General features: G+C 40.6%; 46 protein-coding genes, 1 rRNA gene and 1 riboswitch (1 of these 48 running past the window's edge). Of the genes, 17 read left to right on the top strand and 30 right to left on the bottom strand.

Annotation, left to right across the window (positions count from 1 at the left end):
* The 25 genes from rng to csrD form a co-directional block, all read right to left on the bottom strand.
* A protein-coding gene (gene rng, locus I3259_RS01935; RefSeq protein WP_238028083.1) for a ribonuclease G crosses the window boundary here: on the bottom strand, window positions 1-725 show its 5' end (the start). It extends 745 nt beyond the left edge of the window; 725 of the gene's 1,470 nt are visible here — the first part of the coding sequence; it begins with the start codon at window positions 723-725; its stop codon lies beyond the left edge, outside the window.
* Between the two features lie 12 nt (window positions 726-737).
* Window positions 738-1,310 carry a Maf family protein gene (locus I3259_RS01930; RefSeq protein WP_238028082.1) on the bottom strand — a complete coding sequence of 191 codons (573 nt, stop codon included), beginning with the start codon at window positions 1,308-1,310 and terminating at the stop codon, window positions 738-740.
* A gap of 89 nt (window positions 1,311-1,399) precedes the next feature.
* Window positions 1,400-1,888, bottom strand: coding sequence for a rod shape-determining protein MreD (gene mreD / locus I3259_RS01925; protein WP_238028081.1), 489 nt, complete (start codon window positions 1,886-1,888; stop codon window positions 1,400-1,402).
* Window positions 1,878-2,849 carry a rod shape-determining protein MreC gene (mreC, locus tag I3259_RS01920; protein WP_238028080.1) on the bottom strand — a complete coding sequence of 324 codons (972 nt, stop codon included), beginning with the start codon at window positions 2,847-2,849 and terminating at the stop codon, window positions 1,878-1,880. Before mreC ends, mreD begins: the two co-directional genes overlap by 11 nt.
* Window positions 2,850-2,892: 43 nt before the next feature.
* Window positions 2,893-3,936, bottom strand: coding sequence for a rod shape-determining protein (locus tag I3259_RS01915; protein WP_005371106.1), 1,044 nt, complete (start codon window positions 3,934-3,936; stop codon window positions 2,893-2,895).
* Window positions 3,937-4,062: 126 nt separating this feature from the next.
* Window positions 4,063-8,025, bottom strand: coding sequence for a DUF6701 domain-containing protein (locus I3259_RS01910; protein WP_238028079.1), 3,963 nt, complete (start codon window positions 8,023-8,025; stop codon window positions 4,063-4,065).
* A gap of 240 nt (window positions 8,026-8,265) precedes the next feature.
* Window positions 8,266-11,226: a DUF6701 domain-containing protein gene (locus tag I3259_RS01905; RefSeq protein WP_238028078.1), complete on the bottom strand. Its 2,961-nt coding sequence runs from the start codon at window positions 11,224-11,226 to the stop codon at window positions 8,266-8,268.
* 90 nt (window positions 11,227-11,316) lie between these two features.
* Complete coding sequence (locus I3259_RS01900; protein ID WP_238028077.1) at window positions 11,317-11,793, bottom strand: MshP protein; 477 nt, start codon at window positions 11,791-11,793, stop codon at window positions 11,317-11,319.
* Window positions 11,783-12,544 carry a type II secretion system protein gene (locus I3259_RS01895; RefSeq protein WP_238028076.1) on the bottom strand — a complete coding sequence of 254 codons (762 nt, stop codon included), beginning with the start codon at window positions 12,542-12,544 and terminating at the stop codon, window positions 11,783-11,785. The genes I3259_RS01900 and I3259_RS01895 overlap by 11 nt, the downstream gene beginning before the upstream one ends.
* The gene (locus tag I3259_RS01890; protein ID WP_238028075.1) at window positions 12,544-13,158 is read right to left on the bottom strand and encodes a type II secretion system protein; all 615 of its coding nucleotides are present in this window, start codon (window positions 13,156-13,158) and stop codon (window positions 12,544-12,546) included. Before I3259_RS01890 ends, I3259_RS01895 begins: the two co-directional genes overlap by 1 nt.
* Complete coding sequence (locus I3259_RS01885) at window positions 13,155-13,646, bottom strand: prepilin-type N-terminal cleavage/methylation domain-containing protein (RefSeq protein WP_238028074.1); 492 nt, start codon at window positions 13,644-13,646, stop codon at window positions 13,155-13,157. Before I3259_RS01885 ends, I3259_RS01890 begins: the two co-directional genes overlap by 4 nt.
* 104 nt (window positions 13,647-13,750) lie before the next feature.
* The gene (locus tag I3259_RS01880) at window positions 13,751-14,218 is read right to left on the bottom strand and encodes a type II secretion system protein (protein WP_238028073.1); all 468 of its coding nucleotides are present in this window, start codon (window positions 14,216-14,218) and stop codon (window positions 13,751-13,753) included.
* A 52-nt stretch (window positions 14,219-14,270) separates the two neighbouring features.
* Window positions 14,271-14,738 carry a type II secretion system protein gene (locus I3259_RS01875; protein WP_238028072.1) on the bottom strand — a complete coding sequence of 156 codons (468 nt, stop codon included), beginning with the start codon at window positions 14,736-14,738 and terminating at the stop codon, window positions 14,271-14,273.
* A 35-nt stretch (window positions 14,739-14,773) separates the two neighbouring features.
* Window positions 14,774-15,247: a type II secretion system protein gene (locus I3259_RS01870; RefSeq protein ID WP_238028071.1), complete on the bottom strand. Its 474-nt coding sequence runs from the start codon at window positions 15,245-15,247 to the stop codon at window positions 14,774-14,776.
* Between the two features lie 15 nt (window positions 15,248-15,262).
* Window positions 15,263-15,853 carry a type II secretion system protein gene (locus tag I3259_RS01865; RefSeq protein ID WP_238028070.1) on the bottom strand — a complete coding sequence of 197 codons (591 nt, stop codon included), beginning with the start codon at window positions 15,851-15,853 and terminating at the stop codon, window positions 15,263-15,265.
* A 30-nt stretch (window positions 15,854-15,883) separates the two neighbouring features.
* Entirely contained in the window at window positions 15,884-16,360 is a 477-nt protein-coding gene (locus I3259_RS01860) for a hypothetical protein (protein WP_238028069.1), read from the bottom strand.
* Window positions 16,341-17,567: a type II secretion system F family protein gene (locus I3259_RS01855; RefSeq protein WP_238028068.1), complete on the bottom strand. Its 1,227-nt coding sequence runs from the start codon at window positions 17,565-17,567 to the stop codon at window positions 16,341-16,343. The genes I3259_RS01860 and I3259_RS01855 overlap by 20 nt, the downstream gene beginning before the upstream one ends.
* Before the next feature lie 14 nt (window positions 17,568-17,581).
* On the bottom strand, window positions 17,582-19,294 hold the full coding sequence (locus I3259_RS01850; RefSeq protein ID WP_238028067.1) for a type II/IV secretion system protein: 1,713 nt from the start codon (window positions 19,292-19,294) through the stop codon (window positions 17,582-17,584).
* 3 nt (window positions 19,295-19,297) lie between these two features.
* Window positions 19,298-20,467: a tetratricopeptide repeat protein gene (locus tag I3259_RS01845; RefSeq protein ID WP_238028066.1), complete on the bottom strand. Its 1,170-nt coding sequence runs from the start codon at window positions 20,465-20,467 to the stop codon at window positions 19,298-19,300.
* Window positions 20,464-21,312, bottom strand: coding sequence for an AAA family ATPase (locus I3259_RS01840; RefSeq protein WP_238028065.1), 849 nt, complete (start codon window positions 21,310-21,312; stop codon window positions 20,464-20,466). Before I3259_RS01840 ends, I3259_RS01845 begins: the two co-directional genes overlap by 4 nt.
* Before the next feature lie 3 nt (window positions 21,313-21,315).
* On the bottom strand, window positions 21,316-22,962 hold the full coding sequence (gene mshL / locus I3259_RS01835) for a pilus (MSHA type) biogenesis protein MshL (RefSeq protein ID WP_238028064.1): 1,647 nt from the start codon (window positions 22,960-22,962) through the stop codon (window positions 21,316-21,318).
* An 11-nt stretch (window positions 22,963-22,973) separates the two neighbouring features.
* A complete protein-coding gene (locus tag I3259_RS01830) occupies window positions 22,974-23,300 on the bottom strand; it encodes an MSHA biogenesis protein MshK (RefSeq protein ID WP_238028063.1) in 327 nt (108 codons plus the stop codon).
* On the bottom strand, window positions 23,293-23,928 hold the full coding sequence (gene pilO / locus I3259_RS01825) for a type 4a pilus biogenesis protein PilO (protein WP_238028062.1): 636 nt from the start codon (window positions 23,926-23,928) through the stop codon (window positions 23,293-23,295). Before pilO ends, I3259_RS01830 begins: the two co-directional genes overlap by 8 nt.
* Window positions 23,925-25,400 (bottom strand): MSHA biogenesis protein MshI, encoded by a 1,476-nt coding sequence (locus I3259_RS01820; RefSeq protein ID WP_238028061.1) that lies wholly within the window; start codon window positions 25,398-25,400, stop codon window positions 23,925-23,927. The genes pilO and I3259_RS01820 overlap by 4 nt, the downstream gene beginning before the upstream one ends.
* 170 nt (window positions 25,401-25,570) lie before the next feature.
* The gene (csrD, locus tag I3259_RS01815; RefSeq protein WP_238028060.1) at window positions 25,571-27,490 is read right to left on the bottom strand and encodes an RNase E specificity factor CsrD; all 1,920 of its coding nucleotides are present in this window, start codon (window positions 27,488-27,490) and stop codon (window positions 25,571-25,573) included.
* 239 nt (window positions 27,491-27,729) lie between these two features.
* Between csrD and I3259_RS01810 the strand changes: the two genes are divergently transcribed.
* Window positions 27,730-28,611: a LysR family transcriptional regulator gene (locus I3259_RS01810; RefSeq protein WP_238028059.1), complete on the top strand. Its 882-nt coding sequence runs from the start codon at window positions 27,730-27,732 to the stop codon at window positions 28,609-28,611.
* Between the two features lie 58 nt (window positions 28,612-28,669).
* Here the strand turns inward: I3259_RS01810 and I3259_RS01805 are convergent, their stop codons facing one another.
* Window positions 28,670-29,224: a single-stranded DNA-binding protein gene (locus I3259_RS01805; protein ID WP_005371054.1), complete on the bottom strand. Its 555-nt coding sequence runs from the start codon at window positions 29,222-29,224 to the stop codon at window positions 28,670-28,672.
* A gap of 674 nt (window positions 29,225-29,898) precedes the next feature.
* Between I3259_RS01805 and I3259_RS01800 the strand changes: the two genes are divergently transcribed.
* The 14 genes from I3259_RS01800 to I3259_RS01735 all read left to right on the top strand — a co-directional run bounded on the left by I3259_RS01800 (window position 29,899) and on the right by I3259_RS01735 (window position 48,031).
* Complete coding sequence (locus I3259_RS01800; RefSeq protein WP_238028058.1) at window positions 29,899-31,092, top strand: outer membrane beta-barrel protein; 1,194 nt, start codon at window positions 29,899-29,901, stop codon at window positions 31,090-31,092.
* Complete coding sequence (locus I3259_RS01795) at window positions 31,089-31,628, top strand: polysaccharide biosynthesis/export family protein (RefSeq protein ID WP_238028057.1); 540 nt, start codon at window positions 31,089-31,091, stop codon at window positions 31,626-31,628. The genes I3259_RS01800 and I3259_RS01795 overlap by 4 nt, the downstream gene beginning before the upstream one ends.
* 21 nt (window positions 31,629-31,649) lie before the next feature.
* The gene (locus I3259_RS01790; RefSeq protein WP_238028056.1) at window positions 31,650-33,776 is read left to right on the top strand and encodes a polysaccharide biosynthesis tyrosine autokinase; all 2,127 of its coding nucleotides are present in this window, start codon (window positions 31,650-31,652) and stop codon (window positions 33,774-33,776) included.
* A gap of 66 nt (window positions 33,777-33,842) precedes the next feature.
* Window positions 33,843-35,081 (top strand): O-antigen ligase family protein, encoded by a 1,239-nt coding sequence (locus I3259_RS01785; RefSeq protein WP_238028055.1) that lies wholly within the window; start codon window positions 33,843-33,845, stop codon window positions 35,079-35,081.
* Window positions 35,078-36,034, top strand: coding sequence for an NAD(P)-dependent oxidoreductase (locus I3259_RS01780; protein WP_238028054.1), 957 nt, complete (start codon window positions 35,078-35,080; stop codon window positions 36,032-36,034). The genes I3259_RS01785 and I3259_RS01780 overlap by 4 nt, the downstream gene beginning before the upstream one ends.
* Before the next feature lie 87 nt (window positions 36,035-36,121).
* Window positions 36,122-37,552: an oligosaccharide flippase family protein gene (locus I3259_RS01775; RefSeq protein ID WP_238028053.1), complete on the top strand. Its 1,431-nt coding sequence runs from the start codon at window positions 36,122-36,124 to the stop codon at window positions 37,550-37,552.
* A 38-nt stretch (window positions 37,553-37,590) separates the two neighbouring features.
* On the top strand, window positions 37,591-38,574 hold the full coding sequence (locus I3259_RS01770) for a glycosyltransferase family 2 protein (protein ID WP_238028052.1): 984 nt from the start codon (window positions 37,591-37,593) through the stop codon (window positions 38,572-38,574).
* A complete protein-coding gene (locus tag I3259_RS01765; protein ID WP_238028051.1) occupies window positions 38,567-39,499 on the top strand; it encodes a glycosyltransferase family 2 protein in 933 nt (310 codons plus the stop codon). Before I3259_RS01770 ends, I3259_RS01765 begins: the two co-directional genes overlap by 8 nt.
* Before the next feature lie 29 nt (window positions 39,500-39,528).
* Window positions 39,529-40,440 carry a glycosyltransferase gene (locus I3259_RS01760; protein WP_238028050.1) on the top strand — a complete coding sequence of 304 codons (912 nt, stop codon included), beginning with the start codon at window positions 39,529-39,531 and terminating at the stop codon, window positions 40,438-40,440.
* A gap of 25 nt (window positions 40,441-40,465) precedes the next feature.
* The gene (locus I3259_RS01755; RefSeq protein WP_238028049.1) at window positions 40,466-41,392 is read left to right on the top strand and encodes a glycosyltransferase family 2 protein; all 927 of its coding nucleotides are present in this window, start codon (window positions 40,466-40,468) and stop codon (window positions 41,390-41,392) included.
* Between the two features lie 8 nt (window positions 41,393-41,400).
* The gene (locus I3259_RS01750; protein ID WP_238028048.1) at window positions 41,401-42,249 is read left to right on the top strand and encodes a glycoside hydrolase family 16 protein; all 849 of its coding nucleotides are present in this window, start codon (window positions 41,401-41,403) and stop codon (window positions 42,247-42,249) included.
* A gap of 136 nt (window positions 42,250-42,385) precedes the next feature.
* On the top strand, window positions 42,386-43,258 hold the full coding sequence (gene galU / locus I3259_RS01745) for a UTP--glucose-1-phosphate uridylyltransferase GalU (RefSeq protein WP_238028047.1): 873 nt from the start codon (window positions 42,386-42,388) through the stop codon (window positions 43,256-43,258).
* A gap of 130 nt (window positions 43,259-43,388) precedes the next feature.
* The gene (gene uvrA, locus I3259_RS01740) at window positions 43,389-46,214 is read left to right on the top strand and encodes an excinuclease ABC subunit UvrA (protein ID WP_238028046.1); all 2,826 of its coding nucleotides are present in this window, start codon (window positions 43,389-43,391) and stop codon (window positions 46,212-46,214) included.
* Window positions 46,215-46,291: 77 nt separating this feature from the next.
* Complete coding sequence (locus tag I3259_RS01735; RefSeq protein ID WP_238028045.1) at window positions 46,292-48,031, top strand: Wzy polymerase domain-containing protein; 1,740 nt, start codon at window positions 46,292-46,294, stop codon at window positions 48,029-48,031.
* A 53-nt stretch (window positions 48,032-48,084) separates the two neighbouring features.
* On the opposite strand, the gene I3259_RS01730 is transcribed toward I3259_RS01735, so the two are convergent.
* The gene (locus I3259_RS01730) at window positions 48,085-49,203 is read right to left on the bottom strand and encodes an alanine--glyoxylate aminotransferase family protein (RefSeq protein WP_238028044.1); all 1,119 of its coding nucleotides are present in this window, start codon (window positions 49,201-49,203) and stop codon (window positions 48,085-48,087) included.
* A gap of 238 nt (window positions 49,204-49,441) precedes the next feature.
* A riboswitch (Lysine riboswitch) is annotated at window positions 49,442-49,626 on the top strand.
* Window positions 49,627-49,728: 102 nt separating this feature from the next.
* On the opposite strand from I3259_RS01730, the gene lysC reads away from it, so the two are divergent.
* The gene (lysC, locus tag I3259_RS01725; RefSeq protein WP_238028043.1) at window positions 49,729-51,099 is read left to right on the top strand and encodes a lysine-sensitive aspartokinase 3; all 1,371 of its coding nucleotides are present in this window, start codon (window positions 49,729-49,731) and stop codon (window positions 51,097-51,099) included.
* 66 nt (window positions 51,100-51,165) lie between these two features.
* Here lysC and metH read toward each other — a convergent pair whose 3' ends face one another.
* Window positions 51,166-54,834, bottom strand: coding sequence for a methionine synthase (metH, locus tag I3259_RS01720; protein ID WP_238028042.1), 3,669 nt, complete (start codon window positions 54,832-54,834; stop codon window positions 51,166-51,168).
* A gap of 195 nt (window positions 54,835-55,029) precedes the next feature.
* Between metH and I3259_RS01715 the strand changes: the two genes are divergently transcribed.
* On the top strand, window positions 55,030-56,310 hold the full coding sequence (locus tag I3259_RS01715; protein WP_238028041.1) for a sodium:proton antiporter: 1,281 nt from the start codon (window positions 55,030-55,032) through the stop codon (window positions 56,308-56,310).
* Window positions 56,311-56,360: 50 nt separating this feature from the next.
* Here the strand turns inward: I3259_RS01715 and metA are convergent, their stop codons facing one another.
* Both metA and rrf read right to left on the bottom strand, forming a co-directional pair.
* Window positions 56,361-57,302 (bottom strand): homoserine O-succinyltransferase, encoded by a 942-nt coding sequence (metA, locus tag I3259_RS01710; RefSeq protein WP_238028040.1) that lies wholly within the window; start codon window positions 57,300-57,302, stop codon window positions 56,361-56,363.
* Window positions 57,303-57,493: 191 nt separating this feature from the next.
* Window positions 57,494-57,609: ribosomal RNA gene (rrf, locus tag I3259_RS01705) — 5S ribosomal RNA — on the bottom strand.
* Window positions 57,610-57,671 lie beyond the last annotated feature (62 nt).

Here is a 57,671-nt window from a genome sequence, read left to right as displayed (position 1 = left end):
AATTTATCAAACGATAAACGTGAATCGACTTTAATGTTGTCAATTTCAGTACCAACAAAATCACGTAAAATACGTTGTGCAAGTCCTAGCTCACCGTAGAGCATTGAACGTGGTTTATACTTAGCACGACGCTCTAATACTTTACGCCATAAGTGCTTTAAGAAAGCGGCATCTTGAGCAACTTCATCAGTGTTCGCTCCTTCTGCTGCGGTTCGGATAATAAAGCCACCTAAATCATCACAATGCTGTAGTACCGCTTTTTTCAAACGATCACGCTCTTTCTCACTTTCAATACGTTGAGATACACCGACATGGCTTGCTCCCGGCATGAAAACAAGGTAACGAGATGGTAAGGTAATATCCGTCGTTAAACGCGCACCTTTGGTTCCCAGAGGATCTTTCACCACCTGTACGACAATGTCTTGACCTTGACGAACAAGTTCTGAAATATCGCGCACCTGAAATTGTTTTTTCTCGTTTTCAGCCACACATTCAGTATGAGGAACGATATCTGAAGCATGTAAAAATGCCGCTTTGTCTAATCCTATATCGACAAATGCCGCTTGCATACCTGGAAGTACGCGACTTACTCGCCCTTTATAAATATTTCCGACGATACCGCGTTTCGATTCACGTTCAATATGGATCTCTTGCAATACGCCATGTTCAATCATTGCGACACGGGTTTCACTCGGCGTCACATTGATCAGCAGTTCAGTGCTCATGATTGCCTCTACTTATAACTTTAAAAAATCTTGTAACAGGATGTCGGTTTCCACTAACGGCAACCCCATCACTGCATAAAAACTGCCATCGATACGTTCAACGAATTTGCCACCTAAGCCTTGAATGCCATAACTGCCCGCTTTATCTTGTGGCTCTCCACTTTGCCAATATTTTTTGATTTCGTTATCTGACAAAGGTTTAAACCACACTTGCGTGATCACTAGCTTAGTTTCAATCCTTTCTTTCGTTGCGACTGTCACTGCGGTCATCACTTGATGTTGACGACCAGACAGTATTTTCAGCATACGCGCTGCATCATTAAAATCGACAGGTTTTTCTAATATTTGCAGATCAGCCACAACAATTGTGTCAGATCCTAAAACAGGTAAACCAGTTGGCGCAGCTTTTACTCCGGCTAAGGCTTTGTCTCGCGACAAGCGCTGAACATAATCTTCAGGGCTTTCACCTATTTGGTGAGATTCTTCAACATCCACCACGACACGCTCAAACTGATAGCCTAACTGATTTAATAACTCCATTCGACGAGGCGAACCTGAAGCAAGATATAATTGAATTGCAGCCATGTTACACCTCAAACTTACATTTATACTTTAAATACATTTAATTATAAATAAGGGGAAGACCGATTGGCTTCCCCTTTTTGTTATTGCTATTAACGAATCGAAAACTTACGGCGTATACGCCGTAGTAATAAGAACAACCATGGCCATAATATAAAGTTTAATACGACAGCCCATAATTGTTGTGGCTCAAAAGTCACATTTGAGACTAAATATTCAGCCCAATATTCAATAAGCTTGCCAGCTAATGACAATAGCGCGAACACTATTGCTTGTTGTCCTAATGACAGGTTACGTAGCACCCTAAAATTTAAAGCAACAATATAAGCAATCACCGACATCATTAAGCCACGAACGCCCAGTGTTGATCCTAAAATCAGATCCCACAATAAGCCTATAATCAAAGCACTTCCCACATTAACACGATGTGGTAAGGCTAATACCCAATAACAGGTGACCAGCAATACCCATGAAGGTCGAAACGGTTCCAGCACTCCTGGCCAAGGAGCCGCTTGCAACACCAGAGCAAAAACGAATGATAGCCAAATCCAAATTCGGCCATGTGCTTGGCTAGTTGGCATTATTCACCTCATTGTTTGGCTTTTTATTTTCAACGGGTGCAGCTGGTTTTACATCACTTGCAGGTACTGCTGGAGAAATAGTTGAAACCGCACTTGAAGGTGCAATAGCGCCTACAATTGGCGTTTCTGCCGCTTTCATTCTATCGGTTGGCCACACTAATAATAAGTAACGTAATCGATCAAATTGTACCGTTGGTTTAGCGATGATTTGTGCAAATGGGCGTTTATTATCAAAAGAGAATTCAGTCACCCTTGCGACCGGATACCCTTCAGGATAGCGCCCACCAAGCCCAGAGCTCACCAATAAATCACCGACACGAATATCCGTGCTGCTTGGTACATGTTCAAGTTGAATTTCATTACTTTTTCCTGTCCCTGTTGCAATAACACGAATATCGTTACGCACAACTTGTACGGGAATAGCATGAGTAGGATCAATCAGTAATAAAACACGACTATTATGCGCGCCAACATAGGAGATCTGTCCGACAATACCTTTATCATTAATAACTGGTTGGCCTTCATACACCCCATCAACACGCCCTTTATCAATCATCACTTGATGACTATAAGGATCAGAATCGACCGCCATCACTTCAGCGATCATCTTACGCTCACCACGAACAAACGGTGAACCTAATAAATTTCTTAAACGCTGATTTTCTTGCTGTAATTGATCAAGCAATAAAACATTACTTTTCATCACCAACAAATCACGCTTCAACGCTTTATTCTCAACTAATAATTGCTGATGAGAACTCATTTGACCATTAAGGCCATCGAGTAATTCACGCGGTAAATTAGCCGCATACTGAAGCGGAGCGATTGCTGAGTTCAAAAAATAACGAACATTGGCAAAAGCATCAAGACGACTATCGGCTAGCATAAGGCTAGCCGATAGTAATATGGCAAGAAACAGGCGTAATTGCAGAGAAGGACCTCTGCCAAAGATAGGTTTCATCTAACGCTATAACCTGTTTTATAGAAAACTAACGCAGGCATTATTACTCTTCGCTGAAGAGATCGCCACCGTGCATATCAATCATTTCTAACGCTTTACCGCCACCACGAGCCACACATGTTAGTGGATCTTCAGCAACAACCACAGGAATACCTGTTTCTTCGGTTAGTAAACGATCTAAATCACGAAGTAGTGCACCACCACCTGTCAGTACCATACCACGCTCTGAAATATCAGATGCAAGCTCTGGCGGACACTGTTCTAGCGCAACCATTACTGCAGATACAATACCAGTTAATGGCTCTTGTAGTGCTTCTAGGATTTCATTTGAATTTAACGTAAAGCTACGAGGTACACCTTCAGCAAGGTTACGACCACGTACTTCAATCTCACGTACTTCATCGCCTGGATAAGCTGAACCGATTTCATGCTTAATGCGCTCAGCCGTTGCTTCACCAATCAAGCTACCGTAGTTACGACGAACGTAGTTGATCACAGCTTCGTCAAAACGGTCACCACCAATGCGAACAGATGATGAGTAAACCACACCATTAAGTGAGATAACGGCAACTTCTGTTGTACCACCACCGATATCGATCACCATTGAACCTGTTGCTTCAGACACTGGCATACCAGCACCGATGGCAGCCGCCATTGGCTCATCGATTAAGTAAACTTCACGAGCACCTGCACCTTGCGCTGATTCACGGATTGCACGACGTTCAACTTGAGTAGAGCCACAAGGAACGGCAACCAAAACACGAGGACTTGGGCGTAGGATACTATTATCGTGTACTTGCTTAATAAAATGCTGCAACATTTTTTCAGTTACATAGAAGTCAGCAATTACACCGTCTTTCATTGGACGAATAGCAGCGATATTACCTGGAGTACGACCAAGCATTAATTTTGCGTCATGACCTACCGCAGCAACACTTTTTGTTGCGCCTGCACGGTCTTGACGGATTGCAACCACAGAGGGTTCATCTAGAACGATGCCCTGTCCTTTGACATAAATAAGGGTGTTGGCAGTACCCAAGTCAATAGACAGGTCATTAGAAAACATGCCACGAAGTTTTTTAAACATAGTCTTCGGCTAATCCTGAAAGATCAAAATTCGTTAAATTGCACTAAATGTACCAAGCGCTAGACACTGAAACAAGGTAAGGATTGTCAAACCTGCCACAGATTTGCAATTTATTTGCGCTAAGGCTTAATTTAGCCCTCTTTCACCACGATAAACGATACGATCACTCCCGCGATAGACACCAAATGTCACAATCGCTGATGGATCCTCATCACCCAACTCTCGCCAGTTATAAGTCAACCATGGTTGGTGCGCTTTGTTGGTTTGACTACAACCGATATTTATTGGCGCATCGGTTGCAATACGCAGCCAAAAACGGGTTTGTTGTTTTTTATAATTCGCAGGCGTTGATAACTGAGGATGAGCCTCAATTTGATCACTTTTACCTGCATTGACACTACCCGTTTTATTCATTGTTAACACCGATGTATTAGACTCATCATTAGGGTGTAACGCCTGCTTACAGTAATAATTACTATTATATTCCGAACCACTATCAGCAATATGTGTTTGAAATTCACTGCCATCCCAATGCTCAACCTTTAGCGGTATATTAACAGGTTGATCAAACGGGCTAATTGCATCATCTAACACCATTCGTCCGTAGCGTAAATTAGGTGTCACTTCGAACTGCGCGACAGTATGAGTATCCACCGCATCAGTATCAACCGATGTACTATTTCGAATAGAAATAGGATCATGGTTTTCTGTTATATACCCACCAAAGCGGCTATTACTTGAAGACCAAGGACCATCTTCCTCTGTTGTTGGGTTAATGGCGGCAACAATAGGCTTACGTGCTAATAGCCATGTTTGTTGAACGTCACTATTCCAATACCCCTTAAAGGTCTTCTCTGTCGAACCTGTTGCGTTATGATATGAGAAGCGATGATATAAACTCGTTAATGATGGATGTTCATACGCAGTCAGTGCAACATCCGCTTGATACGCCAAATCAAACTTGTTGTAGTTATTAACTTGATTACCCAACGCATTTTTCGCCTTAATCATTACTTGAGCATTAAATGGTTGGCCTAAATAAGCAAATTGATCATGACCGTTTGGATATATAATGCTATTTGGTTGAAGCTCTAAATATTTAGGGTAAAAACGCCCAATATCACGATAGCCTTGATTAATATTCATGCCTAAATATTTTGCTTGGGGCTTGGCTTGTAAACGAACACTGCCGACTTCACTCCAAGATAAATCGGTATAGGTTAAAGTTTCAGTGTGTTCTTTTACTGTAATGCCTTGCAATTCACCAGGCTTACCATTCACTGGTGTTATTGAATGATCCGATGGAATAGATAATTCAACACGTGCTGCTGGAGCACCTGCTTTAAAAAAGTTAGGTGTTATTACGCTTTCACACAAATCAATGCTACTTGAATACAGACTGTTAATATCTGCAGTTTCAGATCCCGCATTGCGCCAGACAATAGGTTTTACATCCACATCAAATTTATCACCGGCAGCAACAAAGCCTTCACCTGACGATGATGTACCATCGGCCTTAACATATTCGCCATCTTTATTTTTTGGGCATACGGCAAATGTCCACGGACGGGCATGTACTTCAACAGAGCCTTTAAGTACCTCCCACCCATCGTACTCGTCATCAGTGCCTGAGGTTAACTCGCTATCACAACCCGTTTCTAATGAACAATTAGGATCAGAAACAGACAGATTCACTTTACCCGCATCAGGATATTTCAAATCAAATTTCGCCACACCCGATGAGAAATTTAACGTTTCTTGTTCTGTTTTCCACGTATTGCCATTCGGCTTGCTAATTTCAATCTTGCCATTCCCAATTTCTCTCGGCGCAATAAAGGTAGTATTAATAGTTAACTCTTTATTACCACTGTAACCTGTCGCCACTCTTGCCGTTCCATCATTACAAGCCAGAGCTGAGATAGTGACTGAGGTAGGTTTACCCGCAATTGTTTTTATTGGGCTAGGTGTGAAACCAAACTTAAATGGTACAAAGGTATAGTTACCTTCCACCTCATTAGTGATAGTTGAATCAACGGCCTTACCTGTCACTTTTATATTGCCAATATAATTTGGGCTATGTAAACGTAAGCGCCCTTGACCATTTTTAATCGTGACATCTGTTGGTGTATAAGCATCAGATAAAATGGAATCATCATTAGGTAAAGACCAGTGTGCTAAACCAGCTTGCTTAATATCAGTACTAACAGTGACGGTACCATTAAAATCATTGGCTAACTCACCATCTTCCGTTTTGACATTAAATGTTACCAGTAAATCATCACAGGTTAATGAATAATGCTCGGTTGGTGTTATTTCTAATATGTAATTACTATCAGGCGTATTAATACAGATACCATCACCAATAATATTAGATTCTGTATCTAAACGAATATTTCTAGCAGTAACCGCGCCTCTAAGAGTAACTTTCCTCTCTACTCCCAAGCTCGTGTAATTTGCAGAAAATAAGACATTACCCACTGAATATATATATGCGACTATTTCTGCCGTTTCATTTGCTTTTATAGACGCAGGCATATAATCAGTACCTTGATTTAAATCAGAGTCCTTAGTAACACCAAAAATATAAAGATTTTCAGGCTTACCATCAGTGTTTATCTTTCCATTTAAATCTGCATTCCTGACATATATTTCTGTTTTTTTATTTTTATCACGTAATTTAAATATGGAATTTTTATGTAAAGATAAGCTTTCAATTGTATACTTACCAGAAGATAATATAACTGTTGTCCCTTGACCTACTTCAATATTTTTATAAGAACCAAATTCTAATTCTAATGGGTTATTTTTATCATAATGATATATATTATTAATAGTACCATCAGGAACTGATGATATATCTTCATACGGCTGTACTATTAAGCTTTCGTTTAATGTACATTCCCATTTATCTCGAAGATTACGGCAAGTTTCAGACTTTATATTTCCATCATATGCTGATTTTTTAAAACCCAATTCAAATTTTTCTGGCGTGTTATTTTTAATATAGGGACCTTTAATTCCCATCATCACAAGATAGCTATCATCATAATGAGACTGCGCAACACTTGGGAAATACTCACAATAGTCATTAACTTTCGGAGCAAACGCCATAAAGCCAATATGCTCACTGGTATGGTTACGGCTACGTATTCCCACACCATCAGGAATATCTTCATCAATAACAAAACTTACACCGTTATCTGTAAGTTCACAGCGGCGCAGCCAACCGCCTTGACCGCCATTTCGCTCTAACTTACCACCAATAACAAAGGGTAAAGAATCATAGCGTTGCTGAAAACCATTGCTACCATTACAAGCTGATTTTAACGGCTTATCACCTTTCGTTTTAAGAACACTACCTTTAGTAAACTCATATTGGTATCCCCCAGATAAACCAGAAACAGGCTCACTGACAAGGTAGGCTATTTTTTCTGTTTTAGGGAATGGTTTATCATCACCAGGAACATCATTACGTTCAACTCGTGTAATCTCTAAACCTAAATTAAGACCTGCTGTTGTGACAGAATGAACCGCAGAGGTAAACCAACGGTTATTATTTCGTGTTTGTACTTCTGAAAGGACGACTGGCGATTCTGAAAATGAGAAACCATTAAAGTCTATATTCTCATTAGCAGGTTTTGAATCCTCTCCATCACCTGCATATTTTCCCGTATCAATAGAACCCGCATAAATTTTATGACCATCATCAAGTGTCAGTTCGCCCGGCTCCATAACAAAATAACTAATGACTGTCATAGGTTCTTTATTTAAGTCAATATCATCATCTAACGGCGCAGCAAACTGTTTTATGGTGAAGCTTTCTTTCGTCACATTAAGTAAAGAAACGGTTTGAGGTCTATCTGCATCAGGATTATTTGCAGGAATCGTTGGCATTAAAAAAACAAGTGGTGTCTGACTATATTTTTTTTTAAGTGTGATCGTACAACCACTTTCACTGTTTGATAAATGGCATTTATCCGTTGCTGAATACTCATAATGACCAAATTCATACTGGGGATTGGTGTTGGCTGTAGCCTGTACTGAAAATCCAAACAATAACGTCAATAATAGAACAATTACTTTGCCCATGGCTTTAACCCAAAATCCTTTTTACACATACATAGCAATAGGAATTCCATTTCATCCTATGCTCTTAATCAGAACTATTAACTAGTAACATTTTAATCAACATAAAGATACCACCTAGCCACCATGTTATAAAAACGGTTGATAGCAACAAAAGAGACTCATCAATGTTGATTTTTAAGTTGTTTTTGACCGATATAAAAAAGCCAAGCCTTATAAATAAGGCTTGGCATCTACTTAAGACTATTGATAATCAACGTATGGGATAGGCTTATTATCTTTATTTACTTCATCCCGATAAATAATTCGGTCATTTCCGTGATAAACGCCAAAGGTTACCGTCGCAGATGGGTCTTCATCACCGAAGTCGCGCCAGTTATAACTTAACCATGGTTGATTACTCGTATTAGTCTCTCGAGGACAAACTATACTCTTGTCCGTAAGTATATTTTCAACACGAGATACCGCTCCATTAGGCGTAGTATTTTTTGATAATCGCTGCCAAAATCTTATTTTCTGCCGGATAATCTCATTTTTATTCAAGCTATTAATAGGGTGTGCAAGTAATTCACCAGATGATGATCTTCCCCAAAATACAGTATGCTCCTCGCCATCAGTATAAGGAGGTTTTACTGGTGTTGAAATATTGGGTTTAACCACCGCCTGTATCACTTGATAACAATAATTGGCACCATCAAATCTTGATATTGAGTCATCGGTATTAGTGACAAACTCAGAACCATTCCAATACTCAACCCGTAATGGGATCGTTAATGTCTGATTTAGATCACCAGAAGCATCATCCAAAACCATACGACCATAGCGAAGATCGTTAGTGCCAACCAACTGAATATTAGTGTTATCTTTCCAATCAACCACTTCAGGATTTTCCAAATTATCACTAGTAGGTAACGGTTTTATGCGTAAGAATAATTGCCAGTTTTTATAAGGGCCATCCGGTTCAGAGGCTGTTCTTTCGCCTTCTTCTTTTGGAATAAAATCCACATCTTTTTTACGAATAAACTTTACTGTATCAGAACTAAATTTAATCGAATCACCAAATATTTTAGACCAAAGAGGGACTATTACCTCTTTTAAACGATTATCTTTTTCAGAAGTAATAGCATTCCCATACACAACTTCTGGAATAAATGTATTTTGTAGTGTTCTAGCAAAGCCATTATAGTTTGTGACTATTTTACCGTTATTGTTATATGCACCAATATTGAATGACACGCCGAAAGGCTGATTCATATAGGTAAAACCATTTATTGCCGGTGTCACGCTATTATTTTCTAATTGAAAATAAGCCGGATAAAAACGACCAATCCGGCAATAGCTTGGGTCAACATCCATATCATCAAAGCCCATGTAATTATCTAATCTGACATGATAATTAATACTGCCGACGTCATCCCAATGGTTATGCTGAATAACAATCCCTTTTAAGATTGTATTTTTTACTTGATTATCACCGGAATAAAAATCGCCTAATACGCCATTTTTAGGCGAGTCTAATGTTGCGCTAACTTTTAGATTATCAATTGAGGGCGCGTCATTCGCTAAAAAGTTTTCTGTGACTGAAGCTTCACAATACTCTTGAGCGAACATATTATATTCGTTATTCACTTTCGGCTTATCTAAACTTTCAACCCAAACTAAAGGCTTAAGTAACACATCAAATGGCGCTCCTGCTTGTGTAAACTTCTCTCCACCACTTGCCGTGCCATCAGCCGTTCTGATTTTATCTTTGCTATATAATGTCAAAGGACAAACCGCAAACGTCCATGGACGGAAATATAAATCTAAGCCATTACTGGTAAGGGTTATATCCTGCTTATTACCTTTCTTATCTTCAAAAACGCCATTCGCATTAACCTTTAATTGGATTTTGCCTGCGTCTGAGTAATGAAGTTTTAACGACTTTTCGCCTTTACCATTCGTGATCTTAACGGGTGAATTATCCCATTCTGCTTTAACGTTACCTGATTTTGGTTGTATATAATCAGTTGAAACCGAGGTCACATTGCCATTAAAGTGAGTTGCTGTTTTTTGAGTAAAATCAGCCGAACACTGCTTCACTTCCACATCAACATCAAAGGGTTTACCGGCTACGATATGATCGTTTACTGTTGATGCAACCAGATACAACTTATCTGCGGGTAACACATCATAGTTACTATTGGCTTTTACACTTTCATCACTGGATAAATGCGCATTAATCGTCACGTTTCCAGCATCGTTACTGCGAAGCCACAATTGCGCTTTATTATTTTGAACGGGTAGCGAAATCGTATCTGTCGGAATATCAATAAACGTTTTACCATCTACCGAATATTGTCCACCACTCACCATTGATAAAAAAACCGCGATATCGGCTTTCTCTATATCAGGTGTAACATTAAACGTGACGATTTGTTCATCACACAATGTAGGGGATTGTTTTGCTAACGTTATTGCTAATTCATAAATAGGTTTAGGTGGTTCAAAGCACTTACTTTGTCCGTGAATAATCGTTTTTATTGTCGAACTACTACCATTCATAATTAAATCAGGTGCAGTTACCGAACCATAAACTTGTGTTATTTCACCTTCGCCCAAGCCATTAGACATATCTACCTTGGCTTTTGAATAGAGTAACCCTTTGAGTGTGGAGCCTTTACTTAATGATGTAATATCAGTAGGACTTTCACTGTCTCCATCAACATAAATAATTAAATCATCCGGTTTACCAGATTCAGCAGATAAGTAACTATTCGCGGCCATATTAAATCTTTTTGTATAAATAACTGTTCCATTAGGAACAATGACTTCTTGCTTAGTAAGATCAAAGGTATTAAATGCATAACGCCGCTGTGTAGGTTTTATTACACCTGCATCTGGAATGTAATTTCCCCAATGATCGCCATCTAAAGGCCATGATTGCATGTCAGAAAAATCTTTTTCTTTAGCATAGAGATGACTATTTTCAGATGCGGGGTAACATATGTTTCCATCACAAAATTTATTTTCAGCACTTGGATTATTGTCTTGCAATACAGAACTAAAACCAAGGTAATGTTTATTATTAATAATAGGTGAACCTGAAACTAAAATACGGTGATTTCCATGAAACTCACTTTTATCCTTATTCCATGATTGAGCTGTACCAGGGAAATATTTACAGACATTCATTTCCGCTTGAGCAATAGAATTCCAACTCATTAATAATAAGCAAACCATTAGCCATAGTTTAAATATATTGTTACCTTTCACTTTCAACATAGTAATAACTATACTTCTATTTATTTTAATTTAACGTCGAGTTTTAGTTTTATTATCATTATTATTTTTTAACTCTTTCGCCCATACTTCTTGTGTTCTTGTCATGGTTATTTTCCCACTACCACAAACAGCCGTACTTTCTACTTTAAATTCAGTAGTTTTAAGTGCCGTTATTTCTATCTTTTGACAATTAACTTGAATAACCTTACAGCCAGTTTGAAATTCAGGCATATCTATCTCTGTTGCAATTTCTGATGCTGAATAATTTTTACATACACCAGGTTTTCTTTGTAATGGCTCCAATGGGAAAAGCTCCGTTAATACTACCTCATTCGCTGAATGTGCCGTAAACCATGCCCGAGTACCCAACACTTCTTTGGTGGTCATAGTTTGGCTAGAGGTACCGATTTTTGTCATCGCCATTGCCATTAAGCCCATCACCACAATCACAAACAGTACGATCATCAAGCCACTGCCGCGCTGTTTAGCGTAACTTTTATAATACATTTAACACCTGCACACTGTGATTATAATCTGCGGTTTCATTAGTTCTTGGATCTTTAAATTCTATACCAATAAAAGCAATCGCATTACTATTTAAGCCAGCGGTTTGTACTGTTGGAGTAAACATTTCAACATCGCTTGCCATGACAATACCATCGGTATCATTAACCTGACGCTCAATGGTATTTCCAACTTGGCAATAGCTAATTTTGTTTTTATATAAATATAAACGCTTACCTGGTGATGAAGTGGTTATTTTATTTGAATCTTTTAACGATAATAGCCACAGACCTTTATTCTCTGAAGTTGTATATTCTTCAGCCCCAGACATAACAACATTATTATCTTGGTATTGATCTGCTGACGCAAAGCCTACAGCGACATTCCAGTCTGTATTTAATCTCCAGACATCCGTATTATCCGGATCAAATGGAGAAACATTCAATTCATCACTACCATTGGGCGAGTCAGTATAATAAACCGCAGAACTCACTATAGGGTAAAAGCTTAAACACCTATTTTTACTGCCTTGTGAACCAGAAATAGACAAACTATTTGGCGCGGCATGGCGAATTTCTTTGGTCATTCTAGCAACAAGAAAACGGGCTTGAGACTGCAAACGCTCACGATCAACGGTATTGGTATACCCCTTTACGCCAATCGCAATATAGCTACCGATCCCAATCATAATGATCGATAACACCACAATGGCGATCACCATTTCAAATAGCGTAAAACCGCGCTGTTTTGCCATTAGTAATTACCTTTATATGCAATGTAATCATACTTACCATAGCGCCCTGCATTCACGGTTAGAATGATTTTCTTTAATGGTTTATCTGCCACCTCTTTAACATCTATCGTTGCAAAAATATGTGTATAGTCGCCATCCGCTAAGCTAGGAAACAGTGTCACGAGATCGCCTCGACGAGATGTCATGGTTGGCTTTTTATAAGCTTTACCATCAAGGTATTTATATGGCTCAGGGCATTGTTTGCTATCACCCCAACAACCAATAAAATCGTCAACATCATTTGAATATTCAGGTTTGGTTGCTTCATCCAAAGAATCCGGACCAAATCGTAATGCTAACGTACATGGGTTCTCTTTATCTTGAGCGGTATTTTCACCACAGCGGTAAACACTGTCACCATAGGGATCGGATTTTTGATCAAACTGACGCGCTAAAATTTCATTAAAAATCGCATCTGCCATTGCCGCTGATCGCGCTTGATAATGAGGAACCGCAGAGCGCTCCACTTGAGGAAAAAGAAAGCTCACTAAAGTGATCATCGCAATCGCAAGCAATACAATAGTGATAATCCCTTCAATTAAGGTAAAACCACGTTGTTTTATGTGAGTATTCACTTACTACACACCTCATTATCTTTCTTTTTATACACATAGCCTTGGCTATTAATACAAATGCTGGCAGTTTGTTTATTTTTTGCTGTGATCGTAATGGTGCAACCGTTAGTACACACTAACATTGGTGCTGTTATTGATGTATTTACGGGCTGCCCAAGCAAATTAAAGTACAAATTAGTGCGAGTATTTCCGCCATCAACTAATGAAAATTCGGTATTGGTTTGTGATTGACGCAAACTACCATCTGTTTCAGGATGAGCAGCGTCGCAGACACCTAAGCATTGCGAAGAAACATTCAAGGGAGCGCGCTGCCCTTGCATTGAAGATATTTGAATTTGGCGAATAACAGAAATCGCCTGATCACGGGTAAGCTGTGCATCAAACTCACTACGACCTGAAAAACGTGCAGCAGCAGTGGCACTGATGATCCCAATAATCACGATCACCATAATGAGTTCAACGAGAGTAAAACCTTGTTGCTGCTTCACATTACCACCTAAATATGACCTATTTCATTATTGTGTAATTTATCAGATTTATACAAAAAAGGCGCAGCCGAATGACTGCGCCTTTTGTTTTAGCTATTAGCTAATTATTTACAGCCAACTACAGTTACAACTGGAGCTGCACCAGATACGGATGATGCATAATTTACATAGCAGCTATCGGTTGCTGACGAATTAGCAAATGTGAAATTAATACCATCTTTAGGAGTGCCTGTTGCTGCAACTTCTTTCCACTCTTTATTATCTTCTAGGCCACTAACGGCAAGTTTAATACCATCAGAAGTCGCTGCTGGGTAACCATAAACTAAAGCCATACCAATATCACCTGACTTAGCTTTCGTCACAGAAGGAGTTGCTTCTAGTCCAGCGATGGCTGATTTACCATATACAATACCAGCCGCACCTTGTAGCGAACCTTTTAAACCTTGCAGCGAAGCATTACGAGCATCTACTTGTAGGTTCATAAACTTAGGTGCAGCTGTTACAGCTAAAATACCTAAAATAACAATCACTACTACTAACTCAATTAGAGTAAAACCTTGTTGCTTTTTCATCATTTTTTCCACTTAAATAAAAGCATAACCATATGCTTTTTATTAAAAAATATTATTTACATGCATCTACAGGAATTGAAATTGTAGGCACATCACCCGCCTTAGACGGCTGTGAGTACTTTACAAAGCAATCATTTGGAATAGAACCTTCTTTATAGTTCTTAAATGTAAATGTTGCCGTTGATCCTGATACAAAATGAGTCCACTCATCAGCACTAGCCAATGCCGCAACAATACCGCTATTATCCGCAGAAGGATAACCAAATACTGTCTTGACAGTTCCAGTACCAATACCTGTACTTACTGCACCTGACGTTGATGATTCAATACCTTTAATTGCAGCCTTACCGTAAACGATACCAGACGCACCTTGAAGCGCACCTTTTAGACCTTGTAACGATGCATGACGCGCATCACCTTGTAAATTCATAAATTTAGGTGCAGCAGTAACCGCTAAAATACCTAGAATGACAATCACTACCACTAATTCAATAAGGGTAAAACCATTTTGGCGCTTCATATTAACTCCAATGAAACCTTAACTAACTATAAAAATTAATCACACTTTGTGACAGTTACTGTTGCAGCAGATGCTGATGTAGCTTGTGAATAAGTCACATAACATTTTGCTTGAGTGTTATCAGCTTTTTGATTAGCAAACGTATATGAAATGGTATCGTTTACTGCATTGTTAGGCTGAAATGCTTTCCACTCAGTATTACCACTATGCAAACCATTAACAATTAAGCTTAGTGCCGCAGATGTTGCATCAGGATAACCTTCGGTTAAATCTAATGTGCTACCAGCAACACTAATCGCACCATCGCCAGACTCTTGACCTTTCACAGCCGCCTTACCGTAAGCAATACCCGCTGCGCCTTGAATAGCACCTTTTAACCCTTCTAGTGATGCATTACGAGCATCAGTCTGTAAATTCATAAATTTAGGTGCAGCCGTGACTGCAAGAATGCCAAGAATGACAATAACAACCACTAGCTCAATAAGCGTAAAACCCTTTTGACCTTTCATATTGATTCCTTTCATTTATTTCAAATCAACTTCAACACGACCGACTGCCGGTTGATACGTAAAAGAATGCCCGGCTAATGGATTCACTTCACCAGAGCTGTTTTTGCTAGCCGATGCTAGCTGGTAATAACGACACTGTTTAGCGGCACCTGTGCCTTCAACCATGACGAAAAATAAATCTTTTCCACTTGCAAGATCATCACGGGAGGTCGTTGCTAACGGTGGGTTCTGCATCAGTTCTTGCAACAAATCTAAACAGTCCGTTGCAGTAATATCAACCACATCAGTTGTTGCACTGGTATTTAACGCAAACGGATAACCAGGGCGTATATTTAACGTGGTATCTTCTTGGGTTAACTTAAATTCAGTACCGTCGTAATCAACAACATTATTATTTCCGCTATCAACAGGGCGACCATACGCTTCCCATTGCGCTCTAGCAGAAATCACGGCAGTAGCAAAACCACCTGTCATCCCTTCTATTGCTGATTGCTTCGCTTGATCGGTGATATTCATAAACCGAGGTAAAGCGGTTGCCGCTAAGATCCCGAGCACAATAATCACAACGACTAATTCAATAAGTGAAAAGCCGGCGTTTTTTTTCATTTCCCTATCCTTATTGTAAAAAACTCGACACTACAGCGACAAATTACTGACAATATGTATTTTGTCATTAATATAAAATATTGCCAATTTTTTATTAATACCGATGTCATATAAACATGAATTATAACCACTTGAATAGCCTGATTTTATATAATCAAATGAACTATAATCAACCACTTCCATTCCATTTGATAATAAAAACCAAATTTTAGGACAGTCTAATTCGCCATTTTTTGACACAATAGGCCATCCTAAAGGGGTATATTCAAACTCGATATTATCAATTACGTCATGCTGAGGTTTATTGTTTAACTCCCAGTTTTGACGTAGGTTTACCGCCCCTAAATACAAATTATTTTTCGTTAAATCTAACTGTACTTGTTTGGCTTTTTTGTGCACTTGTTGCCATTCGTATAACAAAACGCTTATTAGTACTAATGTAACAAGTATCCATGAAATATTTTGTAACCTTTTTGTATGTTGTAACTCACGATCCCTTAGCGACATCGAGCATTCCCCACATTGGCAAGAAGATACCTAACGCTAATAACAACACCATGCCAGCGACAACAACCAGCATGATGGGTTCGATTCGAGCCGTTAATGTTTTTAAATCGTACTCTACTTCACGATCATAAAAATCAGCCACTTCTAACAGCAAGTCATCAACTTGGCCTGTTTCTTCGCCTACGGCAATCATTTGCAAGACTAAAGGCGTAAATACTCCAGATTTGGTTGCGGTACGTGAAATACTGCTGCCGCCTTCGATCCCTTGCTTCATTTCAATCAAGCGATTTTCTAAAAAGCGGTTACCTAACGATTCTGCCGCCATTTGAATCGCCTGGTTTAAAGGCACACCCGCACGGATCATCAAAGAAAAAGTTCGGGCAAAACGTGCCATTTGAGCACGGTTAACAATACTTCCCGTTATAGGCATACGTAAACGCCAGTTATCCCACTTTTCAGCCCCTTTCGGCGTATTACGCCAAAATCGGATACCTAACCAAATAGCGACGGATACGCCAATCATTACTGGCCAATAATGAACAAAGAAATTGGATGTTCCTATCAACACTCGGGTTGGCCACGGCAGTTCAACGCCAAAACGCGAAAACATCGACGCAAATTGTGGAATAACTTTGGTATTTAATATCCCCATTGCAATCACGATCGCGGTTAATACAAAAGTGGGATAACGCATCGCTGATTTAATTTGGCGACGGGTTTTCATTTCTTGTTCGTAATAATTAGCCAGTTGTAATAACACTTCGTCTAAGCGACCCGTATTTTCACCGACATGGATCATCGAAATAAATAAACGAGAAAAAACCCGAGGATGTTGTTGCATGGCGGCTGACAGTGCTCGACCATTAGTTAAATCAAGCGTAAGTGCTTCTAGAGTCGTTTTTAGTAATGGGTGACTAGCACTTTGCGATAACCCTTTAAAGGCGCGTAATAACGGCACGCCTGCTTTGGTTAAGCTGTATAACTGCCGACAAAAGATCACTAGCACTTCAAGTGGTAATTGCGCTTGAAACAAAGCACTAATATCCAAGGCTTGACCTTTTGCTTTGCCGTGGGTTTCTCGGATCTCTAATGGAATAACACCTTGGCGCATTAATTGATCAGCCGCAGCATTAGAGTTCGATGCTTCTATCGTCCCCTGCTTTAATTGACCTTTATCACCACGCCCTCGGTAGCTGAATACTGCCATCTTCGTCTCTACTACTAGTTAAGATCATCCAGTACTTCACCTTCACCAAGGAGCAGTACTTCATCAACACTTGTCTTACCCGCTAAAGCAAGATCCATCGCTGATTCTACCAGCGGTTTATACCCTTCACTCTTTCTCGCTAGTTGAGTAAAGAGCACCGCATTATTTTGGCGTAATGCATCCATCATATCTTGGCGCATCTCAAGCAATTCAAACACACCGATACGACCTTTATAACCGGTAAAGTTACAACTGTGACAACCGCGACCACGACGGAACACGTGATTGTTATAAAATGGAAAACGGGTTTCTAGCCATGCTTTTTGTCCCGCTTCTAATACTGTATCTTCACTACAATCAGGGCAAATACGACGCACTAATCGCTGTGCTAAAACAGCACGTACCGCACTCGCCACTAAGTAACCCGGCGCTTCCATATCAATCATTCGCAGCGCACTGTCTACGGCATCATTGGTATGCAGCGTCGATAATACTAGGTGACCGGTTAATGCTGAGCGTAAACCAATTTCGACCGTTTCCTGATCACGCATCTCACCAATTAAGATGACATCAGGATCCTGACGTAAAAATGTTCGTAAGATAGATGAAAATGTTAGACCAATTTTACTGTTAACTTGTACTTGGTTAACCCGAGGCAAACGATATTCCACCGGATCTTCTGCCGTTATGAGTTTTTTACCAGGCTTGTTTAGCTCACTTAATGCGCCATATAAGGTTGTGGTTTTACCCGAACCGGTTGGGCCTGTAACAAGTAACATGCCATGAGGGCGTTTAAGCTGACGACGAAAACGTTGCACAATATCATCTGGCATACCAATTTCATCTAGGCTTAATATTCCAGCTGATTGATCAAGCAAACGCATTACAACCGATTCACCGTGTTGAATTGGCATGGTCGAAATACGCACATCGACAGAGTGATCACGTACCATCATATTAAAACGTCCATCTTGCGGCAGACGTTTTTCGGAGATATCTAATCCACTCATCAGCTTGAGTCTTAGCACTAAAGCAGAAGAAATGCTGCTTTCGTTGATCACGTTCTCATGCAGTACACCATCAATACGCTGACGGATACGCAATACATCAGCATCAGGCTCAATGTGAATATCTGATGCGCCCACTTGTACTGCATCTTCAAATAATGAGTTGATCAGTTTTACAACGGTGACTTCTTCATTATCCGTCTCTTCCATGCCGAAAGTGAACGTATGATGATCTTGGTGTTCCGCTTTTAATTGCTCCGCAAATGACGCAATTTCTTGGGTTCGTCGATAATAACGATCAAACGCTGCCAATAATTGACGTTCAGGGGCTATCACTAACTCAACACGGTATTGACTTAGCTGATCAAAAACGGCTTCTTGCGCGGCTAAATCCGCAGGATCGCTCATTGCAACACGTACAGTATCACCATGACGTCCTAATACTAATGCACGAAGTCGGCGAGCATTAACTTCCGTTAACAACCCCACACTATCAACATCAACTTCTACACGGGTTAAATCAACCAATGGCACATCAAGTTGACGCGCCAGAAACTGAAGCATTTGCTGCTCAGTTAAAAAACCCATGTTAATTAAGGTATCACCCAGCTTACGACCCGTTGATTGCTGCTTGGTTAGCGCCAGCTCAAGTTGCTGCTGTGTAATGATGTTTTCATCAACCAGAAGATCGCCTAAGCGTTTACGTAATCGAATTTGCATCGGCTAGCTCCTATGCGGTTTTAGTGCAACTAAACGCTGCTGAATAAACTGTTGTGATGACGCTGAAATATTACCTAGCTGTAACGCTTTTTGATAAGACACACGCGCATTTTTTGCATCACCACTACGGTCTTGAGCAATCGCTAACCCCATCCACCAGCGACCATCAAATGACGCTAAGCGCACTAACTGTTGATAGCTATTAAGTGCGGTTGCATTGTTATTGAGTTTTTGTGCTAATGCGCCACGCATGGCTAAATACTGTGTATCCATGCTGCCACTTTTATCATTTAACACAGCTAATGCGGCTTCATTTTGATTTTCATTAACCAATAATTTTGCCAGTGTTAAACGCAACTGTGGTTGATTGGGTTGCTTTGCTAAGCCTTTTTCAAGCGTCGCAATCGCCTCTCTCACATTGCCTCGACCATAATACAACGCCGCTAAACGCTGCCTTGCCATGATCCAATCTGGTCGATAATTTAAAGCAGACTCTAAATGAACAATCGCTTGTTTGCTGTTTTGCTGCTCTAATTCTTTCTCTGCATTTAAGTATTCAACTTGTGCTAATTCATTCGGCGTTAAAGAAACCGTTTGAATCGATAACTCACTTTTAACAGGTTTAGGTGCAGGCGGTTTTGGCTGTGCTTTATGCTCTTGGTTTACCGCAGCCAATGCTTTTTCATAACCACTTTCATAACCTTGATCATAAGAGCTTTGTAACTCTTTCTGTTCGTCTTCACTTTCAAGTGATTCTTGAGCAACAGGCATATTAGCCAGCTCAATAGCAACCGGTTTATCAATACTCTTGGCAGGATGATGCGTTATAACGGCAGTATCTTCTGTGTTATCTAGCGCTATAGGCGTTTTTACTGCAATGGTTGATAACGGTTTTACTGACACCGTCTCTTCCGTCGTTTCAGGTTGATCAACAATTGGCTCTGCGGCTATTTCTGTTTGGGCCATTGCCGGAGTAACAACACTATCTGGCTGGTTTAACCACCAAGCCATACCGACAAATGCCATTGTACAACATCCCACAGTAACCCATTTAGGCCATACTGATACGGGTAACGGCGCAATTTCTGCAGCGCGTAATGGCGAGCCTTGCTGAGATGCTGAAGATAATTTTACTTGGCTCAACTCATTAAGTCGGCGATTTAATTCACTCATGAATGACTCCATCCCCACAATATGGGAAATGACCACTTAGGTTGTTTAGCACCTAGGGTATCCCGAATAGCCATGAGGACTTCTTTTTTACTAACGATATATTTATGCTCACAAAAAGTAGCAAGTAAGGACTTATGACATAGTTGATTAATCAATCGTGGCGTCCCACTACTGGCATGCCAAATAGCACGGCATAACGGCAAACTAAACACCATATCGGTATAGCCGGCTTGATGAAGCCGATGTTTAATATAAGCTACAGTTTCAGCCAAAGTGAGTGGTCTTAGTACGGCACGAAAAGTGATCCGTTGCCGTAATTGACGCAATTGATGCTGAGCTAACCGTTGATCAAGCTCTGGCTGCCCGAGTAAAACAATATGTAATAATTTTTCTTGTTCAGTTTCTAAATTGCCTAATAAACGAATCGCTTCTAGCGCATCATCCGACAGCGCTTGCGCTTCATCGAGTAAGACCACCACCGATTGTCCATTCAATCGACGAGAGATTAATTCATCCTGAATTTGTTCAGTCAGTAAAGCGTGGTCACTATTGGGTATCAAACTTAATTCTTTTGCCAATGATCGCTTTAATTCAATTCCGCTGCAGGCTGGTGTCGGCAAGTAAGCAAGATCAAAATGAGCTGGCAATTGTGTCATTAACATACGACACACTAAGGTTTTACCCGTTCCTACCTCTCCTGATACCTGTGTGATCCCTTCACCCATTTGTAGTGCTGCCAACACGGTTTGAATCGCTTCAATATGTGATGGCAGCGCATGAAAAAGAGAGGTATTAGGCGTTAAAGCAAAAGGTTGCTGACTAAAACCAAAGTGTTCGAGATACATGGCTTACCCTTCTTCAGGGAACCATTCATTAATCAGTGATCGAGAGCGATCAATTTCCTGCTTCCAAGTATTGTCAGTCACAACAGTTGGTTTAAGTAAGATCACCAATTCGGTTTTCTTCTGCACTTTATTAATATGACGGAATAAATTACCAAGACCTGGAATATCACCTAGCAGTGGTACTTTCGACACTTGATCATTAATGCTTGATTTCATCAAACCACCAATCACCACAACGTCACCCGTACGGGCATGAATAATCGAATCAGACTCACGGATAGTACTCTTCGCCAGTGGTAGCACTAACTTGTTATCCTTTCCAACTTCAATTGTTTTAGTTTCATTCTGCACATCAACAACAGAAGGATGGACATGCAGTAAAACGCCACCTTGATCGTCAATCTGTGGCGTCACATCTAACGAAATACCCGAGAAAAACGGCGTTAATGATACATCAGGCGAAACGTTATTGTTGTCACCAGAGACGTTACTGCTTGAAACGTCTGTCACAAAGTATTCATCACCACCCACTTTGATCACCGCTTTTTGGTTATTCGCCGCCGTCACTCGTGGGCTAGAAAGCACATTCAAATCACCTTGGGTTGATAAGAAGCTCATCACCGCACTAAAGTTACCGTCTGAAATAGTAACGTTCGTTTGACCACCTAAAAGATCTGAAATGGCATTACCACCGGGTAATGCACCTGCAACAATATCTGCTGCATTTTCAACACCATTCACCACAATATTCGTACCACCAATACTGCGCGTTAGGTTATTCCAATCAATACCTTGTTGGTAACTATCATCGAGCGTCACTTCCATGATTTTCGCTTCAAGTACAACTTGGCGTTTTAGACGACGTTGGGACATACCCAAGAACTCTTTAACTTCACGTAATTCATTAGGGAATGCGCGTACGGAAATTAAACCCGCTTGCGGTGATACCATCACATTTCGACCATCACCGGAGCCAATCATGCCACTCACAACTTTCTCTAACTGTGCCCAAAAATCACTGTCAGAGGTCGTTTCAATCGTTGTACCGCCCGTTGTGGTGTTACCACCGCCTGATGATGAGTTACTGCTATTGTCATCATTACCTGATGATGAGTCACTATCGCCATCAGCAATCGAGCCAGAGGTAATTGAGGTTAATGACTTTCCTTTACGTTGTAATTGTAAATAATCAACAGGGATCACTTCAGTCCGTAACGTTGCAGGGAAAACCTGAATAATATTCCCTTTACGCGTCGTACTATAACCGTAAATATCAGACACGACATTGAGCACTTCATCGAGTGTGACATCATTTAATTTCATCGTAATACGACCAGTAACACCAGGATGAATAACGATATTAAATGGTGTGCCTTTTACTAAACTGGTAAAAAAAGCATTTGCTTCAACATTTTTAGCATTAACACGAAAACGCTTTTCTAACGAAGAATTAGCAGGGTTAATATTGCTATCAAGTGATGGCATAAGATCAGCATTGACCGCAGAAGGTAGCTCCATTAAAGGACGGCTACTCGCTTCATTCGCAGCTTCATTTAAGGCCTTCTTCACTTCAACAGGATTTTGATGTCCCATATTAGTTGAACAGCCAGCTAAGGATGCAATTGTGATCCCTAGAAGAATTCGACGCATAATATTTAACCTTAATTCGTTCGTATATTTTCAGCAAATAACGCCAAATGCCACTTTTTGCCACTACGGCTTAAAGTAACACTACTTTCAGAAACATTTGTCAGAGTGTAGCCATTGACGCGTTCGCCAAGACTGACCACTTGGCCACTTAAAATCACCGAACACTGCTTACCATCACAAATAATACTTTGTAACTGTGGCAATCGTGTCTTTGCTTGGCTTGTTTGAGCTTTACTCGCTACCCAACCTAGTGGTGCGGTAGGATCTTGGGCAGCATGAGCACCGAAAGCACATAAACTTAAAAGTAAAGCTGCCATCCATGTCATTTTCTTATCCACCAATAAAGTCCTTACTTTCACCTAAGGTATACACTTCAAGCTCCACCTTTGCCCATGGATACTCATCAACCTGATAACTCAGGCTTCGCCAATAATATTTAACGGGTAGGGCTTCTAATTTATTGAGATAATTCACCACATCAAAGTAACGTCCTTTGAATGTTAAGCGAATAGGATGAACAAAATATCCTTGTTCATTACCACTCACTAATTGCGATGACGGTAATGACGTCATTGCATCTAATTTTAATGCCGAGCTATGACGTAATACTTGCTCTAATAAGCCAGCCATTTGAACTGGCGTGATCAAACTACCAATTTTTTCTTCTAGCACCCGTTGTAATGCTTTATCTTCTTGCCGATATTGTGCCAATTTTTGATCAATATCTTTATCCGGATCTTGCTGTAATTTTCTATTCGCGACAATCAATTGATTCTGCGCAGTGATCATGTCGTTTTGGGTATCGACCAAGGCTGTTTTAACACTTTGAGAGGTCACCATCTGTGGCTCAATAATTAGCATATAGCCAATAAATAAGATGCCAAACCAACCTGTGATCGCAATTAACCATTGTTCACGAACAGATAAAGCTGCAAAACGCTGACTCAGCTCATCCCACTTGATCATTGTTCGCTCCCCTTAATGCTTTTACGCTCAGCTTGTAGCTGAAAGGTCACTACGTTTTTATCATTACGGCCTAAAGACATCATTTGAAAACGACGTTCGGCTAATGATGGATAAGTTTTAAATGCTCCCACCCAACGAGGAACCGCATCTGGATTACGAGCAAGGCCACTTAAATCCATCGATGTGCCGGAAACATAAATATGTTGAACAGAGATATCACCACTCGCTGCATCAGCTAACTGCTGTAACAATCCAGCATAACCAACCTTTAAGCTATCATCATGTTCTTCAATCACTTTTAGTGTGGCACGCTTTGCCGCTAGTTCCTTTTCAAGCTCATGAGATTCATTTACCTTTAATGGATCTGACAGCAATGCCGCAACTTGCACTCGCGCATGATCAAGCTTTTGCTGCTCTGCACTTAATAATGATGTTTGTTGTGCTAATTTTTTTTGCTCAATCGTGTTCTGCCATGTATTCCAACCCGCCCATATTGCAAAAATTGCAATTAATGCTATCCAGCTCGCAACAATATTGCTTAATGTCATCCACTGCTTTGTTGGCAGTAAATTGTCAGAATACAAATTAATAATCGCGTCTTTAGGTCGCTGTAATGCCGCCCAGCCTAAACGTGCAGCATTAGTATCAAGTAAAGGATCTACTTCTTGAATCGCTTCTACATTGATATTTAAACGTTTATTTAACTCATCAGCTAAGGCTTGATTATCTTCGTTATCACAACTAATGATCAGCTGGCTAATTGGATTATTACGCAGTTGAGCACTAATAAAATCTAATGACCGTTGTAATTCAAGGGCTAAATTATCCAGCTGAAAACTACCGCCATCAAGCGCTTGGTGATCAAACAATGGTAAAGTAAAGCCACGTAATTGACGTTGAAAACACAACATTTGTTCATTAAATGCGGTTAATTGCAAATTACCATCAGCATCGGCATGAAGAATAAGTTGACTACGGTTAGGATCAGAAAAGCGACTCCATGCAATATCTTCTGTTGTGATATCGGAGACATGACAACCACAATCATGACATGCTAAAACAACCTGAGTGATCAGTTGTTTTGATGCGACAAAAACTTGTAAGCGATCTTTTGCTGTCGCAGGAAAACCATCTGCGACTAATTCAGACGGCGACTCATTCACTAAATCTTTGACTAAGAATGGCAATGCTGTAGGCAATTCATCAATACTTACTTCTGGTTTATCAATCACTAAACTTTGATATAAACCATGCCCTAGTACTAATTTTAAATCAGTACCTGACAGTTGGTATTGCGTAATCAAGTTGCGTGCAGCATCGCTCCAATCAGAGACATTAGAGACGCCCATACGATCAACAATAAAATGTTCAGTTTTCGCTTGGACAAGGACAACCGTGTCGGAATAGAAAACCAAAGCAGCAGAGGGTTGAAAACTCGCTCGCTGAAAAAGTTTAGAGAATACGTTTTTCATAATCGACCAGAAAAAGACTATACATCCTGTATGATACTTTTTGTTGATAAGGTTAACAGCAGTTAACAAGCGCCCCAATGATATATTATAAAATTGTTGATAAACATCACTTAATTGATATAAATCGAACAATATTTTTAATTATTCAAAAAAAACAAATAGTTAATTTTTTATAAAAGTATTTTTTCTTGCGCAAATAAACGCCCTTGCCCCGCAGAAACCCCCAATTGTTTTAATATTTCCCATTCTTTATTAGTTTCAACCCCAACAGCGATAACTTGCACATTAGAGTTATCGCAGGCACCTAACATGCTTCTCACAAAAAGCTGATTTTCTTGTCGCTTATTAATATCTCTCACAAGCCCTCGGTGTAACTTAAGGTAATTTACTTTCACCTCTTTGATATAGTGAGTGCTTACTATTGTTCGTCCTGCCTGATCAACCGTTAATTTGCATCCAAGCCCCACTAATTTTTTCAATACAGGACGTAAAGCATCAAGGTGTTTGACTAATTGGCTTTCTGATACTTCAAATATTATATGACTAAGTAATGGTCGTGGCATTTGTAATAATTCATTAAGTAGCCATTTCGTAAAAGATTTATCTAATAATGAATAAGCACTAATATTTATTGAATAAACTTCTGGTGTTAATTCTCTTTTTAATAACGTGAAGATCTGATTAATAACAGCGCGATCAAAACGTTGATTAAATCCAACTTGATTAACAACAGGCATAAAGTGTGACGCTTTAATCAACTCTCCTTGCTCATCTTTAATACGCGCAAGAATTTCACTACTGATAGCAATATCATTAGAAGCTTTAAAAATAGGTTGCTGATATAACAAAGGTCCACCATGCGTTAAAACACGATCAAACAGCGTTCGCCAACGCACACTGCCTCGATCATCTTCAGAATGGCTTTCTTTAGTAAAACTATTCCAGCTATTTGAACCTTGTAACAGCGAACTGCGTAATGCGATATCAGCTTCATCCATTATTCGACCTCGACGCTCACCACCTTGGAAGTGTGTAACGCCAATGTGACACCAGTTGTCTCGTTCCACCGATAATGGCGGAGACAATCGTTCAACCGCATTCAATAGTTGATTAATGAAGAGTTTAATTTCTTTTGCTGATTGTTGTGGGATCAAAATTGCGAATTCAGCGTCGTAGTAACGCGATAACATAGTGTCAGGGAAGCGCTGAATAAAATTAGACAGAATAATACTGACATCTTGGATAAACTCATCAGCAATTAACTTACCCTCTTCAGCAACCACTTCATCCCAATCAGCCAAGCGTAATAAGATCACCGAGCCTTGATTATCAGGCTCTTGTAACATGGACTTTAAGCGACTATCGAACAAAACACGATTAGCAGCGCCAGTCAGTTGATCAAGGAAGGTATGAGTACGGATAAAGGTATCAAAACGGCTACGCTCTTGGCGGGCATCTTTTAATTCTTTTACTAATTGATCCATGGCTAGGCTTGCCGTACCAGGCCATTCATGATCATCGCCAACTGCATAATCATCAACCTTGCCGGCTAAAATCATTCGTCCACGGGTTTCTAATAATTCAGAGCCCCGTAATTGCAGTTTTAACCACCGAACACCTTGCACTAAACCAAAAATAACAATGCCGAGTGCTAAACTAATAAATGACATCGCACCGAGCGAATAAGTAAACTCAGCATAAGGTGGAATAGATTCAATCGTAACTTTGTACTGAGGGTTTAATTGAAGTTGATATTCACTGTCATACAGAATATTGGGATCAGTAATAGACTCCATACCTTTATAAGCGTACACCACGCCATGTGGACTTGTTACCGTTAGCGCTATCACATTGCTTGATTTTAAAAGCTTAGGTAGCCAGCGAGATAATGATGCACCACCTTGAGGATCTGAAAGCTCTTGATCAATCACTTCGACAACACCATTTAAATAATGGGTTAAGTAATCCTGACCAAGTTTACGAAAACTCAATGCACCGCCGATAAAAATAACGAAGATGGCACAAATAACGATCATTGTAACAAAAGCAACTAACCGATTGGTTAACTTCATCCCTGAGGCTTTTCTCATAACATCCTAACTCTACACGCTATTATTCAAATCGACTTACTATCATCAGCTACAACTTATATAGTAGAGCACCATTATGACGTGTTTTTCTTTTTAAGGTTAACACATCAACAATATCATTCCGTCACACGCTATTTTCATTTGACGAGATACGTTACATTGAGCAAAACATAATGTATCGCGTAATGAAACAATCAATCTCATATTATGCGTGAAAGGAACAAGGAAAGGTTATCACCATGGACTGGATCACCTGTACTAAAAGCTTTGTCGCTGTTATCCAGCAAGGATCGCTTTCTCAAGCTGCGAAACATCTTGATATATCAAACTCTGCTTTATCAAAACGCTTATCATGGTTAGAGCTGCAGCTTGGCGTCCCTTTATTAAAACGTACCACACGCCATTTATCACTCACCGATGCGGGAGATGTTTTTTTTCAACGAAGTCTGACTTTGTTAGATCATTGGCAACAACTCATTACAGAAACCACGGCAACAAATAAAGAAATGAGTGGCACATTACATATAGGCGCGCCATTAACCACCGGTAGTCATTTCTTAATTAATGTTATTGCTACGTTTTGCCAGCGATATCCTAATATTAATATCGCCCTTCATACCCTCACATCAGGACAACTACCGGATTTAAACCTCGATATTATTATTTGTAGTGAAATCGATAATTTTAATTCTGCCAGCTATATCGCAACGCCTCTTTTTTCTGATCATGCGAGGTTTTATGCCTCCCCCGATTACTTAGAGCAACATGATCCTCTTGAATCCCCCGAACAACTTACACAACATAATTGTTTACTATTAAATCAGCAACATCACACCCAAGAATATGTTTTCGATAATGGCTTAACACTACGTTTGCAAGGCAACTTCATTACTTCAAATCCAGAAATATTAATTGCCAGTGCCGTTGAAAATATGGGATTGATACTAACATCACCACAAAATATACAACGAGAGCTAGCCCATGGCTTGCTGATCCCAGTATTAACACAATTACAACTCCCCAAGCAGACAACATTTGCCTACTATCCTAAGCTGAGTCACCAACACACAAAAACAAAACATTTCATTGATTTTATTAAAGAAAAAAATCACTCATCATAATCAACATATAAAAAAAGCAGCGTTAAACGCTGCTTCTTAATATTCAACTATTGATTTCTCAGAACGGAATATCGTCGTCAAAATCCATTGGTGGTTCATTGTACTGTTGCTGAGGCTGTTGAGGAGCCTGTTGCTGTGGCGCTGATTGTTGCTGCGGCGCATAGTTCTGTTGAGGAGCTGGCGCTGAAGCTGGCTGCTGAGGCTGACCCCAGTTATTGTTTTGCTGTTGGCCACCCATTTGCGCTTGACCGCCTTGGTTTTGACGACCACCAAGCATTTGCATTGTACCGTTAAAGCCTTGAACAACCACTTCAGTTGTGTACTGATCTTGACCTTGCTGGTTCTGCCACTTACGAGTCTGTAATTGACCTTCAATGTATACTTGAGAGCCTTTACGTAGGTACTCACCTGCAACTTCAGCTAACTTTCCGTATAAAGCAACGCGGTGCCATTCGGTTTTTTCACGCTGCTCGCCAGTATTTTTATCACGCCATGATTCTGATGTCGCAATAGTAATATTTGCTACTGCACCGCCATTTGGCATGTAACGAACTTCAGGATCATTTCCTAAGTTACCGACTAAGATAACCTTATTTACGCCACGACTGGCCATAGTTCACTCCAAATCTGATAGCGTACTATTGGTTTCTAATAGCCGCTTATTGAAAGTTTATACTCAATCGCGCAGTTTATCATGCCAATGGAATTTTTACATAGCCCAAGTACTCAACGATAAAATCTCAACTCACAATTTCGTTATCCATCCACAATAACGCTTAAATCTATATGGTTTAATGTTACTTCGATGTGAACTGTCATTTTTCTGACACTTTTATGAAATTATTCGATATGATTGATTTTATAAAACATAATAATCAGAAAAAAAGCGGGTTATTGATTAAATTGAAGCATCAATAACGGATATGACATCCACCTCAAGAATGCTCTGAAATTTGTAACGCTATGATTTTACGACTACCATTATTTATCTTCTGACTTTGAGAGCTAAAATGAATTTCTTATCTCAAGGTTGTAGCAAAATAGTAACCAAAGGGTAGAAAAGCGTAGCAAGAATTACAAACTGTCGCTATTTCTTAGCGTCTAGCTGTAATCGTTACCTAAAAGATAAATACTCTTTATTATTTCGTTGTCTACACAAGCACTTTGGGAGCTTTTAACCTAAGGGCGGTAGCGTAAAAAAATTATCAAACTGATCTGATGAAAATCTATTCAATCTAATCAGTGCTCTAAGATCTTACCTTTCAAAAATCTGAGAATCAAAAAGACATGCATGCAAAAAAAGTACTTCTCTTGTTCTCTGGTTGTATGACTTTTTCTGTTTGGGCAAACCCTATGCATGTAAAGGTCACGCCTTTTGTCTTCTCTAAATATTTAGTCAATGACAATATAACTCAGGTATCCAAAGATCCTATTTCGTCACCTGTAGTTGAACTCACTCCTGGATTTATTCTTAATGGAGAGAAAAGCACTAACACTTACGATCTTACCTACTACGCCAAGAAAGCAACGTTCTTAAACAGTAAACAAGATGATTTTATTGATCAGAACTTAGAGCTAGATATTGAACAGCATTTTACAATGCGCAATAAAATAAAATTAAAATATCAATATATTCAATCTCATGATGGTCGCGCAGACATTCGTGATGATCTGCTGCCTTATGTCACAGAACCCGTTAAATACGATGCGCAACACGGCATGTTAGATTACATCTATGGTGCGCAATGGGCGCGAGGTCGATTGGAGTTTGGAGTAGGTTTTAATACCAAGCGTTTCAAAAACTATCGCAATTTACCAGGAGCTGCAGATCTATCATCAACCCGCTTTGATGACTTCAACGATTTATTACTAGAAGGACAATTTACTTATCGTCCATCTGATGTCAGTGAGTTTTTTGTTCGGGTTGAAAATCAAGACCGTACTTATCTATATAATCGTTTTGAAGGCAGTACACTCGATAACAACACCAGTTATTTCTTTCTTGGTACCAAACTAGGGATCAACAAAGATACCAACGGTTCACTGATGCTTGGCTGGCAAAATAAAAGCTTTACTCAAGCTGATCGTCCAACGTTTAGTGGCTTAACATGGCGAGGCGACTTCGCATGGTCACCAGTAAAACGTTCAACATTTCGGCTAGAGACAAAACGAGAAGTACTGGATCCTGACGCTAAAAACGATTACCGCAAAGAAACCTATTACGATTTTTCATGGAAACACTTTTGGCTTAACCGCTTGTACAGCGAACTTAAGGCAAACTACTTAACCGACGAATATACCAATGGTCTTCGAACAGATAAAACCACTGGTTATGAAGCTTCTATCGGGTATGTCTTTAGAAATTATTTAACCTTTGTTACTGGATGGACAAAAGAGAGCAATATCTCCACAGTCCCTATTAATGATTACGACCAAAATATTGTCTACTTTTCTGCTAATTTTAAATTGGATTCACTATGAGAAATAAATTAAAAGCGTACTTCTGCTTGTTTTTATTTGCTTTTGTTCCCCATGTTTATGCGGCACAAATTGATACGACACATTACCAACTCTCCCCCGGTGATAAGATCCAAATAAAAGTTTATGGCGAGGACAATTTATCGTTTGATGAAATCCTTGTTCCTGAAAGTGGTCAAATTAATTACCCTTACCTGGGTGCTATCACAGTAAAAGGTCGCACCTTAGCGCAAGTTAAAGATGCAATCACACAAGGGTTAAAGGGGGATTACTTACTCAATCCTCAAGTCATGGTAAACCTGCTGAACTTCAAACAAATTTATGTTGGAGGTGAAGTAAGAAGACCGGGTGGTTATGAATATCAACCTAATCTAAGTGTAGAAAAAGCCGTTGCGCTCGCGGGCGGTTTTACCGATCGCGCAGATACTGATGACATCACCATAAAAGATGCTAACAATAAATTAAAAACTGACGATGCCAGTGTGAATATGGAAATTCAACCTGGCGACATTATTGTTGTCGGACAAAGCTTTTTCTAATTTTTATTGAGTTAAATTAATATGTTATTCAAATCACCAGAAGAGTTGGTAGTAAAAGACGAAACGATTAATTTCTCTAAATATTTTAATCGCATCAAAAGTAATTGGTTATGGATTGTGTTACTGACCGTGGTTTTCTGTACATTAGCCTTTTTGAAGTCGCCGTTATCCACAAATTCTTATTCGGCAACCTCAACATTAATGATTGATGCAACACCACCGAAACCTATTTCACTTCAAAATTTACCCAATTACGATCCTACGCAAAAAGAATTTTATGCTACGCAATATGCGTTACTACGTTCCAATGTCATTGCCACAAAAGTGATCGATAATTTAGATCTCACTCATAATGCCGATTTTATGGGGATTGATACATCACACCACGATTCAATAAAAGCCAAAATTAAGCAATGGCTGATTGATTTAAAGCAGCCTTCTGATGGTAGTGTCAGTGTTAATGATAGTTTAACTCATACCACACCAGCACAATTAAAAGCATTACAGATTTTTGCTAAAAATTTACTGATCACACCTATTGATAAAACTCAATTAGTGATGGTGACTTACACCTCTAAAGATCCTACTTTAGCGGCTAATATCGCCAACGCTGTGGGTCAGGCTTACATTAATTATTATGTCGATATAAACGAAGAAACCAATAAAAAAGCCTCGAAGTGGTTAACCTCTCGTTTAACCGAATTGAAAACTCAGCTTAATGATTCAGAGAAAAAACTCACCGATTACCTAGCCAAAGAAAAATTAATTAATACGATTGCGGTTGATGAACTAGCCAATAGTGAATTGATTAACTTAACCAATCGGTTAGCGGCAATTACGGACAAACGCGTACAAACAGAGTCTCTTTACACTACATTAAGAGGCAATCATCACCTTAGCTACAATCAAATAGATTCAATCAGTGAGATCTCAAATCACCCACAAATTCGTGATATCACTAACGCTGAAACTGACGCTGAAAATGTGGTTGCTGAGCTATCAAAACGTTACGGCCCTAAACATGAAAAAATGTTAGAAGCGGAGTCTCAACTAAAAACCATACGTGCGCGTAAAGATCGCATGCTTAAACGCTTAGTCGAAGGCGTTCATAAAGAACTGGAAAGTAATGAGCGCCAAGAACGAGAGCTCAGCGCTGAAATTAACAAGAAGAAAGAAGAATTCCAGTCGCTAGCTGTTAAGAAGCTACATTATCAGTCTCTTAAACAAGAAGTGGATACCAATAAGCGCCTACTTCAAGCATTTCTTGACCGCCAAAAAGAAACACTTGCGACAGATAACTACAAAGATTCTATTGCCCACTTTACAGACTATGCATTAAAGGCTTACCCGTCAGGCCCTAATATTAAAAAGAATGTATTGATTGCAGGCATTATTGGCTTTGGCTTAGCACTCTGTCTGCTTTTTGCGATCCAGTTCTTCGATACTACCGTTGAATCTTCAGAAGAGTTTGAACGTTACTTCCCACTTTTTTCATTAGGTGATCTCCCATTTATAAAACGTTTAGCGAAAAAGAAACATCCTATTGATGAACAAACACTACATATCAAAGAAAAAGCCGCTTTCTTTGAAGGGATCCGTAACATAAGAACGGCATTAAATTTAGCATTAACCCCAGATCAACGTATCGTGATGATCACTTCAGCATTAGCGAATGAAGGTAAAACCACGCTTGCGGTTAATCTTGCACAATCATTAGCACAAACTGAGAAAGTGGCATTGATCCATGTTGATCTTCATAACCGTGGAACGGCTCTGTCAACACCTAAAGGATTAAGTGAACTGCTCAATAATACGCTTTCTATCAATGATGTTATGACGAAACCTAACCTCGATAATTTGCTTATCATTCCTGCTGGAGAGCCTGTTTCCGATCCCCAAGAACTACTGTCATCACCGCGTTTTAACGCCATACTTGATGAGCTAAAACAGCATGTTGATAAGATCATTATCGATACACCTGCAAGTCTTATGAGTAGCGATGCATTAATTGTGGCAAAAGCATCAGATGTGACGCTCTTAACTGTGGCTGCCAATAAAACCAAACGTAATGATATCGAGCAAGCAATACATAAGTTCAGTGCATATGAAATCAATATTGATGCCGTTGTGCTCAATAAAGTGATGTAACCGCTCTTTTAAAAAGGTTTAGCGAGCGACTAACTCTCAGTTATTCGTTCGCTTTAAATAATAACCATGCTTGAAATTAAAAAAGATACTGCCATAGGGATCACCGCTTCTTTCCTCATCACCTCAGCACTGGTTTGGAATACTTTTCTAGGTTCGGTAGCCGCCCTATTATTTATCCTTGTCGGTGGCAGCGTTATTATATTCCACCTGCACCGCACATTGTTAGGTATCCAATATAACTGGATAGTGATGGTCTATCCGATATTGGCTTTACTCTCTGTATTATGGTCACAATATCCAGAAGCAACATTACGTTCAGCAATACAGTTTATTTTAACAACGGTGATAGGTATTGCCGTTGTCTATAACATCAAAAAAGAACAGTTCTTTGTCGGCTTATCATGCAGCGTGATTATTATTATGGCGCTTAGCTTGGTCTCTCACCGTGTAGAGACGAATGGCATGACAGGAGAAACCGTATTAATTGGCTATCTTGGTAGTAAAAACTTTTTAGCACAAACCGCTTCGATTGGTTTTTTTGTGGGATTTGGCTTGTTTTACACCCTCGCTAAAAATAAAGTCGAAAAGATCATTGGTCTGCTATCAATACTCTTTTCCATTGCTGTACTGTTAAAAGCCAAATCACTGGGCGCAACGGTGACGTCTTTTGGCTCGATTTTCGCGTGCTTTTGTTTATATCATTTCTCTAATTTAGCGATCACTCAACGCGCACAAAAAGCGACCGTTAATCTGCTTTATTTACTCGCACTGTGCGTTATCGTTTTCGTCTATATCATCTTTGGCACTCCAGAATTTAACCACTTTATGGTTGAAATCGGGAAAGATCCTACCTTAACCAGCCGAACACTAATTTGGGCTGAGGGCGATAAAGCCATTGCTCAAGCGCCCATTTTAGGAGCTGGTTATGATGCTATATTCCAGATTGGAAATCCGATCGGCGAAGCGGTATGGAAGATTGGTTTAGTGCCACCAGGGGTAGGATTTAACTTTCATAATATGTTTGTCCATTGGACGGTACATTTCGGCTATGTCGGTCTCATAATCTACCTTTTGATACTGGCACGACTGCTTTATAACATTCGCTTAATTGCCTGCGGACACTTTCAAAAAAGTGATTTTATTCCCGTTGCGTACTTTGTATTTTTCATATCAAGAAGTGTGCTTGAAGTCGACTGGTTTGCCCAATTCACCCTCGCACATGTCATGTTTTGTTATTGCTGGATTGCGCTCGAAAGTAGTGCTCAAAAAGCAAAACAATTAAATAAAAAAGGTAATATTTCATGAAAACAGTGGCTATTTTTGGTGGTTCCGGCTTCATTGCTTCCCATTACATCAAGAAATTTATTGCTGAAGGCGTAAAAGTTTATTCGATTGATATTCGAGAGCCTAAAGTGCGTCACAATGAAGTTACTTACATTAACCATGACGTTAGAAATCTCGATGGTTTAGTGATTGATGAACCTATCGATTGTATCTACAACTTCGCTGCGGTTCACACCACACCAGGGCATCCTACTCACGAGTATTACGAGACCAATATTGCAGGAGCGAATAACGTTTGTCAGTTTGCTGAGCGTAATAATATTCAAGAAATCGTCTTTACCAGTTCAATTTCGCCATACGGTCCAGGTGAAGAACAAAAAGATGAAAATAGCCCATTAACGCCAAACTCAGCCTATGGCTACTCGAAAATGTTAGCGGAACAAATCCATAAAGCATGGCTTGAACGTAATAGTAAGCATCTACTTACTATTGTTCGTCCAGCCGTGGTATTTGGCCCAGGTGAAGGCGGAAACTTTACTCGCCTTGCGGCAATGATGCGTAAAGGCTTCTTTGTTTATCCTGGTCGTAAAGACACGATTAAAGCCTGTATCTATGTAGAAGATCTGATCTTTGCGATTGAAACAGCGCGTGCAACAGACAATAACTTTGAGTTATTTAACGGCGCATACCCTGATCGTTATACCTTAGAGCAAATCATCGAAGCCTTTAAAGCTGAACACTTCCCCGATGTGAAAGTGTACATGGTGCCAAAATTTGTCGTGCTCGGGGCTGCTAAATTACTGCAATTGGTAAACTTCCTAAACATAGGTATTCACCCAGATCGCGTCATGAAGCTAATCCGCTCAACCAATGTTTACCCTGGCTGGTTAGTTAAAAATCACATTGAATTACCCGGTAATCTTCAAACCGCATTAGCGCGTTGGTCGAAAGACACTGACGGTAAGTTCGACTAATTACCCACTCCGATGCAGCAAGTCTCTCTACTTGTTGCATCTCTTTAATTAGCGTCTCTCTTCGATTAAACAGCAAAGACCCTATCTATGTCGAAATCGTCTGTCTCCGGTATGTTATGGCTATTTTCCAGTAAGCTATTTCCACCGATCATTAACTTCGCTGTCTTTACTTATACAGCCAGAATTTTAGCGCCAGAAGACTTTGGTTTAGTGGCATTAGCACTATCCATCATCTACATTATTTCAAGCTTTTTACCTTCAGGCTGGCAAAGCGCCATTGTTAAATACCAAGAGTTTGGCAAACGTGAATTCAGTACCATTTTAGCATTTCTTAGTCTATCGGGATTAGCCTTTGCACTGATCGCTTGCTTTGTTATTTCATTAAATCTATTTAGCTTTCAATCTCAGGTATTTAATCTCGCTTTCTATTTAATGGCGATAAAAATGCCCTTTGATGCCGCAGGTCACACCCTCACATTTATGTTAGTCCGTGAGCAAAAATACAAGGCTTTGGGCTATCGCACCATCTTAGGTGCGATGGTTTCTGCCGTGACTATCCTAACTTTGCTCTATTTTGATTTTAATATTTGGGCACTGGTGCTATCGCAAACCATTATTTCGATTTTCAACTTGCTCGCCGTCTATATTCCGACACGTAAAATGTTGGGCTGGTCATTCCGCTGGAGCTTAATTAAAGATACGTGGGAATTTGGCTTATATAACACCCTAATCACAACCGTTGAGAGCATTTCTACCCACTTTGAATCCTTTGTGATTGGTAGCAATATTGGTAAATACGATTTAGGCTTTTTCAATATTGCCAAACGCTTATCGAATATCATCAACGATATCTTAACTGGCACATCTTATGACATGTCATTGCCGTATTTATCCAACAGCCAAAACGATCAACAAAGTTTACAACGAGCGATCCGCCAAGCTTTATTCATTACAGGCGCGATCACCTCTCCACTGTTTGTATATGGCTTTATTTATTCCGAGACGATCTTTAATTTCTTATTCTCTGAAAAATGGATCACTTCAGCGGGTTATTTCCAATTTTTCTGTATCGCATTTTTGTTTATCTCATACAGCATGATCAACAAAACTGCGATCATCGTGACGAACCGATCTCGCTTATGGTTTAGAGTACAAATGATCATTGCGGCCATTTATCTGCCAACATTGTACTTTGCCTCAACCATTGATATTCATGCGGTACTGTGGAGCTTCTTAGGTGTTAATGCGCTGTATTTCTTCACCTCGACCTACTTGGTGACCAGTGAAATTAATACCTCGTTTTATCGCTATTTAAAAAGTTTATGGCCTATTTACGGCGCATTAAGTATCACCGTATTTGCTGCTGTGAATCTGCCTTTAATGCCGTTTACTAACGAGTTTTTCAATTTGTGCTTTAGCGCCATTCTCTTCCTCAGTTGTTATATCGTGTTATTACTGCTGTTTTCACAACACTTTTTATCAATTGATTTATCCAATAGAAAAATCACCTTTCGATAGTGATTTCTGCTTTTTAACTAAGACTTAAAGGTAATATTTTGAGCTGTTTAATTATCATTCCTTGTTTAAACGAAGCTGATCATATTGGTGATCTTTTAACGCATTTCTCTCCGTCATTAACGGACAACACGAAACTGGTTGTGGTTGATGGTGGCAGTCATGACGGCACGCAAGAAATCGTGGAGCGTTGGTCTGAAAAAGATGATCACATTGTATTACTTCACAACCCAGACAAGATCCAAAGTGCAGCTATGAACTTAGCGGTGGATCAATTTGGTGATGATTATGAGTACTTCATCCGTATTGATGCCCATGGTCAATACCCTGATGATTTCATTACCACTTTGCTGAGCGAAGCTGAAAAACACCAAGCGGATTCTGTTGTCGTCAGTATGTACACCGAGGGTCATACGCCTTTCCAAGTATCAGCGGCTATCGCGCAAAACTCTAAACTCGGTAATGGTGGCTCACCGCACCGAAATGCACAAAACGATGGTAAGTGGGTTGAGCATGGTCACCATGCTTTAATGAAAGTATCGGCATACCGCGCTGTAGGTGGCTATGATGAAACCTTTATCGCCAATGAAGATGCCGAATTAGATAAACGTTTAACGGATGCGGGTTATAAAATTTGGCTAACTGGTCAAACGGACATGACTTATTTCCCTCGTAAAACACCTGAATCGCTATTTAAGCAATACTATAACTATGGTAAAGGTCGTGCCGCTAATTGTATAAAGCACAACACGATCCCGAAACTGCGTCAGTTGATCCCATTATCAGTGGTACCTGTGTTGTTAATGGCGTTATTGCTTAGTGAATGGCACTTTATCTTCGCGCTTCCTGCACTACTATGGATTGCGGCATGTTTACTCGTTGGTGCTACAGGTAAATCTGATCAGTTCCCACTCAGTGCTAAGCTTTCAGGGATCCCAGCCATGATCATGCACTTTGGCTGGTCACTGGGTTTTTGTGCAGCCTTGATCTTCCCAGCCTTAAGAAGGAAGCCCGTTCATGATTGATCCTAATGTAATTACGATCGGTTTATGTACTTATCATCGCCAAGAAGTTACCGACACGCTCGATAGCTTAGCGAAGATCGCGATCCCTGATAGTAAGCAAATTCAGATCGTGGTCGCCGATAACTCGGTAGAGGCGAATTCAAAAGCCTTAATCGAAAGCTATGCTGCTCAATCACCATTAGCGATTCACTATCTCCATGCGCCAGCTTCTAATATCTCAATTGCGCGTAATGCTTGTTTGGAGTGGGCATTAGATCATAGTCAATATTTGATCTTCCTTGATGACGATGAATTTGTGGTGGAGAACTGGCTGAAAGCCCATTTAGATACCGCACAACGTGAACAAGCGGATGTAGTGATAGGCCCTGTACTTGGCATTTATCCAGAAAAAACACCTGAATGGGTGAAAGCGCTAGATTTACAATCGGTGAAAGAGCCAATCATCGCGCCAAGCGGCAGGATTGAAACAGCCAATTCCGGTAATACCTTAATCAACCTAGAGTTTATTCGACAGCACCCACTACGCTTTGATTTGGAATACGGTCGCTCTGGCGGTGAAGATTCGATTTTCTTTCGTCAGCTAACAATGCAAGGTGGCACCATTGCTTTTTCCGAGCAGGCTGAAGCCTCTGAGTATGTACCGCTAGCTCGAACCAAGTATGACTGGCTGTACCAACGTCGTTTTCGCTGCGGGCAAACCCACGGCAAGATGTTACTGCTAGATAATCCAAGTACCTTCAACCGCTTAAAGCAGATATTTCTTGCAGGCGCTAAAGCTGGATTTAGTTATGTCTATGCGTTGCGCTTTATAAACCAAGAAACCAGCCAAAAGTATTTTTGGAAATTGCGTGTTGCACTTCACCTCGGCGTGATAAGTGGTTTATTAGGCAAACAACACCTCACTCAATACGGCAACAATCACTGATCTTGTTCGTTTTTATTCGTGGCTAAATTATGAAAAGAGTTCTGCTCACAACCTTAACTACAGGCTCTCGTATGGCAACATTCTGCCAGTGTATTGAGAGCCTACAGCAACAAAAGATTAACGACACATTAAGTGTTGATATTTTGGTTGTTGAAAATAATAAAACTTACAATCAAGCGGTAGTTGAGGCGATTGCTCGATATCAGCACGCCCCTTTTACTATCCATCATCAATTGGAAACTACGGCAGGTATCCCTTTCGCACGTAATAACGGGTTACGCTTTGGTCAACAGCAAGGGTTTGATTATTTAGCCTTTGTTGATGATGACGCAATAGCAGATCCAAACTGGATCCTCACGCTATTCTCTACCCTGCAAGATCACAATGTACAAGTCACTACAGGGCCACAATTTCCGATTTATCCCGACCACACAGAAACCTTATATACCGCAGCTAATGTTTATCATGAACGTAAACTGGCTGATGGTGCAACGCTTTCTTGGGCTGCAACCAATAACGTCTTGCTTGATCTGAACTTCTTTACGCAAAACCAATTAGCATTTAATAACCAATTGGTTTTTGGTGGTGAAGATAAAGCACTGTTCCAACAAGTTGGCCGCCATGGTGGCAAGATATTATGGGTACAAAACGCGATAATCAGTGAGTTTATTAGTCCAGAGCGCCTTAGTTTGAAATGGGCTCTTAAACGCCGTTTTCGCATTGGCGCTACCGAGCTTCAGATTGAATCTTGTATTAATCCACCCGCGAAAAGCTATGCGCGCTGTATTTTCAAAGGCTCAGCGTATTTAGCAAAAGGCGCATTAATGTTATTGCCTGATGCCATACTAGCAAAGCGTAGCATCCTCAATTCATTAGGCGATCTCGCCCATGGCTGTGGCTTCTTTTACGGCTTATTTGCCAACGTTAAAAGCTACACTTGATCTGACTTATTACGAGATTCTATAGATGGCAAATCCAATTCAAGTTTCCATTGTCATGGCGGCATGGAACTCTGCACAATTTATTACTCAAGCCATTGATTCTGTTTTGCAGCAAACCGACGTTGAGCTTGAAGTGTTAGTGGTCGATGACGCATCAACTGACAATACCGTAGAAATTGTCAGCAAACATCCCGACCCTCGGGTCAAAGTGATCACTAGTGAACAAAATGGTGGGCCGGGTGCGGCTCGAAATATTGGTTTTCAAGCTGCACAAGGTGAATGGATTGCAGTGGTCGATTCTGATGACGCGATGAAACCAGAGCGCCTTTCCACCATGATAAAAATGGCATCAGATGATACCGACATCATTATTGATAACTTCTGTGAGCAATCCGCAGATGGTGCACAAACAGCACCGATTTATAACAGTGCCGAGTTACCTGTTGGTAAGTTTAGCCTAGCGCACCTCATTGCCACTAATCTGATGTTCAGTGACGTGCATTCAACAGGTTATGTGAAACCGCTGTTTCGCAATGCGTTTATCAAGCAGCATCAAGTGCAATATTGGCCAGAAGTGAAGATTGGCGAAGACTATTATTTCTTAGCTAACTGCTTAGCCTTTGGTGCAAAAGCGCAAGTTGTCGATTACTGCGGCTATATTTATACCATTCGTGAAGGGTCAATTTCCCGTGTCATTAATATCGAGCATATCGATACCTTGCTGAAATATGACACTCGATTAGTCAATAGCTTTAACTTTGATAGCGAAGCGACAAAAGCTCAGCAATACCGCACTCAAAATATGCATACGGCACGTAAATATTTGCAGATCGTTGCCAAACTAAAAAACAAAGATCTGTCTGCTTTTATCGACATGATTAAGTATCCACACTCAGCATTATTATTATCGCTACCATTGAAAAAGCGTCTCAACAGAGTACTTAATAAATAGGTTTTGTCATGAAAAAAACACTTATCGCGAGCATACTCATTTTATTTTCTGGCTATAGTTGTGCCGCACAATTTGCAACCTCATCTCATATCATCGATAAACAGAATAAACGTTTAATATGGGCCGATGAATTTAATACCGGTACACGTGCAAATCCTAAAGATTGGACTTATGAAACAAAATTTGTCCGAAACCAAGAAGATCAGTACTACACCACCAGCAGCAAAAATTCTCGTATCGAAAACGGTAACTTGGTAATTGAAGCGATCAAAGAAACGGTTCCTAATGCCGATTACAATCCCAACGGTACACAGTGGCACCAACAACGTAAAGATGCCTATTACACCTCAGCCAGTTTAACGACTGCGGGGAAACATTCTTGGATACATAAACGAGTTGAAGTACGAGCGAAATTACCACAAGGGCGTGGTACATGGCCTGCAATTTGGTTGCTAGGCGATAATATTTCAACTGTTGGTTGGCCTGCATGTGGTGAGATCGACATCATGGAATATGTTGGCTACAACCCTCATTTTGCCTATTCCACCACCCATAAATCTGATCGTAACCAAACCTTAGGCAACTCTATTCCCGGTGTTATTCAAGACAACAAGTTAGAAGATGGTTTCCACACTTACGCAACAGAGTGGGATAATAATGAAGTTCGCTTCTACTACGACGGTAAGCTCTATCATACCCAGCAACGTAACGGTGAAGATTGGCCATTTGATAAGCCAATGTACTTGATATTAAACCTCGCTATCGGTGGTGGCTGGGGAGGACAGCAAGGGATTGATGACTCTATTTTCCCACAGAAATTTTTAATCGATTATGTTCGTGTCTACGATCTGAAATAACAAGCTTTAAAGTCACAAATAATGAAGCCTTTCGCATTTCAAAAGAAAGGTGCTCTATTTACTGATATATGCATTAAGTCTCTAATAATATAGCAGTATAAAACGTGATAACTCTATATACATACTAGGATGTACCATGATAAAAAAATGTCTCTTTCCTGCCGCTGGTTACGGCACGCGCTTTTTACCCGCAACCAAATCAATGCCAAAAGAAATGATGCCTGTGGTCAACAAACCATTAATTGAATATGGCGTAGATGAAGCAATCCAAGCAGGCATGAACCGTATTTGTATTGTAACGGGTCGTGGTAAAAACACCTTGATGGATCACTTCGATAAGAACTATGAGTTAGAGCATCAAATCAGTGGTACTAACAAAGAAGAGCTGTTAGTTGATATTCGTGACATCATTGATTCAGCCTACTTCACTTACATTCGTCAGCGCGAAATGAAGGGCTTAGGTCATGCGATCCTAACAGGCCGTGAGCTTGTCGGTAACGAACCATTTGCAGTGGTACTTGCCGATGATCTTTGTGTAACCGATGAAGAGCAACAAGGTGTACTCGCACAAATGGCAGAGCTTTATAAGCAATTCCGCTGTTCTATTGTGGCGGTTGAAGAAGTGCCAGAAGAAGAGACCCACAAGTACGGTGTAATTTCAGGTCAAATGCTACGTGACGATCTATTCCGTGTTGATAACATGGTAGAAAAACCAGAGCCCGGTACGGCGCCAAGTAACCTAGCGATCATTGGTCGCTACATCCTGACTCCTGACATCTTTGACATTATTGAGCAAACAGAGCCTGGTAAAGGCGGGGAAATCCAAATTACTGATGCGCTAATGCAACAAGCACAAACAGGCTGCGTATTAGCGTATAAATTTAAAGGTAAACGTTTCGACTGTGGTAGCGTTGAAGGTTATATCGATGCAACTAACTATTGTTTTGAACATGTTTACAAAAAAGGTAAACATAAAGAGCTAGCCAAACAGCAAACTGGCAAGAAATAAACACACAATCCCGCTTAACCGCGGGATTTTTTTTATCCATTTTACTGTGTTTTTACTCAGTATTTTTTGCTCATTATGATCCGCTGTGAAATACTAACCGTTAAATAAAATAAAAAGAATCATCACTGATATGGATAACATCGAAGTCAGGGGTGCTCGCACCCATAACCTTAAAAATATTAATCTAACGATCCCCCGCGATAAGCTCATCGTTATCACTGGGTTATCAGGTTCGGGGAAATCCTCTCTGGCTTTTGATACCTTATATGCGGAAGGCCAACGTCGTTATGTTGAATCTCTTTCTGCCTACGCGCGTCAGTTTTTATCCTTAATGGAAAAGCCTGATGTCGATCATATTGAAGGGCTTTCGCCTGCTATTTCTATCGAGCAGAAATCGACCTCACACAACCCACGTTCAACCGTTGGTACTATTACCGAAATTTACGACTATCTACGTTTATTGTACGCGCGTGTCGGTGAGCCTCGCTGTCCAACCCATGACATCACTCTTGCGGCGCAAACTGTGAGTCAGATGGTCGATCAAGTCTTAGCCATGCCAGAAGGCAGTAAGCTAATGCTACTGGCACCTATCATTAAAGAGCGTAAAGGTGAACACGTTAAAACGCTGGCGAACTTAGCTGCTCAAGGTTATATCCGTGCCCGCATTGATGGTGAGGTTTGCGATCTTTCCGATCCACCAACATTGGAACTTCACAAAAAGCACACTATTGAAGTGGTCGTTGATCGCTTCAAAGTTCGTGACGATCTACAGATCCGCTTAGCCGAATCGTTTGAAACCGCTTTAGAGCTATCAGGCGGTAATGTAGTGATAGCACCGATGTCCGGTGAAGAAGGTAAAGAGCAGGTATTTTCTGCCAATTTTGCCTGTCCACACTGTGGTTATAGTATGCAAGAACTTGAACCACGCCTGTTCTCGTTTAACAACCCAGCCGGTGCGTGTGGTACTTGTGATGGGCTTGGTGTTCAGCAGTACTTCGATCCCGAACGGGTGATTCAAAATGGCGAATTAAGTTTATCTGGCGGCGCTATACGCGGCTGGGATAAACGTAATTTTTACTATTTCCAAATGCTTAAATCACTGTCTGAGCATTATAAATTTGATGTTGAAGCGCCCTTTGATTCGCTATCGAAAAAAGTCAAAGAAGTCATTTTAAACGGTTCTGGCAATACAGAAATCGAGTTTAAATACATCAACGATCGTGGTGACATTACCGTAAGACGCCATCCCTTTGAGGGGATCCTCAATAATATGGAACGTCGTTACCGTGAAACAGAATCAAACTCGGTACGTGAAGAGTTATCAAAGTTTGTTTCGACTAAACCATGTTCAAGCTGTCATGGTTCACGCTTACGCCAAGAAGCACGTCATGTGTTTATTGGTGAGACAAACTTGCCGCAAATCTGTGAAATGAGCATTAGCGGCGCACACCAATTCTTTGATGAATTAGCCTTAACAGGGCAACGCGCGCAAATTGCAGAAAAGATCTTAAAAGAGATCAACGAGCGTTTAAGTTTCTTAATCAATGTTGGCTTAAACTATCTTAGCCTGTCTCGCAGCGCAGATACTTTATCTGGTGGTGAAGCTCAGCGTATTCGTCTTGCTAGCCAAATTGGTGCGGGTCTTGTGGGCGTGATGTACGTCTTGGATGAGCCTTCCATTGGTCTCCACCAGCGTGATAACGAACGACTACTCAAAACCTTGATTCACCTTCGTGATTTAGGGAATACCGTGATTGTGGTAGAGCACGACGAAGATGCCATTCGTGCCGCAGATTACGTGATTGATATTGGTCCAGGCGCGGGTGTTCACGGTGGTAATATCATTGCGCAGGGTAACGTTAAAGATATCTTAAAATCAAAAGAATCGTTAACAGGACAATACCTCAGCGGTAAAAAAGCAATTGAAATCCCTGCAGAGCGCACGCCGTTTGATCCTGAAAAAACGGTTAAACTACTGGGTGCTACCGGTAACAACCTAAAAGATGTCAATGTTGAAATTCCAGTCGGTTTATTTACCTGTATTACCGGTGTTTCTGGCTCAGGAAAATCAACACTTATTAACGATACCTTCTTTGAAATTGCTCATCACAAATTAAATGGCGCAACGACGGGCACACCAGCGCCGTATCGTGAGATCCAAGATCTCGAACATTTCGATAAGGTTATCGACATTAACCAAAGCCCGATTGGTCGTACTCCGCGTTCAAACCCTGCCACTTACACCGGTATTTTCACCCCGATCCGTGAGCTATTTTCAGGCACTCAAGAAGCCCGTTCTCGTGGTTATAAACCAGGGCGTTTTAGCTTTAACGTTCGTGGTGGTCGCTGTGAAGCCTGCCAAGGTGATGGCGTTATTAAAGTTGAAATGCACTTCTTACCGGATGTTTATGTGCCTTGTGATGCTTGTAAAGGGAAACGTTATAACCGCGAAACCTTAGAGATCCGCTACAAGGGCAAAACCATTGATGAAGTATTAGAACTCACGGTTGAAGATGCACGAGAATTCTTTGATCCGGTTCCCGCTATTGCAAGAAAGTTACAAACCTTAATGGATGTTGGTTTATCGTATATCCGTTTAGGTCAAGCGGCGACAACCTTATCAGGCGGTGAAGCACAGCGTGTGAAACTAGCGAAAGAGTTATCGAAACGCGATACCGGAAAGACACTTTATATTCTGGATGAACCAACAACCGGATTACACTTCCACGATATTCAGCAGCTATTAACAGTACTGCATAAGTTACGTGATAAAGGTAATACCATTGTGGTGATTGAACATAATTTAGACGTAATAAAAACCGCAGATTGGATCATCGATCTTGGTCCTGAAGGCGGTAATGGTGGTGGTGAGATTATCGCAACAGGAACACCTGAAGATGTAGCTAAAGTGAAAGGCTCGCATACAGCAAGGTTCCTTAAACCACTACTAGGTTAGAATATGAAAACACGTTAATATATGATAACAGGCTGATTTTAATCAGCCTGTTTGCTTATTCATACTCAGGAACAACCATGACAGTGTTACAACTCGAAGGTACCAGATTAGAACTGAAACGGATTTCTAAACCATTGGTACGCTATTTCCTTGCAACAATAGGTGTTATTTTCATTGTTGCTATGCACTACTTCCAACATAATCCAGGCGGTTCAGGGCTTGAGCTCTCGTTTAACGCCGCAGTTTGGATCCCTTTTAGTTTTGCTATTTCTTTCGGCTTACTTGAAATTTGTCGCCAACAAATCTGGCGTTATTCACGTCTAACACTATTGCTACTCGCTTGCTGTGTATTGCTAACGTTCCCCATTTTTTATTCCAATGCTGATGCAGGAGCGGCGTTTAATCGCTTGTTTACCTTGTGGGCTGGATTTCTGTTTTTTGTCAGCTTGCAACAATTCGTTTTTACCCACCAGCAACGCCAACGTTTGTTATGGTTTATTTTAATTGGGGTACTCATTGAAGCCATATTTGCGTGGTATCAATACCTTTGGATCCCAGCAAAGAACCCTATCGGCTATGACACTATCGCTAACCGCCCTTATGGTATTTTTCAGCAACCGAATGTGATGGCAAGCTTTCTTGCAACAGGGTTAGTGATTAGTACGTATCTATTAGCACGTATCCCGTTATATCGAGGTAAATGGTCATGGCAGCATGTTATATTACTTATGACCCCTGTACTCACCATTCCAATGTTAGTGGTGTTGAACTCTCGTACCGGTTGGTTAGGTGCAGCCATTGGCGTAACACTCATGCTGCCGTATTTGCGTCGCTTTGCTGCGAAACAAGCCAAACGCTTATGGCTACTAATGATTGCATTAGCGCTTTGTTTAGCATGGAATATTTCATCTACTGAAAATTGGTCACCTAAAGCCAACAGCACTAGTTTAGAAAGCCTTAGAGCGATTCACTTCCCGCAAGCCTATGACATGTTTACCACTAAGCCTCTAACGGGTTATGGCTACGGTAAATTTGAAGCCGCTTATATTACTCAAACCGCGCTATGGCACAATGAAAATCCAGCTCAACATGCAGGGATCCCAAGTTTAGATCATCCACATAATGAGCTACTTCTCTGGGCTGACGAAGGCGGTATTGTGCCACTTATCGGCTTATTGCTTGCTGCATTTGCGGTAATGGTAAAAATAAGAAAAGCGCCTCATGGTACCCAGTTAGCGTTAATCGGCCTGTTCTTCCCTATCGTGTTGCACACACAATTAGAATATCCGTTCTACCACTCATTAGTGCATTGGCTGATCTTTATCATACTGATATTTTGGGTTGATAACCTCACCACCAAATACCATCGCCAATCATTAAGCTACGTACTAGGGCTAAAAGTTTTTGCACTTATTGTACCAATATTTATTTCTAGCTTTATGGTGACTACTCTATATTCAGGTTGGCAGTTAACTAAATTTGAAACCACTCGACCAGTCAATATTGAATACTTACTTAAGGTAAATAATCCATGGTCGTGGAAAAACCGTTTTGATTGGGACTTACAACTTACCCAACTGCAACTTGGTATTGGTAGCGATAAACCAGCACTGATCGAAGACTATATCCAATGGGCAACCGAAAAAGCCAAAACATGGCCTCGACCTGCGCTGTATCAAAACCTGATCCTTGCTTACGATGCTCTTGGCAATAAAGAGCAAGCATCACAAATCAGAGATGAAGCGCTGTTCTTATTCCCAGATTTAGATTTTGAGCAACAAGACAGTCAAGCAAAGGCAACGTCTGCTGCTAAATAACCATAAAAAATGGCTACCCAATCGGTAGCCATTTTTATTTACTCATCAATGAATTACTTCAATGTAGTTTCTAGCGCTTTTAAGCACAGAGCAACATTTTCACTTCTCGCACCATAACCCATCAGACCAATACGCCACGCTTTGTCAGCCAGCGCACCTAAACCAGCTCCGATTTCCAAGTTGTAACGTTGCAGTAACTCATTACGTAACTCGATATCATCAACGCCTTCTGGGATATAAACAGCATTGAGTTGTGGTAATCGTGATGCTTCTTCTACCACAAATTGGATACCAAGCTTTTCAAGCCCAGTTTTAAGTTCTTCATGGGCATTACGATGACGTTGCCATGCATTTTCTAGTCCTTCGTTTTGTAATAATACCAAGGCCTCATGCAACGCATACAAACTGTTTACAGGTGCAGTATGATGATAGCTACGCTTACCTTCACCACTCCAATAACCTAACACCAGACTTTGATCTAAAAACCAGCTTTGTACTTTGGTTTTACGTTGCTGAATTTTATCAATCGCCTTTTGGGAAAATGTTAGTGGTGATAACCCAGGCGTACAAGACAAACACTTTTGACTACCAGAATAGACCGCATCTAATTGCCACTCATCCACCAGCAAAGGAACGCCGCCAAGTGATGTCACCGCATCAACAATCGTTAAACAATCATATTTACGGGCAATTTCTGCCAGTGTTTTAGCATCACTCAATGCGCCAGTTGAAGTTTCGGCATGAACAAAAGCAACTATTTTAATATCAGGATCGTTTTGTAACGCTTGTTCCACTAAATCAGGATCAACCGCCGTTCCCCACTCGTTATCAACAACGATAGCAATACCACCACAACGCTCGACATTTTCACGCATCCGTTCTCCGAAAACGCCATTACGGCAAACTAACACTTTATCCCCAGCTTCAACGAGATTAACAAAACATGCCTCCATTCCAGCACTACCTGGAGCGGAAACAGCGATGGTAAAGGTATTTTGGGTTTGAAAAGCATATTGCAGTAATTGTTTTAATTCATCCATCATGCCTATAAATAATGGATCAAGGTGCCCAACCGTTGGACGACTGAGCGCTTGTAATACTTGCGGATAAATATCTGATGGTCCTGGTCCCATGAGGGTTCGATGGGGTGGAATAAAGCTGGTAATTGTCATTCTTTTGCTCCGTAAAGTCATTGTCCCTGTCGATATTTTTATGTGGAACGCGTTGCTATCTATTTAAGAGTATTAGAGCCCTTTCATTGGTGCAAGCGACCAACACCGATCCCATGACACACATTGATGAAATATCATATGTAAATAAATTGTCATATTCCATTTGACAACAGGGTGATAAATCTTATTCAATAAGATGATATTTTATTCAAGCACTTATTATTCAAATAATACGTCTTGAAACGGAAGAGGAGCGTTACCTAGGTATCATAATGACAGGACCCCATCCAATCGCCATTATGAGAGGGAGAGTAACGCCGAGGTATAACTGATTAGGGGATGAGTTATATCGGCTATGAAGGTTGAATCCTTCTAGCTGTCACCAAGGTCAATGATTGACATTGGTGGGGAGCTTCTGGGTGAGTGACTATTCACCTCTTATGCTCTCCTGACAGGATGTCGGGAATACTCCCGAAAAAATAGCCTACCTTGTGATGTGTTTACTATTTAGGGAGAAATTTAATTATGGACAACGCAACAACACATTCAGATTCACTAACTGTCGCGAAATTTGGCGGTACTAGTGTTGCTGATTACACAGCAATGAGCCGTAGTGCTGCAATTGTTACTGCGAACCCAGAAACTAAAATTGTGTTAATCAGTGCCTGCTCTGGTGTCACAAATATTCTGGTAGAACTTGCCAATGGCGTGAGCGATTCAACGACCCGTCAACAGCGCTTACAAACACTGACCCAAACCCACCAAGATGTTCTTGATCAACTTCAGCATCCAGAAAATGTTCAAGATGCTATTTACGGGCTACTTGATAACATCGCAACCCTTGCTGAACATGCGGCATCAGCAACCTCAGCACAATTGACTGATCAAATCGTTAGCCATGGCGAGCTGCTTTCAACTCATCTTTTTAATCAAATATTAGTCGAGCTAAACGCCCCAGCTGTACGCGTCGACATTCGTCCCATCATGCGTACTGATGATCAATTTGGTAAAGCGATCCCACAGCCAGAAACAATTAAGCAATTAGCGACTGAGCAATTATTACCACTATTAGACAATAATATCGTGGTGTCACAGGGCTTTATTGGATCAAACAGCCAGGGGGTTACGACAACACTTGGTCGTGGCGGGAGTGACTATAGTGCCGCTTTAATCGCAGAAGCCGTAAATGCTAGCACATTAGAAATTTGGACTGATGTACCGGGTCTATACACTACTGACCCACGTATTACATCGGCCGCCAAACCGATCAAAGAGATCAGTTTTAGTGAAGCTTCTGAAATGGCAAACTTTGGTGCCAAAATTTTACATCCATCAACTCTAGTTCCTGCTGTTCGTCAACAAATCCCAGTATTTGTAGGTTCATCAAAAGCGCCAGATCAAGGTGGTACTTGGATCCGACAATCCGTTGAAGAAGCGCCACTGTTTAGAGCACTCGCCTTACGTGCAAACCAAACCATGGTGACACTCACTAGCTTAAATATGTTCCATGCTTATGGCTTTTTAGCCGAAGTCTTTCGTATCTTGGCGGAACATAAAATCTCGGTTGATCTCATCACAACCTCAGAAGTCAGTGTTTCACTTACCTTAGATCAAACCGATACTGGTGGCGGTGCGCCAACTCTTCCTCTTCAAGTTGTTGAAGAATTAAGTCAATTATGTGTGGTTGACGTCGAGCAAGGGCTATCACTGGTTGCACTTATCGGTAACCAAATGAGTGACACTAAAGGCTCAGCAAAAGATATCTTTGGCGCGCTAGAAGATCATAACCTTCGTATGATTTGCTACGGTGCCAGCCCACATAATTTATGTTTCTTAATTAATGAAGATGAAGCTAAAGACGTGGTTCGCACACTGCACGCATCTTTATTAGAGTAAGCTAGAAATAAAGTTCAGATAAACAAAAAGGCGCATTGAGCGCCTTTTTTAACTATTGATTAATCATTAAAGATTTGGGCCTAACCATTTCTCAGCTTCGATCAAATCCCAACCTTTTCGATCGGCATAACTTTCTAACTGATCTTGCTGGATCTGAGCAACCGCAAAGTAACGAGAATCAGGATGTGAAAAATACCACCCCGATACTGCAGCACCAGGCCACATCGCGTAACTTTCCGTTAGTATCATGCCAGTATTTTTCTCAGCATTAAGTAACTGCCAAATAGCACCTTTCTCAGTATGCTCAGGACATGCGGCATAACCTGGTGCAGGACGAATACCTTGATATTTTTCTCGGATCAAATCGTCATTGTTCAGATTTTCATCGGCTGCATAGCCCCAAATATCTTTACGTACCATTTCATGCATACATTCAGCAAAGGCTTCCGCTAATCGATCGGCGACTGCCTGTACCATAATGGCATTGTAATCATCACCTTTCGCTTTAAATTGCTCGGCAATGTCATATTCACCAATACCACCTGTTACCGCAAAAGCACCAATCCAATCAGCCTTACCGCTCTCTTTCGGGGCAATATAATCCGATAAACAATAGTTAGGGCCTTTCGGTTTTTTAGTTTGCTGGCGTAAACCATGCAGTACAGTTAGAACATCAGTTCGGCTATCGTCTGTGTACACTTCAATATCATCACCGACATTATTAGCAGGGAATAAACCACACACACCATTAGCCTTAATCATGCCAGTTTTCTCGATCTCATCTAAGATTTCGTTGGCATCATTAAACAGTTTTGTCGCTTCTTCTCCGACAACTTCATGACGAAGAATCGTTGGGTATTTACCACTTAATGACCACGTCATGAAAAATGGCGTCCAATCGATATATTTGCGAATTTCGGCTACTGGAAAGTCGGTAAAGGTATGAACACCAGCTTTTTTCGGCACTGGCGGCGTGTAATTTGGCCAATCAATATCAACCGCATTGGCACGTGCCTCTTCTAATGTAATAGGTGCGGTGCGTGGTTTCTTACGCGCATGTTGTTCTCTAACGACATCATATTCTTGGCTTAATCGCTCAACAAAAGCAGGCTTTTTTTCATTAGAAAGTAATGCAGAGCAGACACCTACCGCGCGTGATGCATTGGATACATACACCACCGGCTGATTGTAGTTTTGCTCAATCTTAACCGCCGTGTGGGCTTTAGACGTTGTTGCGCCCCCGATAAGTAAAGGGATATCGAATCCTTGTCGTTCCATCTCTTTGGCAACATGAACCATTTCATCAAGCGATGGCGTGATCAAACCCGATAGGCCAATAATATCGACGTTTTCTTCTTTTGCGACTTTTAGAATTTTATCGCATGACACCATCACCCCAAGATCGATGATCTCGTAGTTATTACATTGCAGTACAACACCAACGATATTCTTACCAATGTCGTGAACATCGCCTTTTACGGTTGCTAGAAGAATTTTACCGTTGGTTTGTCCAGCCTGCTTTTCAGCATCAATATACGGCTCTAAATAGGCAACCGCTTGTTTCATGACTCGAGCCGATTTGACTACTTGCGGTAAGAACATCTTACCTTCACCAAATAGATCACCAACGACATTCATCCCAGCCATTAATGGACCTTCGATCACTTCTAGCGGTTTGCTGGCGTTTTGTCGCGATTCTTCGGTATCTTCAACAATAAATTCAGTTATACCTTTAACTAGGGCATGCTCTAAACGTTTTTCAACAGGCCAACCTCGCCATTCGGCAGCACTGCGATCTTCTTCCACATTACCGCTATCTCGGTATTTAGCCGCAATATCCAATAAACGTTCTGTACTATCATCACGGCGGTTAAGCACAACATCTTCAACCGCATCACGTAATTCATCAGGCAGATCATCATAAATTGCAAGCTGGCCTGCGTTAACAATCCCCATGTCCATACCGTTTTTAAAACAGTAATACAGGAAGACTGCATGGATAGCTTCACGAACTGCGTTGTTACCACGGAAAGAGAAAGAAACATTCGACACCCCGCCAGATACCATAGCATACGGCAGTGTTCGTTTGATATCTCCTACCGCTTCAATAAAATCAACGGCGTAATTGTTGTGCTCTTCAATACCTGTCGCAACAGCAAAAATATTAGGGTCAAAGATAATGTCTTCAGGTGGAAAGCCGACTTCATCAACCAACACACGATAAGCATTAGTACAAATTTCAATTTTACGTTCGCGAGTATCAGCTTGACCAACTTCATCAAATGCCATCACGATAATCGCGGCGCCATAACGACGAAGTAATTTTGCCTGAGTGATAAAGTTTTCTTTACCTTCCTTCATCGAGATAGAGTTTACAACTGGCTTACCTTGAACACATTTAAGCCCAGCTTCTAACACATCCCATTTAGAAGAATCGACCATGATAGGCACTTTGGCAATTTCAGGCTCGGTAGCACAAAGGTTTAAAAAGCGTACCATTGCAGCTTTTGCATCAAGCATTCCCTCATCCATATTAATATCGATGATTTGAGCCCCTGCCTCAACTTGCTGACGAGCGACTTCTAACGCTTCATCATAAAGCTCTTCTTTTATTAGGCGCTTAAATCGAGCAGACCCCGTCACATTGGTACGTTCACCAACGTTAATAAATAAGGTATCAGCATCAATAGTTAATGGCTCTAATCCTGATAGGCGACAAGCAATAGGAATATCAGGTAGTTGGCGAGGTTTTATATTTTTAGTCGCTTCATACATGTGGCGAATATGCTCTGGCGTAGTACCACAACAGCCCCCCACCATATTAAGAAAACCACGTTGTGCCCATTCTCGGATATGTTCCGCCATCTCTTCAACTTCAAGATCATACTCACCAAAGGCATTAGGTAAACCTGCATTGGGGTGAGCTGAAACAGCACATTCTGAAATACGCGATAACTCTTCAACATACTGACGTAATTCATCAGGTCCAAGCGCACAGTTCAAACCAAAGGAAATAGGTTTAACATGACGTAATGAGTTATAAAACGCCTCTGTTGTTTGTCCTGAAAGAGTGCGTCCCGAGGCATCGGTGATGGTACCTGAAATCATCACTGGCAGTTCAAAACCCAGCTCTTCAAAAACCCCTGAAACGGCAAAAGCACAAGCTTTGGCATTCAAGGTATCAAAGATAGTTTCAAGCAAGATGATATCCGCACCACCTCGAATTAAGGCATGAGTTGATTCGGAATACGCTTCAACTAATTCATCAAAGGTAACATTACGATAGCCAGGATCGTTAACATCGGGAGAGATAGAGCAAGTACGGTTTGTCGGTCCTAAAACACCAGCAACAAAACGTGGTTTATCTGGTGTTTTAGCCGTCCACTCGTCAGCTGCAAGACGAGCCAGACGCGCTGCTTCATAGTTAATTTCCGCACTCAACGATTCCATGTCGTAATCCGCCATAGCGATCGTTGTTGCATTAAATGTGTTAGTTTCTAAAATATCCGCCCCGGCTTCTAAATACGCGAGGTGAATATCTTTAATAAGCTGGGGTTGGGTTAATACTAAAAGATCGTTATTCCCTTTTAGATCAGAATGCCAATCAGCAAATCGTTGACCTCGATAATCATCTTCTTCCAATTTATAACCTTGGATCATGGTGCCCATGCCACCATCAATGATCAGGATTTGCTCTTCCAACCGCTTATGCAGTAATTCCTTGCTGTTTAACACGTCACTACATCCTTATAATCCATTACAGCTTTGTAACATCCTACCACACTTCAATAGGGGATAAAGGAAGCTAAATATAATTTACACAACAAAAGCTTTTCAAAATAAAACAAATTATCAGTAGCCATTAACAACTGATGGTTTTACTATTTCGTCACAAATATCCTAACAACTCAACCAATCTAGAGGTTACGCATGTCGGTCTATAGCACACTCTGCTTTCTGGCTGCAGCAGCAATGCTTATTGCTTTTGTAAACAGTAAAATAGGTAAGATGCAAACAACCATTGCAATCACTGCCGGATCATTAATCCTGTCACTATTGATCATCATTGCGGGACACAACGGTTGGTTTCATCTTGAAGATGTTGCCGCAACCCAAATCAGTAAAATTAACTTTGAAGATTTCCTATTAAAAGGCATTTTAGGATTCTTATTATTTGCTGGCGGTTTAGGTATCAAGTTACCCCATCTTGAAGATCAAAAATGGGAAATTACCGTATTAGCACTAGGTGCCACTTTATTCTCAACCTTTTTTATTGGCTTCAGTTTATGGGGTATTTGCCAGTTAATCGGAATTCAGCTCGACCTGATTTACTGTTTACTCTTTGGTGCATTGATTTCCCCTACCGATCCTATTGCTGTATTGGCCATCGTTAAGAAAATGAACGCGCCTCGCCGTATTTCTACCCAAATCGAAGGCGAGTCTTTATTTAATGATGGCTTTGGCCTAGTTATCTTCGTAACCATGTTTACCATTGCTTTTGGTGATACCGCACCAACAGTTATGGGCGTAACCCAGCTATTCTTACAGGAAGCGATTGGTGGTATTGCTTACGGCTTTGTTCTTGGTTTGATTTTCCACTACCTTATTAGCTCAACCAATGATCACTCAATGGAGTTACTACTTACCATTGGTATCCCTACTGCTGGCTATGCTTTTGCAGAAGTCCTTCATGTCTCAGGCCCACTTGCTATGGTGGTATCAGGAATAATGATTGGTAACTGGACTCGATATATAGGTTTCTCAAAAGAGAGTGAAGAACACTTAGATCATTTCTGGGAGTTGGTCGATGAATTCTTAAATGGCGTCCTATTCTTATTAATTGGTATGACCATGCTTGAATTTAGTTTCCATCAAGAAGACTGGATCTTAATGGTTCTCGCAATACCACTAGTACTATTAAGTCGCTATATCAGTGTGAAGCTGCCATATGTAGGCTTTAACCGTTACCGCCAATACAATCCGATGTCAGTCAAGATCCTTACTTGGGGTGGCTTACGTGGTGGTCTAGCATTAGCAATGGCAATGGCTATTCCTGCTGGCGTAATGGTAATTCCAGAGAAAGGTATCGATGTACGAGAAATCATCCTTGTGATGACATATTCAGTAGTTGTCTTCTCAATCCTAATCCAAGGCTCAACCATTACCCCATTAATTGAAAAAGCCAAGCTTTGGGAATTAAAAAATAAATAAGTAATTATTCCAGCAACAAAAAAGCCTGCACTTCAATGCAGGCTTTTTTATTATTCGTCTTTGGTAAAACTCGCTTCGGAGAAGTGCTCTAAATCGTAAGGCGTTTGCTGGTATACACAATAGTTTAGCCAATTACTAAATAGTAAATGTCCATGACTACGCCAACTCGCAATAGGTGAATTCGAAGGATCATTGTCAGGATAATAATTCACAGGTACTGCTGGTTCCATCCCTTGCTCACTATCACGTACAAACTCATTATGTAATGTATCTACATCATATTCTGGATGCCCCGTTACGAATACATTACGTTTATCTTTTGTCGCTGCTAAATACACTCCAGCCTGCTCTGAAGTCGCTAATATATCAAGATCTGTATGCTTGGTTAAATAATCAGGAGAGAAGTCAGCATAACGAGAATGGGGAGCAAAAAAAGTATCATCAAACCCCCGCAGTACCGGATGATGACAATCATGAATGCGGTGTTGATAAACCCCTGATAGCTTTTCTTTTCGCGTACGCTTAGGCAAGTCATAGAGAAGTTTGAGTCCAGCTTGTGCAGCCCAACAAACAAACATCGTTGATGTTACATGCTCTTTCGCCCAATTCATGATGATTTGAATTTCCTCCCAATACAATACATCTTCAAATTGAACTAAACCTAACGGCGCTCCCGTTACAATCAATCCATCAAAATTACGTTGTTTCACCATTTCAAACTGACGATAAAAAGTATCTAAGTGTTCTTGAGGAGTATTTTTTGTTGGACGATTATCAATTCGTAATAGCTCTACATCTACTTGAATTGGGCTATTTGATAATAAGCGTAAGAACTGTGTCTCTGTCTCAATTTTTTTCGGCATTAAATTTAATAATAATACCTTCAACGGACGGATTCCCTGGCTTGCAGCACGCTTCTCTGTCATCACAAAGATATTTTCACTGCGCAGAATATCAGTAGCGGGTAAGCGATCAGGTATTTTTATTGGCATCTTTGTTGACTCCTTTCGACACAAGATGTTTAGCCGTCTAAACTTCCATCAACGTTATAGAAAAAGGAAGACAGACGCAAGTTTAGTGCAAAATAATAATATAATAGATAAATAAGAGAGATAAAGAGATGTGGGAAATATAAAGGCTTATAAACGAGAAAACCCAGCCAAAGGCTGGGTTTTAAAATAAGATTTAGCGATGTCCTACTCTCACATGGGGAGACCCCACACTACCATCGGCGCTACAACGTTTCACTTCTGAGTTCGGCATGGGATCAGGTGGGACCGCTGTGCTATGGTCGCTAAACAAATTAATGGTGCTAGTACCCAGATTTGAACTGGGGACCTCACCCTTACCAAGGGTGCGCT

The sequence above is a fragment of the Photobacterium sp. Ph5 genome (assembly GCF_022129445.1).
In the GTDB taxonomy this organism is placed as follows: domain Bacteria; phylum Pseudomonadota; class Gammaproteobacteria; order Enterobacterales; family Vibrionaceae; genus Photobacterium.
Note: the sequence above shows the minus strand (reverse complement) of the source record. Positions and strands in the feature narration are given on the sequence as shown.

Excerpts from the sequence above, each read along its gene's own strand:
- I3259_RS01930 (WP_238028082.1), bottom strand. The coding sequence starts at position 1,310 with ATGGCTGCAATTCAATTATATCTTGCTTCAGGTTCGCCTCGTCGAATG.
- mreD (WP_238028081.1), bottom strand. The coding sequence starts at position 1,888 with ATGCCAACTAGCCAAGCACATGGCCGAATTTGGATTTGGCTATCATTC.
- mreC (WP_238028080.1), bottom strand. The coding sequence starts at position 2,849 with ATGAAACCTATCTTTGGCAGAGGTCCTTCTCTGCAATTACGCCTGTTT.
- I3259_RS01915 (WP_005371106.1), bottom strand. The coding sequence starts at position 3,936 with ATGTTTAAAAAACTTCGTGGCATGTTTTCTAATGACCTGTCTATTGAC.
- I3259_RS01910 (WP_238028079.1), bottom strand. The coding sequence starts at position 8,025 with ATGGGCAAAGTAATTGTTCTATTATTGACGTTATTGTTTGGATTTTCA.
- I3259_RS01905 (WP_238028078.1), bottom strand. The coding sequence starts at position 11,226 with ATGAGTTGGAATTCTATTGCTCAAGCGGAAATGAATGTCTGTAAATAT.
- I3259_RS01900 (WP_238028077.1), bottom strand. The coding sequence starts at position 11,793 with ATGTATTATAAAAGTTACGCTAAACAGCGCGGCAGTGGCTTGATGATC.
- I3259_RS01895 (WP_238028076.1), bottom strand. The coding sequence starts at position 12,544 with ATGGCAAAACAGCGCGGTTTTACGCTATTTGAAATGGTGATCGCCATT.
- I3259_RS01880 (WP_238028073.1), bottom strand. The coding sequence starts at position 14,218 with ATGAAAAAGCAACAAGGTTTTACTCTAATTGAGTTAGTAGTAGTGATT.
- I3259_RS01875 (WP_238028072.1), bottom strand. The coding sequence starts at position 14,738 with ATGAAGCGCCAAAATGGTTTTACCCTTATTGAATTAGTGGTAGTGATT.
- I3259_RS01870 (WP_238028071.1), bottom strand. The coding sequence starts at position 15,247 with ATGAAAGGTCAAAAGGGTTTTACGCTTATTGAGCTAGTGGTTGTTATT.
- I3259_RS01865 (WP_238028070.1), bottom strand. The coding sequence starts at position 15,853 with ATGAAAAAAAACGCCGGCTTTTCACTTATTGAATTAGTCGTTGTGATT.
- I3259_RS01860 (WP_238028069.1), bottom strand. The coding sequence starts at position 16,360 with ATGTCGCTAAGGGATCGTGAGTTACAACATACAAAAAGGTTACAAAAT.
- I3259_RS01855 (WP_238028068.1), bottom strand. The coding sequence starts at position 17,567 with ATGGCAGTATTCAGCTACCGAGGGCGTGGTGATAAAGGTCAATTAAAG.
- I3259_RS01850 (WP_238028067.1), bottom strand. The coding sequence starts at position 19,294 with ATGCAAATTCGATTACGTAAACGCTTAGGCGATCTTCTGGTTGATGAA.
- I3259_RS01845 (WP_238028066.1), bottom strand. The coding sequence starts at position 20,467 with ATGAGTGAATTAAATCGCCGACTTAATGAGTTGAGCCAAGTAAAATTA.
- I3259_RS01840 (WP_238028065.1), bottom strand. The coding sequence starts at position 21,312 with ATGTATCTCGAACACTTTGGTTTTAGTCAGCAACCTTTTGCTTTAACG.
- mshL (WP_238028064.1), bottom strand. The coding sequence starts at position 22,962 with ATGCGTCGAATTCTTCTAGGGATCACAATTGCATCCTTAGCTGGCTGT.
- pilO (WP_238028062.1), bottom strand. The coding sequence starts at position 23,928 with ATGATCAAGTGGGATGAGCTGAGTCAGCGTTTTGCAGCTTTATCTGTT.
- I3259_RS01820 (WP_238028061.1), bottom strand. The coding sequence starts at position 25,400 with ATGAAAAACGTATTCTCTAAACTTTTTCAGCGAGCGAGTTTTCAACCC.
- csrD (WP_238028060.1), bottom strand. The coding sequence starts at position 27,490 with ATGAGAAAAGCCTCAGGGATGAAGTTAACCAATCGGTTAGTTGCTTTT.
- I3259_RS01810 (WP_238028059.1), top strand. The coding sequence starts at position 27,730 with ATGGACTGGATCACCTGTACTAAAAGCTTTGTCGCTGTTATCCAGCAA.
- I3259_RS01805 (WP_005371054.1), bottom strand. The coding sequence starts at position 29,224 with ATGGCCAGTCGTGGCGTAAATAAGGTTATCTTAGTCGGTAACTTAGGA.
- I3259_RS01800 (WP_238028058.1), top strand. The coding sequence starts at position 29,899 with ATGCATGCAAAAAAAGTACTTCTCTTGTTCTCTGGTTGTATGACTTTT.
- I3259_RS01795 (WP_238028057.1), top strand. The coding sequence starts at position 31,089 with ATGAGAAATAAATTAAAAGCGTACTTCTGCTTGTTTTTATTTGCTTTT.
- I3259_RS01790 (WP_238028056.1), top strand. The coding sequence starts at position 31,650 with ATGTTATTCAAATCACCAGAAGAGTTGGTAGTAAAAGACGAAACGATT.
- I3259_RS01785 (WP_238028055.1), top strand. The coding sequence starts at position 33,843 with ATGCTTGAAATTAAAAAAGATACTGCCATAGGGATCACCGCTTCTTTC.
- I3259_RS01780 (WP_238028054.1), top strand. The coding sequence starts at position 35,078 with ATGAAAACAGTGGCTATTTTTGGTGGTTCCGGCTTCATTGCTTCCCAT.
- I3259_RS01775 (WP_238028053.1), top strand. The coding sequence starts at position 36,122 with ATGTCGAAATCGTCTGTCTCCGGTATGTTATGGCTATTTTCCAGTAAG.
- I3259_RS01765 (WP_238028051.1), top strand. The coding sequence starts at position 38,567 with ATGATTGATCCTAATGTAATTACGATCGGTTTATGTACTTATCATCGC.
- I3259_RS01760 (WP_238028050.1), top strand. The coding sequence starts at position 39,529 with ATGAAAAGAGTTCTGCTCACAACCTTAACTACAGGCTCTCGTATGGCA.
- I3259_RS01755 (WP_238028049.1), top strand. The coding sequence starts at position 40,466 with ATGGCAAATCCAATTCAAGTTTCCATTGTCATGGCGGCATGGAACTCT.
- I3259_RS01750 (WP_238028048.1), top strand. The coding sequence starts at position 41,401 with ATGAAAAAAACACTTATCGCGAGCATACTCATTTTATTTTCTGGCTAT.
- galU (WP_238028047.1), top strand. The coding sequence starts at position 42,386 with ATGATAAAAAAATGTCTCTTTCCTGCCGCTGGTTACGGCACGCGCTTT.
- uvrA (WP_238028046.1), top strand. The coding sequence starts at position 43,389 with ATGGATAACATCGAAGTCAGGGGTGCTCGCACCCATAACCTTAAAAAT.
- I3259_RS01735 (WP_238028045.1), top strand. The coding sequence starts at position 46,292 with ATGACAGTGTTACAACTCGAAGGTACCAGATTAGAACTGAAACGGATT.
- I3259_RS01730 (WP_238028044.1), bottom strand. The coding sequence starts at position 49,203 with ATGACAATTACCAGCTTTATTCCACCCCATCGAACCCTCATGGGACCA.
- lysC (WP_238028043.1), top strand. The coding sequence starts at position 49,729 with ATGGACAACGCAACAACACATTCAGATTCACTAACTGTCGCGAAATTT.
- I3259_RS01715 (WP_238028041.1), top strand. The coding sequence starts at position 55,030 with ATGTCGGTCTATAGCACACTCTGCTTTCTGGCTGCAGCAGCAATGCTT.
- metA (WP_238028040.1), bottom strand. The coding sequence starts at position 57,302 with ATGCCAATAAAAATACCTGATCGCTTACCCGCTACTGATATTCTGCGC.